This is a genomic window from Paenibacillus sp. USDA918EY (assembly GCF_009870825.1).
Taxonomy (GTDB): Bacteria; Bacillota; Bacilli; order Paenibacillales; family Paenibacillaceae; genus Paenibacillus_AQ; species Paenibacillus_AQ albilobatus.
The window spans coordinates 115343-171602 of the sequence record NZ_WTWY01000006.1 but is presented as its reverse complement, the minus strand read 5'-3'; the positions used below and the strand labels follow the sequence as shown (position 1 = coordinate 171602).

General features: G+C 49.8%; 68 protein-coding genes and 2 pseudogenes (1 of these 70 only partly in view). 60 read left to right on the top strand and 10 right to left on the bottom strand.

The genetic code is table 11. From position 1 onward, the window contains the following. From GQY55_RS14690 to GQY55_RS14675, 4 genes are all read left to right on the top strand, one after another. Positions 1-25 carry the 3' portion of a GNAT family N-acetyltransferase gene (locus GQY55_RS14690; protein WP_160042621.1) on the top strand. It extends 440 nt beyond the left edge of the window, so 25 of the gene's 465 nt are visible here — the last part of the coding sequence; its start codon lies beyond the left edge, outside the window; its stop codon occupies positions 23-25. 2 nt (positions 26-27) lie between these two features. Further along, on the top strand, positions 28-633 hold the full coding sequence (locus GQY55_RS14685) for a histidine phosphatase family protein (protein ID WP_236575619.1): 606 nt from the start codon (positions 28-30) through the stop codon (positions 631-633). Between the two features lie 109 nt (positions 634-742). Then, on the top strand, positions 743-1306 hold the full coding sequence (locus GQY55_RS14680) for a YdcF family protein (RefSeq protein ID WP_160042619.1): 564 nt from the start codon (positions 743-745) through the stop codon (positions 1304-1306). 96 nt (positions 1307-1402) lie between these two features. Further along, complete coding sequence (locus tag GQY55_RS14675) at positions 1403-1648, top strand: hypothetical protein (RefSeq protein ID WP_160042618.1); 246 nt, start codon at positions 1403-1405, stop codon at positions 1646-1648. A 159-nt stretch (positions 1649-1807) separates the two neighbouring features. Here GQY55_RS14675 and GQY55_RS14670 read toward each other — a convergent pair whose 3' ends face one another. Further along, on the bottom strand, positions 1808-2653 hold the full coding sequence (locus GQY55_RS14670; RefSeq protein ID WP_160042617.1) for an SDR family NAD(P)-dependent oxidoreductase: 846 nt from the start codon (positions 2651-2653) through the stop codon (positions 1808-1810). Positions 2654-2846: 193 nt separating this feature from the next. Here GQY55_RS14670 and GQY55_RS14665 point away from each other — a divergent pair, with 193 nt between their 5' ends. From GQY55_RS14665 to GQY55_RS14605, 13 genes are all read left to right on the top strand, one after another. Further along, a complete protein-coding gene (locus GQY55_RS14665) occupies positions 2847-3758 on the top strand; it encodes an AraC family transcriptional regulator (RefSeq protein ID WP_236575618.1) in 912 nt (303 codons plus the stop codon). Between the two features lie 230 nt (positions 3759-3988). Beyond that, positions 3989-4843: a CPBP family intramembrane glutamic endopeptidase gene (locus tag GQY55_RS14660; protein ID WP_201452164.1), complete on the top strand. Its 855-nt coding sequence runs from the start codon at positions 3989-3991 to the stop codon at positions 4841-4843. A 10-nt stretch (positions 4844-4853) separates the two neighbouring features. Continuing rightward, the gene (locus tag GQY55_RS14655) at positions 4854-5093 is read left to right on the top strand and encodes a DUF3977 family protein (RefSeq protein WP_160042615.1); all 240 of its coding nucleotides are present in this window, start codon (positions 4854-4856) and stop codon (positions 5091-5093) included. 45 nt (positions 5094-5138) lie between these two features. Further along, positions 5139-5861, top strand: coding sequence for an FAD-dependent thymidylate synthase (gene thyX, locus GQY55_RS14650; protein ID WP_160042813.1), 723 nt, complete (start codon positions 5139-5141; stop codon positions 5859-5861). Between the two features lie 31 nt (positions 5862-5892). After that, positions 5893-6303: a GNAT family N-acetyltransferase gene (locus GQY55_RS14645; RefSeq protein ID WP_160042614.1), complete on the top strand. Its 411-nt coding sequence runs from the start codon at positions 5893-5895 to the stop codon at positions 6301-6303. A 31-nt stretch (positions 6304-6334) separates the two neighbouring features. Continuing rightward, the gene (locus GQY55_RS14640; protein WP_160042613.1) at positions 6335-6904 is read left to right on the top strand and encodes a GrpB family protein; all 570 of its coding nucleotides are present in this window, start codon (positions 6335-6337) and stop codon (positions 6902-6904) included. Beyond that, on the top strand, positions 6838-7011 hold the full coding sequence (locus GQY55_RS31950; RefSeq protein ID WP_328803739.1) for an aminoglycoside 6-adenylyltransferase: 174 nt from the start codon (positions 6838-6840) through the stop codon (positions 7009-7011). Before GQY55_RS14640 ends, GQY55_RS31950 begins: the two co-directional genes overlap by 67 nt. A gap of 20 nt (positions 7012-7031) precedes the next feature. Further along, positions 7032-7679: a hypothetical protein gene (locus GQY55_RS14630; RefSeq protein ID WP_160042611.1), complete on the top strand. Its 648-nt coding sequence runs from the start codon at positions 7032-7034 to the stop codon at positions 7677-7679. Further along, on the top strand, positions 7679-8185 hold the full coding sequence (locus tag GQY55_RS14625; protein ID WP_236575617.1) for a GNAT family N-acetyltransferase: 507 nt from the start codon (positions 7679-7681) through the stop codon (positions 8183-8185). The genes GQY55_RS14630 and GQY55_RS14625 overlap by 1 nt, the downstream gene beginning before the upstream one ends. A 239-nt stretch (positions 8186-8424) precedes the next feature. Further along, entirely contained in the window at positions 8425-8601 is a 177-nt protein-coding gene (locus GQY55_RS14620; protein ID WP_160042609.1) for a hypothetical protein, read from the top strand. A gap of 407 nt (positions 8602-9008) precedes the next feature. Then, complete coding sequence (locus GQY55_RS14615) at positions 9009-9941, top strand: ABC transporter permease (RefSeq protein WP_236575642.1); 933 nt, start codon at positions 9009-9011, stop codon at positions 9939-9941. A gap of 16 nt (positions 9942-9957) precedes the next feature. After that, the gene (locus GQY55_RS14610) at positions 9958-10866 is read left to right on the top strand and encodes a carbohydrate ABC transporter permease (RefSeq protein WP_036714159.1); all 909 of its coding nucleotides are present in this window, start codon (positions 9958-9960) and stop codon (positions 10864-10866) included. A gap of 57 nt (positions 10867-10923) precedes the next feature. Continuing rightward, a complete protein-coding gene (locus GQY55_RS14605; protein WP_160042607.1) occupies positions 10924-12534 on the top strand; it encodes an ABC transporter substrate-binding protein in 1611 nt (536 codons plus the stop codon). A gap of 66 nt (positions 12535-12600) precedes the next feature. On the opposite strand, the gene GQY55_RS14600 is transcribed toward GQY55_RS14605, so the two are convergent. Beyond that, the gene (locus GQY55_RS14600) at positions 12601-14892 is read right to left on the bottom strand and encodes a helix-turn-helix domain-containing protein (RefSeq protein WP_160042606.1); all 2292 of its coding nucleotides are present in this window, start codon (positions 14890-14892) and stop codon (positions 12601-12603) included. A 282-nt stretch (positions 14893-15174) separates the two neighbouring features. On the opposite strand from GQY55_RS14600, the gene GQY55_RS14595 reads away from it, so the two are divergent. The 13 genes from GQY55_RS14595 to GQY55_RS14535 all read left to right on the top strand — a co-directional run bounded on the left by GQY55_RS14595 (position 15175) and on the right by GQY55_RS14535 (position 32046). After that, on the top strand, positions 15175-16563 hold the full coding sequence (locus tag GQY55_RS14595) for an alpha-L-fucosidase (RefSeq protein WP_160042605.1): 1389 nt from the start codon (positions 15175-15177) through the stop codon (positions 16561-16563). A gap of 95 nt (positions 16564-16658) precedes the next feature. After that, complete coding sequence (locus tag GQY55_RS14590; protein ID WP_160042604.1) at positions 16659-17945, top strand: alpha-L-fucosidase; 1287 nt, start codon at positions 16659-16661, stop codon at positions 17943-17945. 94 nt (positions 17946-18039) lie between these two features. After that, positions 18040-19359 (top strand): glycoside hydrolase family 125 protein, encoded by a 1320-nt coding sequence (locus GQY55_RS14585; protein WP_160042603.1) that lies wholly within the window; start codon positions 18040-18042, stop codon positions 19357-19359. Beyond that, positions 19356-22487, top strand: a complete 3132-nt coding sequence (locus GQY55_RS14580) for a beta-galactosidase (protein WP_160042602.1) — start codon at positions 19356-19358, stop codon at positions 22485-22487. The genes GQY55_RS14585 and GQY55_RS14580 overlap by 4 nt, the downstream gene beginning before the upstream one ends. Before the next feature lie 20 nt (positions 22488-22507). Continuing rightward, positions 22508-23539 carry a carbohydrate-binding family 9-like protein gene (locus GQY55_RS14575; protein ID WP_160042601.1) on the top strand — a complete coding sequence of 344 codons (1032 nt, stop codon included), beginning with the start codon at positions 22508-22510 and terminating at the stop codon, positions 23537-23539. Next, positions 23536-26151: a transglutaminase-like domain-containing protein gene (locus tag GQY55_RS14570; protein ID WP_160042600.1), complete on the top strand. Its 2616-nt coding sequence runs from the start codon at positions 23536-23538 to the stop codon at positions 26149-26151. The genes GQY55_RS14575 and GQY55_RS14570 overlap by 4 nt, the downstream gene beginning before the upstream one ends. A 23-nt stretch (positions 26152-26174) precedes the next feature. Further along, entirely contained in the window at positions 26175-27209 is a 1035-nt protein-coding gene (locus tag GQY55_RS14565) for a glycoside hydrolase family 18 protein (RefSeq protein ID WP_160042599.1), read from the top strand. A 250-nt stretch (positions 27210-27459) separates the two neighbouring features. Further along, positions 27460-27618 carry a hypothetical protein gene (locus GQY55_RS14560; RefSeq protein WP_160042597.1) on the top strand — a complete coding sequence of 53 codons (159 nt, stop codon included), beginning with the start codon at positions 27460-27462 and terminating at the stop codon, positions 27616-27618. 48 nt (positions 27619-27666) lie between these two features. After that, a complete protein-coding gene (locus tag GQY55_RS14555) occupies positions 27667-28182 on the top strand; it encodes a GNAT family N-acetyltransferase (RefSeq protein WP_160042595.1) in 516 nt (171 codons plus the stop codon). Positions 28183-28205: 23 nt separating this feature from the next. Next, the gene (locus GQY55_RS31400; protein ID WP_236575616.1) at positions 28206-29594 is read left to right on the top strand and encodes a GNAT family N-acetyltransferase; all 1389 of its coding nucleotides are present in this window, start codon (positions 28206-28208) and stop codon (positions 29592-29594) included. Beyond that, positions 29581-29925, top strand: a complete 345-nt coding sequence (locus GQY55_RS14545; protein ID WP_160042593.1) for a cupin domain-containing protein — start codon at positions 29581-29583, stop codon at positions 29923-29925. Before GQY55_RS31400 ends, GQY55_RS14545 begins: the two co-directional genes overlap by 14 nt. 63 nt (positions 29926-29988) lie before the next feature. Beyond that, complete coding sequence (locus tag GQY55_RS14540) at positions 29989-30585, top strand: AAA family ATPase (protein ID WP_160042591.1); 597 nt, start codon at positions 29989-29991, stop codon at positions 30583-30585. 558 nt (positions 30586-31143) lie between these two features. Next, the gene (locus GQY55_RS14535; protein ID WP_160042589.1) at positions 31144-32046 is read left to right on the top strand and encodes a S1 family peptidase; all 903 of its coding nucleotides are present in this window, start codon (positions 31144-31146) and stop codon (positions 32044-32046) included. Between the two features lie 14 nt (positions 32047-32060). Here GQY55_RS14535 and GQY55_RS14530 read toward each other — a convergent pair whose 3' ends face one another. Then, positions 32061-32519: a hypothetical protein gene (locus tag GQY55_RS14530; RefSeq protein ID WP_160042587.1), complete on the bottom strand. Its 459-nt coding sequence runs from the start codon at positions 32517-32519 to the stop codon at positions 32061-32063. A gap of 236 nt (positions 32520-32755) precedes the next feature. Here GQY55_RS14530 and GQY55_RS14525 point away from each other — a divergent pair, with 236 nt between their 5' ends. Beyond that, positions 32756-33367, top strand: coding sequence for a M23 family metallopeptidase (locus GQY55_RS14525; protein WP_160042585.1), 612 nt, complete (start codon positions 32756-32758; stop codon positions 33365-33367). A gap of 61 nt (positions 33368-33428) precedes the next feature. Here the strand turns inward: GQY55_RS14525 and GQY55_RS14520 are convergent, their stop codons facing one another. Continuing rightward, the gene (locus tag GQY55_RS14520; RefSeq protein WP_160042583.1) at positions 33429-33863 is read right to left on the bottom strand and encodes a hypothetical protein; all 435 of its coding nucleotides are present in this window, start codon (positions 33861-33863) and stop codon (positions 33429-33431) included. On the opposite strand from GQY55_RS14520, the gene GQY55_RS14515 reads away from it, so the two are divergent. The 3 genes from GQY55_RS14515 (at position 33862) to GQY55_RS14505 (ending at position 36168) form a co-directional block, all read left to right on the top strand. Beyond that, positions 33862-34395: a hypothetical protein gene (locus tag GQY55_RS14515; RefSeq protein WP_160042581.1), complete on the top strand. Its 534-nt coding sequence runs from the start codon at positions 33862-33864 to the stop codon at positions 34393-34395. The two genes, GQY55_RS14520 and GQY55_RS14515, sit on opposite strands and share 2 nt — an antisense overlap. 763 nt (positions 34396-35158) lie before the next feature. Further along, positions 35159-35563 (top strand): hypothetical protein, encoded by a 405-nt coding sequence (locus GQY55_RS14510; protein WP_160042579.1) that lies wholly within the window; start codon positions 35159-35161, stop codon positions 35561-35563. A 110-nt stretch (positions 35564-35673) separates the two neighbouring features. After that, complete coding sequence (locus GQY55_RS14505; RefSeq protein WP_160042577.1) at positions 35674-36168, top strand: hypothetical protein; 495 nt, start codon at positions 35674-35676, stop codon at positions 36166-36168. Positions 36169-36273: 105 nt separating this feature from the next. On the opposite strand, the gene GQY55_RS14500 is transcribed toward GQY55_RS14505, so the two are convergent. The 4 genes from GQY55_RS14500 to GQY55_RS14485 form a co-directional block, all read right to left on the bottom strand. Further along, a complete protein-coding gene (locus GQY55_RS14500) occupies positions 36274-36891 on the bottom strand; it encodes a hypothetical protein (RefSeq protein WP_160042575.1) in 618 nt (205 codons plus the stop codon). Positions 36892-36905: 14 nt separating this feature from the next. After that, on the bottom strand, positions 36906-37715 hold the full coding sequence (locus GQY55_RS14495; protein ID WP_160042573.1) for a hypothetical protein: 810 nt from the start codon (positions 37713-37715) through the stop codon (positions 36906-36908). A 267-nt stretch (positions 37716-37982) separates the two neighbouring features. Next, complete coding sequence (locus GQY55_RS14490) at positions 37983-38759, bottom strand: DUF4367 domain-containing protein (RefSeq protein WP_160042571.1); 777 nt, start codon at positions 38757-38759, stop codon at positions 37983-37985. Continuing rightward, on the bottom strand, positions 38746-39312 hold the full coding sequence (locus GQY55_RS14485) for an RNA polymerase sigma factor (RefSeq protein ID WP_160042569.1): 567 nt from the start codon (positions 39310-39312) through the stop codon (positions 38746-38748). The genes GQY55_RS14490 and GQY55_RS14485 overlap by 14 nt, the downstream gene beginning before the upstream one ends. 573 nt (positions 39313-39885) lie before the next feature. Between GQY55_RS14485 and GQY55_RS14480 the strand changes: the two genes are divergently transcribed. After that, the gene (locus tag GQY55_RS14480) at positions 39886-40239 is read left to right on the top strand and encodes a hypothetical protein (protein WP_160042567.1); all 354 of its coding nucleotides are present in this window, start codon (positions 39886-39888) and stop codon (positions 40237-40239) included. A 192-nt stretch (positions 40240-40431) separates the two neighbouring features. Next, complete coding sequence (locus GQY55_RS14475; RefSeq protein WP_160042565.1) at positions 40432-41148, top strand: SurA N-terminal domain-containing protein; 717 nt, start codon at positions 40432-40434, stop codon at positions 41146-41148. Positions 41149-41201: 53 nt separating this feature from the next. Here GQY55_RS14475 and GQY55_RS14470 read toward each other — a convergent pair whose 3' ends face one another. Further along, positions 41202-41426 carry a hypothetical protein gene (locus GQY55_RS14470; RefSeq protein WP_160042563.1) on the bottom strand — a complete coding sequence of 75 codons (225 nt, stop codon included), beginning with the start codon at positions 41424-41426 and terminating at the stop codon, positions 41202-41204. 638 nt (positions 41427-42064) lie between these two features. On the opposite strand from GQY55_RS14470, the pseudogene GQY55_RS14465 reads away from it, so the two are divergent. The 7 genes and pseudogenes from GQY55_RS14465 to GQY55_RS14435 all read left to right on the top strand — a co-directional run bounded on the left by GQY55_RS14465 (position 42065) and on the right by GQY55_RS14435 (position 46366). Beyond that, a pseudogene (locus tag GQY55_RS14465) lies at positions 42065-42521 on the top strand (aminopeptidase). A 133-nt stretch (positions 42522-42654) separates the two neighbouring features. Next, positions 42655-43401, top strand: coding sequence for a GNAT family N-acetyltransferase (locus tag GQY55_RS14460; protein ID WP_160042559.1), 747 nt, complete (start codon positions 42655-42657; stop codon positions 43399-43401). Between the two features lie 158 nt (positions 43402-43559). After that, positions 43560-44120: an AAA family ATPase gene (locus GQY55_RS14455; RefSeq protein WP_160042557.1), complete on the top strand. Its 561-nt coding sequence runs from the start codon at positions 43560-43562 to the stop codon at positions 44118-44120. Positions 44121-44145: 25 nt separating this feature from the next. Beyond that, positions 44146-44763: a cyclase family protein gene (locus GQY55_RS14450; protein WP_160042555.1), complete on the top strand. Its 618-nt coding sequence runs from the start codon at positions 44146-44148 to the stop codon at positions 44761-44763. Positions 44764-44788: 25 nt separating this feature from the next. Next, positions 44789-44971, top strand: a complete 183-nt coding sequence (locus GQY55_RS14445) for a hypothetical protein (protein WP_160042553.1) — start codon at positions 44789-44791, stop codon at positions 44969-44971. A 14-nt stretch (positions 44972-44985) separates the two neighbouring features. Further along, the gene (locus GQY55_RS14440; RefSeq protein ID WP_160042551.1) at positions 44986-45798 is read left to right on the top strand and encodes a class I SAM-dependent methyltransferase; all 813 of its coding nucleotides are present in this window, start codon (positions 44986-44988) and stop codon (positions 45796-45798) included. Positions 45799-45847: 49 nt separating this feature from the next. Continuing rightward, entirely contained in the window at positions 45848-46366 is a 519-nt protein-coding gene (locus GQY55_RS14435; RefSeq protein ID WP_160042549.1) for an HXXEE domain-containing protein, read from the top strand. 138 nt (positions 46367-46504) lie between these two features. Here GQY55_RS14435 and GQY55_RS14430 read toward each other — a convergent pair whose 3' ends face one another. Then, positions 46505-46807 carry a putative quinol monooxygenase gene (locus tag GQY55_RS14430; RefSeq protein WP_236575614.1) on the bottom strand — a complete coding sequence of 101 codons (303 nt, stop codon included), beginning with the start codon at positions 46805-46807 and terminating at the stop codon, positions 46505-46507. Between the two features lie 275 nt (positions 46808-47082). Here GQY55_RS14430 and GQY55_RS14425 point away from each other — a divergent pair, with 275 nt between their 5' ends. The 17 genes and pseudogenes from GQY55_RS14425 to GQY55_RS14350 all read left to right on the top strand — a co-directional run bounded on the left by GQY55_RS14425 (position 47083) and on the right by GQY55_RS14350 (position 56254). Continuing rightward, positions 47083-47355, top strand: coding sequence for a hypothetical protein (locus tag GQY55_RS14425; RefSeq protein WP_236575613.1), 273 nt, complete (start codon positions 47083-47085; stop codon positions 47353-47355). Next, the gene (locus GQY55_RS14420) at positions 47342-47860 is read left to right on the top strand and encodes a hypothetical protein (protein WP_236575612.1); all 519 of its coding nucleotides are present in this window, start codon (positions 47342-47344) and stop codon (positions 47858-47860) included. The genes GQY55_RS14425 and GQY55_RS14420 overlap by 14 nt, the downstream gene beginning before the upstream one ends. A 202-nt stretch (positions 47861-48062) precedes the next feature. Continuing rightward, positions 48063-48785: an SDR family NAD(P)-dependent oxidoreductase gene (locus GQY55_RS14415; RefSeq protein WP_160042543.1), complete on the top strand. Its 723-nt coding sequence runs from the start codon at positions 48063-48065 to the stop codon at positions 48783-48785. Positions 48786-48862: 77 nt separating this feature from the next. Next, a pseudogene (locus GQY55_RS31395) lies at positions 48863-49309 on the top strand (GNAT family N-acetyltransferase); the annotation flags it as partial. 15 nt (positions 49310-49324) lie between these two features. Further along, complete coding sequence (locus tag GQY55_RS14410) at positions 49325-49663, top strand: HIT family protein (protein WP_268895020.1); 339 nt, start codon at positions 49325-49327, stop codon at positions 49661-49663. A 21-nt stretch (positions 49664-49684) separates the two neighbouring features. Beyond that, positions 49685-50158 (top strand): NUDIX hydrolase, encoded by a 474-nt coding sequence (locus GQY55_RS14405; RefSeq protein WP_160042541.1) that lies wholly within the window; start codon positions 49685-49687, stop codon positions 50156-50158. A 38-nt stretch (positions 50159-50196) separates the two neighbouring features. Further along, positions 50197-50616 carry a GNAT family N-acetyltransferase gene (locus tag GQY55_RS14400; protein WP_201452163.1) on the top strand — a complete coding sequence of 140 codons (420 nt, stop codon included), beginning with the start codon at positions 50197-50199 and terminating at the stop codon, positions 50614-50616. A 70-nt stretch (positions 50617-50686) separates the two neighbouring features. Beyond that, positions 50687-51352 (top strand): HD domain-containing protein, encoded by a 666-nt coding sequence (locus GQY55_RS14395; RefSeq protein ID WP_160042539.1) that lies wholly within the window; start codon positions 50687-50689, stop codon positions 51350-51352. Positions 51353-51368: 16 nt separating this feature from the next. Further along, positions 51369-51956, top strand: a complete 588-nt coding sequence (gene pgsA, locus GQY55_RS14390) for a CDP-diacylglycerol--glycerol-3-phosphate 3-phosphatidyltransferase (RefSeq protein ID WP_160042537.1) — start codon at positions 51369-51371, stop codon at positions 51954-51956. A gap of 47 nt (positions 51957-52003) precedes the next feature. Continuing rightward, positions 52004-52438: a VOC family protein gene (locus GQY55_RS14385; protein WP_160042535.1), complete on the top strand. Its 435-nt coding sequence runs from the start codon at positions 52004-52006 to the stop codon at positions 52436-52438. Between the two features lie 113 nt (positions 52439-52551). Further along, on the top strand, positions 52552-52992 hold the full coding sequence (locus GQY55_RS31030) for a hypothetical protein (protein ID WP_201452162.1): 441 nt from the start codon (positions 52552-52554) through the stop codon (positions 52990-52992). Positions 52993-53012: 20 nt separating this feature from the next. Then, positions 53013-53900 carry a TIGR01777 family oxidoreductase gene (locus GQY55_RS14375; RefSeq protein ID WP_160042533.1) on the top strand — a complete coding sequence of 296 codons (888 nt, stop codon included), beginning with the start codon at positions 53013-53015 and terminating at the stop codon, positions 53898-53900. A gap of 99 nt (positions 53901-53999) precedes the next feature. Continuing rightward, positions 54000-54752, top strand: coding sequence for an enhanced serine sensitivity protein SseB C-terminal domain-containing protein (locus GQY55_RS14370; RefSeq protein ID WP_160042531.1), 753 nt, complete (start codon positions 54000-54002; stop codon positions 54750-54752). 242 nt (positions 54753-54994) lie between these two features. Continuing rightward, positions 54995-55531, top strand: coding sequence for a hypothetical protein (locus tag GQY55_RS14365; protein WP_160042529.1), 537 nt, complete (start codon positions 54995-54997; stop codon positions 55529-55531). Between the two features lie 22 nt (positions 55532-55553). Further along, positions 55554-55754, top strand: coding sequence for a hypothetical protein (locus tag GQY55_RS14360; protein WP_236575611.1), 201 nt, complete (start codon positions 55554-55556; stop codon positions 55752-55754). 113 nt (positions 55755-55867) lie between these two features. Continuing rightward, positions 55868-56056, top strand: coding sequence for a hypothetical protein (locus tag GQY55_RS14355; RefSeq protein ID WP_160042525.1), 189 nt, complete (start codon positions 55868-55870; stop codon positions 56054-56056). A 3-nt stretch (positions 56057-56059) separates the two neighbouring features. After that, a complete protein-coding gene (locus tag GQY55_RS14350) occupies positions 56060-56254 on the top strand; it encodes a DUF4177 domain-containing protein (protein WP_160042523.1) in 195 nt (64 codons plus the stop codon). The last annotated feature ends 6 nt before the right edge of the window (positions 56255-56260 follow it).

Here is a 56260-nt window from a genome sequence, read left to right as displayed (position 1 = left end):
ATTCAGCGCAAAAAAGAAAACTTGAACATGGATGAAACTTTTAAGCAGAGAGGTGATTACATGGAGATTGTTTTTATCCGCCATGGCCACGGGGAGCATCTTATCGATTATCCCCACCAGTTAAACAAGCTGCATCCGGGATTAACGAGTCGCGGAATTTCACAAATACAGACCCTGCGGCAGGAGTTACCTATATATGATGAAGACCTCGTTTTGGTCAGTCCAACCAAGCGCACGATCGAAACGGCCCGAATTTTATGCCCAGCCAAAAAGATTTATGTGACTCCGCTCGTTGGTCCCCGCATGTTTCCGCAAAATCCTGATTATCCGGCACTTGTCTGTGATGAGATTTACACCAAGGAAGAGGTCCGGGTGTTTGATCCTGAATGCGAGGTATTGGATTTGGGGTTGGATTGTTGGACGGAAGGGATTAATCGAATGGATCAAAACGTTTTTGAAATATACGCCGGGAAACTATTGGATTGGTGCCTTGGCCGCGCCAAGCGGGTGATCATCATTTCTCACGACGGAACGATCACGAACTACCGGTTATTGTTAGGGGAAAAAGATTTAACACGCGATGATTTTCTTGGAGAGGCGGGAGTATTTGAAACGAAAATTTTTTCACATTAGGTTTTAATAATAGATTCCTGTATCGACACTCCGGCTTCGGATGTCATATGTTATATTGGAAGTTAACACTAGATTGCTAGAGCGTCCGAGCGAACAGGAGGTGTTGGACATGAAATATCCTTTTGATTGTCTTACGGATCTTGTTTTTGTCGAAGAAGAGCCCATTCTTCCGGCCGATATCATCCTGGTGCCGGGGGGAAGTCACACGGATCCGATGAGCATGGCATCTGAACTATACCTTGCCGGTATGGCGCCATATATTTTGCCGTCGGGTGGATACAATATGAAGCTTGGGATGACCGAATGGGAATTTTTTCGGGATATCGGCGTCTCGATGGGCGTCCCTGAGCACGCCATTCTTAAGGAAGACCAAGCCAAAAATACGTTTGATAACGCCAGAAACTCTTGGAAGGTTATACAAGACAACCATATCGAAGTGAAGCGGGCCATTATGGTATGCAAATCTTATTTTTCCAGAAGGGCGCTGATGACATATCAAACGGTATTTCCGCCAAGCGTAACCATTCAAGTCATGCTGGACGATCTGCGGATCAATCGGGATAATTGGTTTCAAGACGAAGAAGGCATCCGATTGGTGCTGACGGAGGCGAAGAAAATATCGACTTATTTTGCCTACCATATCCCCAATTGGGTAAAACAAAACGGAAGTTGATGCTAAAAAGCTGAGCGGACCGGGGCGAATTCTTTGCGGCTATGACATTGGATTCGCCCGCTTGTTTCGACCCCATATTTTGAAAAGGAGAACGCGATGATCGAAATTTTAGAGGAGCCGGTGGGCGAAACTTATCGTTCAATGGTCTCGTTGGCGTTTGACGTTTGCGTTGAATTCATTTTAGTCAAAAGGGATCAAATTTCATTGAATCCGAATGCGGAAGCGTTACTCAATCAGCTCAAGCCTTATGTGAAAAAAAAGAAGCGGCAAGATCATTGGCCGGGAACAAATTTATTCGGGCATTATGCCGACGTATATTATTTGGCTGCGCCGAAGAATTAAAGGAGCTGCTCTTACATATTTCAGACCGATTATATCAATGGATGCAACCGGAATGGGAACTAGCACGCAAAGACCCGAAGAAGAGAAAAGGGGAGGTCAAATAATGACCAAAAAAGACGCCCATTAAATGAGCGTCAACCAATCAACGACTACAAGCGATCATTGATAGTTACTATCAGTCCTTTCACTTATTTTCTTATTTACCTGTATATCTTCAAGCAGTCCGGTTAATTTTTCGGTTGCCCGCTGGTATGCATCGGATCCTAAAAATAAGCAGGTCGGTGGGTTGTCGGATTCTACCAACTCGATGAAGACTTCGGCAGCTTTTTCCGGATCACCAAGTTGCTTGCCATGATTCGATACAAATTGTCTAATGCCCTCATGGAGAGGAAGATAATCCGCGATTTTATAATCCGCCACAACAAGAGATTCGGCTGTATTAAACTCAGTTCTAAATCCCCCCGGCGCAACAACCGTTACATGAATGCCCATAGATTTAACATCCTGAGCTAACACATCAGACATCCCCATAATGGCCGATTTAGTAGCAGCATAAATACTCCATCCCGTGTGCGGAGCAAGTCCAGCGATGGATGAAATATTAATGATGTGGCCATAGCGTTTCGCCCTCATGTAGGGCAAAACACTTTGGATAACATAAATACTGCCAAACACATTAACTTCAAAGCTTGACATGATCTCCTGTTTGGAAAGTTCCTCGATAGCTCCACCAATTCCGTATCCCGCGTTGTTTACCGCTACATCTATTTGTCCGAAAAATTCGTATGCCAATTTCATGGATTGATCAATAGACTCAGAACTTTTCAAATCCACTTGGAGTGGCAAAAAACGATCTTCTGGGACCTGACCAACCGCTCGTTTTAGATCCTCTAAGTTTCTTGATGTAGCGGCGACCCGGTAATTGTTTTCTAGCAACTTTTTTACAAGAGCAAGTCCAAGACCTTTCGAAGCCCCTGTAACATACCATACCTTTTGTTCCGGCAATGATATCTCATCCTTTCATTTTATCTGTTTTTGTTTTGTATCAGCACCTGCTTTATTATGGATCAAAACTTGCTCTGACCTGTATAAGAAAACTTTCAACTTTATGCCTATTCTTGTCATACTCTTAACAAACTCAATGCTTTACTTTATATTTAAAAGCATGAGAGACATCATATGAACAGAGGTGTTCCGTGTGACCGAAATCACTTTGCAACAGCAAGAGTTAGCGGGACTCATCAGAAAGTTTACCGGAAAAGATGGGGATCATAAGACATTAATTCCTTCACTCCATCTCATCCAAGACTCCAATGCCATGGTCCCAATATGCAGAATTCAAAGGCCATCCTTATGCATCGTTGCTCAAGGAGAAAAAGTTATCATTCTGGGCAATGAAAGTTACAAATACGGCGTTTGCGACTATTTGGCTGTATCTTTAGATGTGCCAATATCCGGACAGGTGATCAAGCCTTCGCCAGAAGCTCCCTTTTTGTCAATCCGACTTGATCTTGATCCAGGAGAGATCTTTGAAATCATGAAGGAGACTCATCTTTATCCCGAAAGCATAGATCATTATCCAAAAAGCTTATTTGTTGGGAAGATGAACACTAGCCTTCTTGATGCGGTGATTCGGCTGGTAAGACTATTGGAAACTCCAAAAGATATATCAGCATTAGCACCATTAATAATAAAAGAAATCATTTATAGGCTACTTAATGAAAAAGAAGGGGATGTTTTCAAGCAAATTGCCACATCCGGTAGTCATTTTGCAACGATTGCAGAGGTAGTAGAACTGATTAAAACAAACTTTGACAAACCTTTACGCATTAATGAATTAGCGCAGATCGCCAATATGAGTTCTTCATCACTGTATCGACATTTCAAGCAAGTCACTGCGATGACCCCCGTTCAATATCAGAAACAGCTGCGATTACAAGAAGGGCGGCGACTTTTAATGACTGAAAAATACAACGTTGCAGATGTTGCATATCATGTCGGCTATGAAAGTCCTTCTCAATTCAGTCGCGAATATGCCCGATTATTTGGGTGTCCTCCGACTACCGATATTTTGCGAATGCAATCCACAACAAATTTGTCTACTAGTTAACATCTTTTAGTTGATTAAACTTTGTAAGGATGGTGAATTACCCCATGTTTACCATTCGCTGCGACTGCAGCTATTCTTTTTATTCAGAATATTGCTCAGGCTGGTCAGTTTAATGATGGCTCTATCACCGTTCACCCGCTCCAATAGATTCGTCTCGCCTTTGAATGGAGTTCATCAAACAATTCTTTATCAATATCGGCGTAAGAAATCAATCATTTTTGGAGGGACTTATGTATAACCGAACGGTATGGAACATGGTTATTTTTGTATTGGTCGCTCTCCTTAGCGGCTGGATCGGCGTTATGGTCGATTCCGTGATGGCGGACCAGCCGGAAGGGGGCTCGCTTGGGATGGGCGTTTGGCTGGTGCTGCCGATGCTGACGGTTATATTGTCCCTTTGTTTTACGAAATCAGGCTTCAGGGAGATCGGTTTTCGGCCGAATATCCAAGGAAACGTCAAGTGGTACGTGGCTTCGCTGCTCATTTTTCCCGTTGTTACGGGGATTGTGCTGCTTATCGGGGCCGGAACCGGTTGGATCGATTTTTCGGGATTAGACTTTTCAACATTTTTTGGTGTGTTTGCCGGCATGCTGGCTGTCCATTTTATCAAAAATATTTTTGAGGAAACGATTTGGCGCGGGTTTCTGACCTCACAGCTTGTGAAGCTTCATCTTAGCGACTGGAAGGTGTATCTTATTGTCGGCTGCGTGTGGGGTGCGTGGCATATTCCGTATTACCTGGTGTTTTTGCCCGAAGCGGACATGGAGCCTGTCCTACCGGTTGGCCGGATGATGTTTGCGGTCGTCGCGTTTTTGACGATGATTTGCTGGGCCGTTATGTTTATCGAGCTTTATCGGGTTACGAAATCGATTTGGCCTTGCATCATTTTACATATGGTAGAAGATTCGCTTGTGAATCCGTTGGTCATTTCGGGATATATCCATATTGTTCCTAGTAAGGAAATCGTACTTTCTCCAATCAACGGGATTGTCACGACATTGCTGTATTTGGCGGTGGGATTCGGAATCCGGGCCTATCGGAAATCCAGAGAGACGATTCTACATCGGCCCACATTCAAATACTGAGGTGAACGGCTTGAAAAAATATACGGAAATCGGATTCGGCAATACATGGTTTATACGAACGGAATTCGAGGATTCGGATGGCACGGAGAGGGAAGTTCGGGGGTTTACGGCACCGTTTAAGCTGCAATCGGTCTATTTCAGGTTATGGATCGGAAAAAAGGTCATCATATTTGATTCGAAGGAAGGTTTAAAGCTATCATCCAAGAATAGGAAAAGCTTTAAACTCGTTATCGGGTTTATGGGAATTTAACGGTACCATCACGTCGAGCAGAAAACAAACTAGGGGGAATGGATGATGTCGATGATCGAGGTTTTGGATAAAGGGTATGTACGGCTGGTCAACCATATGGGATCCGATTTGACGGTCGTGAATGCGGCACGGGTGTCTTATGCCAAAGAGTCGAAGGAGTTGAATGACAAAGATATCCGGTTGATCAAATTTTTGGCCCGAGAGGGGCATACTTCACCATTTCGTCACGTGATCATGCAATTTGAAATTTACGCGCCGCTGATGGTGGCAAGGCAATGGTGGAAATACGTTATAGGCTCCGCGCATGCCGAAGGAACGGGCGACAGCTTGGAGGCGTGGAACGAGTCGAGCCGTCGATATATTACGGAAGAACCGACATTTTACATACCGGGAGAACAACAATGGCGGAGCAAGCCGGAAAATTCCAAACAGGGCAGCGGGGCTGCGCTCGGGAATGAAGCGGGGCAAAAATTAACGAAGGAATTGATCGATTATATCGAGCTGGGCGTTCAAAAATATGAAGCCGCCCTGCAGGACGGCGTTTGCGCGGAGCAGGCGCGATTATTTTTGCCTTCCTACGGCATGTACGTGAGATGGTATTGGACGGCGTCGCTGCAGGCGGTTTGCCATTTTTTGAACCAAAGATTGGAGCATGACGCCCAAAAAGAAATACAAGACTACGCTAAAGCGATTTTGGAGCTCAGCAAGCCGCTTTATCCCGTATCCGTCGAGGAATTGATGGTTCGATCAGAAACATTGGAGGTTTAAGGTCATATAGAAGAGGAGAAATGAGCCGAATATGATATCTAGAAGTTCGAATGAAGAAAGCAGCTACGTTAGAAACAAACTGATCGAATTTAACGCCGGCCAGCTGCCGGATGATCTAAAGAATCGTTATGAGGAAATCAATTTGCATGTAAGGGATGGCGAAGGGAACATTATTGCCGGTCTGCTTAGCGTCATGTGTTGGAACTGGCTGGAGGTCGACATTTTATGGGTGGATCCCCGTTATCGAAAGCAAGGACAAGGCTCCAAGCTGCTGATGGAGGCGGAAAAGATTGCGCGGGAAAAGGGATGCACCTTCATTAAGCTGAATACGTTCAGCTTCCAGGCACCGGAGTTTTACAAAAAGCACGGTTACCGCGAAATCGCCGTCATCGACGACGCGCCGCGGGGATTCAAGCATTATTATTTTAAGAAGGATTTGTAGGGAAATCACAAGGATAACCAAGGAGAACCTTATGCCGGACAACACATATTATCTCGCCCCGTACGACCCGGACTGGAAAAGAGAGTTCGCGGAGCTCGGAGCACGCATCAAACATGCGCTGGGAGACGTTGCCCTTCGGGTTGATCATATCGGTTCGACCTCGGTGGAGGGGCTGGCGGCCAAACCCATCATCGACATTCAGGTTTCGGTGGCTTCTTTAGAGCCGATTGAGCTGTACAAACCGCAAATGGAGGCGATCGGTTTCATCCACCAGGCGGACAACGAGGAGCGGACCAAGCGGTATTTTAGGGAGTCGCCGGGCCAAAAAAGGGTGCACATCCATGTCCGGGAGCAGGGAAGCTTCGGCGAGCAGTTTGCGCTGTTGTTCCGGGATTATTTGCGGGAGCATCCGTCGGAAGGGCAATTATACGTTGCGGAAAAGCGGAGGCTTATGCGTGAGTATCCGGATGAGCGGCAGAAGTATGTCGAAGAAAAAGAACCGATGATTTGGGAGATTATGCGGAGAGCAAGCCGGTGGAGCCAGCGGGTCGGGTGGAAACCGGGGCCTGCGGTCTTTTCCGAAAACTGGCCTGCGAGGTAGCGGAAGAACTATCTTACGATTATCCGTTCCAGGACGACGCCAACATGACTCGATATCTTCAGCATGTGAGAACGCTGCCTGCGGATGCGAAAGAGATTTTAGCGTAAAACACGAGGAGGTATATGCCATGCCATGGCCCATGGTCCATTTTGCAGTCGCCCAAAGATTATTCGAGCCCGGTCCTTCGCCCGCTTTTTTGTTAGGCAGCATTTCGCCCGACGCGATTCATGCCCGGGAGCATGTCACCCGGAAGGAAAAGGGCGTTACCCACCTGGTACACGAAGGACGGTTTCCAAGCATTCAAACGCTTCAGCATGCCTGCGTTTCCTATTTGGACCAACACCGGGACCCGGATTGGAAGGCATTCGTTTGGGGGTATTTTGCGCACATTTATACGGATATCCGGTGGACCGAAACGCTTTACGCTGATTTTGAGCGGGAGTATGCCGGCGATTCCGACAAGATCAGGGATACGTATAACCGTGAGGTCAGCCAGCTGGAGTTCGATTTGCTGAAACGGGAGCCGTGGGCGCAGGATGCACTCATCCAATTGCGGCAGGCGCGCGCTTTTGCGGTTGAACCGCTCCTTACGCCAGACGAAGTCAACCGGTACCGGGACATGAAACTCGCATGGCTGGAAGAGGAGCGTCATGAGCCGAAGATCGAAACCATGTATTTTCAAGAGACCAAAGCGAGGCGTTTTATCGAAAAAACAGCGGAGGAAATAACGGAATGGGTTGCTTGGGGATTCCCAAGGGAGAGGAGCGTCACCTAATGTACATTCAAAACATACAACGAGAGCAGGCGGCCGAGTTCTGGAAGCTGCGGCTTGAAGCGTTGAAAACGCATCCCGAAGCCTTTGGCTCCTCCTATGAGGATCAAGTGCATACGCCGATGAATGAGGTCGAACTGAGAATCAACAATGAACCGGATAATTATATCCTTGGCGCGTTTACGGAAGAGGGCGAACTTGTCGGGATGGCCGGATTCCGCCGGGAACCGGGCAGGAAGGTCCGGCATAAAGGCATGGTGTGGGGAGTGTACGTCGTTTCCGCTCATCGCGGCAAAGGCATCGCCAAACAGCTCATGGCGGAAATTTTGCGCCGGGGTCAAGAAATCGAAGGCTTGCGGCAGATCCAGCTGTCGGTGGTGACGGCCAACACGGCTGCGGCGGCGCTATATAAGGGATTGGGTTTTGTCGGTTACGGCCTGGAAAAAGAAGCATTGATCGTGGACGGACGGATGTACGACGAAGAGTTTATGGCGTATTTTTTAGGATAAACCATGGCGGTTGCGAACGTTCATCCATTGTAGGGTTGCTTCAGGCGAGGATATAGTTAATGTTATTACCATAGATCTTGATGATATGGGGTGATTCCTTGAGGCTAACCCTTCGTTTTATTCTGAGTTGTATTTTCGCCGTTTGCTTCTCCTCATGCAATGATCAGGTTTCGTCCACCGCTTCTTATATCCAGGTCATCGGTAAAGAAACCGGGGAAAGAGGGAGCAGCACCATCACCGTGAAAAATCCATACGATAAAAACGCAAAGCCATTCGAAATAACCATTGCGGATGAGATGCTCTGGAATTTGATCGAAGTCGACCGCATTTATTTTTCTTCTTATGAAACGTATGGCAATGGAGATGTAAAGCTCGAAATGATTAAATATCCGGATGATGCATCACCCAAAAAGTAGACTCAAGGGAGAGATTCCCTTGGGTCTTTTTACATGTGTCCTTTTGATTCGAAAACGTTATCATGGGGGCTGCAAGCTTTGCGGAAAAACCGACCGGGGATTATGAAAAGGCTGTCATAAGGTGTCGATTGGTCATATTTGATGTCGTTCTGAAAGCCTTTTCCCGCAAGCAAAAACGACATATTGTCTGCCTGTCACCCCCGATTGTCACACGGCCAAAACCCTGATGTGGCGCGGGTTTGCGCCGCTTCTAAAATGACATATTTACGATGCTTGGACATTTGTCTATCGTTAAGCATGTAAGCGCTAGCAACCCTGCATAACTTCTAGAGAAAACAAACAGAAAGAAATCATATGAAAGGGGTGATCCTATGCAGGATACAAAAGCTGCTGTTCCGGGCAATGCAATGTTGAAACCGGGAAAGGTCGGTACCGGCAAGGGCGTCTGGAAGAGAATCATAACCAACTGGGAATTGTACATCTTTATTGCGCCAGCGTTTCTGTACTTTCTCATTTTCTCTTACGGGCCGATGTACGGCATTCAGATCGCGTTCAAAAACTTCATTCCGACAAAAGGGATTTCGGGAAGCCCGTGGGTCGGCTTCGACCATTTCGAGCGCTTCTTCCATTCCTATTATTTTTGGGATTTGTTATGGAACACACTGAGCATCAGCCTGTACGAACTCGCCATCGGATTTCCGATTCCGATTATTTTGGCGCTCGCTTTCAATGAAGTGAGAAACGGTTTCTTCAAGAAACTGGCTCAAACGGTAACGTATGCGCCGCATTTTATTTCCGTCGTGGTCATGGCCGGGATGATTATTTCCTTCTTGTCTCCATCGACAGGGATCGTGACGCACATCATTGAAGGTCTTGGCTTTAAATCACCGGACTTCTTGACGGATCCGAGATGGTTTAAAACGATGTATGTATTGTCCGGCGTGTGGCAGAGCGCGGGCTGGGGAACGATCATTTACCTCGCGGCGCTTTCCGGGGTGGATCCGGGACTTCACGAAGCGGCGATCATCGACGGGGCCTCGCGGTTCCAGCGCATTCGCCACATTAACATCCCGACGCTGGTCCCTACGATGACAATCCTGCTCATTTTGAACATGGGTAGCTTGCTGGGAGTAGGCTTCGAAAAGATTCTCCTGCTGCAAAACCCGCTGAACATGGAATCTTCGGACGTCATTTCCACGTTCGTGTACCGCTCCGGGCTCGTGGATGCCCAGTACAGTTTCTCGACAGCGATCGGCTTGTTTAACTCCGTGATCAACTGCGTGATGCTGATCGTCGTGAACCAGATTGTGCGCCGGACGAGCGAGAATAGTTTGTGGTAGAAAAGGAGGGGCACGGATGTTAACAGGCGTAAAAGAAACCAAACGCGACAAGATCTTTGTAATTTGCAACTACATTTACGTGCTTCTGGCTTTCCTGATCGTATTTTATCCGCTCATCTACATGATCAGCGCATCGATCAGCAATCCGAAGTTCGTAGGCTCCGGGGAAATGTGGCTGTGGCCGAAAGGCATCACCTTTGACGGCTATAAGCGCGTGTTCGAAAATTCAAGCATTTGGATCGGCTACGGCAATACGATTTTGTACACGGTCGTGGGTACCGCGATCAACCTGATCGTAACGCTGCCTGCAGCGTATGCGCTGAGCCGCAAGGACTTCGTCGGACGCAACTTCTTTATGGGCATGTTTATGGTGACCATGTTCTTTGGCGGCGGTCTGGTGCCGACCTACCTGCTCGTCAAGCAGCTCGGCATGATCAACTCCATGTGGGCGATCGTGATTCCGTCTGCCGCATCGATTTGGAACATCATCGTTTCCCGCACGTTTTTCCAAAGCTCGATTCCGAAGGAGCTGCAGGAAGCGGCCCAAATCGACGGTTGTACCAACATGCGGCTGTTCGTCAAAATCATTCTGCCGCTGTCGATGCCGATTATCGCGGTTATGGCGTTGTTTTACGGCGTCGGCAACTGGAACAGCTACTTCTCGGCGCTCATTTATTTGAATGATTCCGCCAAATATCCGCTGCAGCTCGTCTTGCGCCAAATTCTCGTTTTGCAGGAGATGGCGGCCCAGGGCGGAGGGGCGATCGACGCTTCGACAGCCGCTGCGATGAACAGCAAAGCCGAAATCGCGGCGCTGGTCAAATACGCGGTCATCATCGTCGCAACGCTTCCAGTCATTGTAATTTACCCGTTCTTGCAGCGTTATTTCGTTCAAGGTGTTATGATTGGTTCCGTAAAGGGCTGATCTTGCTAAATGGGGATTTTGCAAAATCCCGATCTACTAAAAAGGGGAGTTATACAGATGAAAAACATTCGCAAGGCTTCATCCATTTTACTTTGCCTTACCCTTTCCGCTTCCTTGCTTGCAGCATGCGGATCGTCCAAAGGCAGCGAAGGCGCATCCTCTTCGGCGCAGACACAGGCTGAAGGCGTGAAAAAAGACGGTTTTCCGATCGTGGACAAGCAGCTTACGCTGACCATGATGTCGCAGGACGCCGGCGTGGCGGACTGGAACCAAATGCCAGTGCTTAAAGAGATGGAAAAACTGACGAACATCAAATTCAATTATCAGCTTTCGCCGATCGACAGCTTTGCGACGAAGAAAAACCTGGTGTTCGCGAGCGGCGACTTGCCGGACGTATTTTACGGGGCGGATCTGAAGCCTGCTGAACAGGTGACCTACGGAACGCAGGGCGTCCTGATTCCTTTGGAAAAATACATCGACGGAGGTTACGCGCCAAACATCAAAAAAATCTTCGACGAGCATCCGGACATCCGCAAATCGTTTACGACGCCGGACGGTCATATCTATGCGCTTCCGAACGTCGACCTTTCCGCCGTCTGGTACCGCAGCCCGATGTGGTATAACGGCAAGTTCTTGAAAGCGCTAAACGTTACCGAGCTGCCAAAAACGACGGAAGAGCTGTACACGTACCTCAAACGCGTGAAAAACGAAGACCCGAACGGCAACGGCAAAAAGGACGAAATTCCGCTGACTTCCGTGAAGCTGGATGATCTGCGCATGTATTTCCTCGGCTTCTGGGGCATCTATGACGAAGTGATTTATGCGGATAAAGACGGCAAAGTGCATTACACGCCGCAAGAGGAAGGCTACAAAGGTTACCTGACGTTCATGAACCGCTTGTGGAAGGAAGATCTTCTGGACCACGAGACGTTCTCGCAAACGCCTGAACAGAAAAAAGCGAAGGGCCAAAACAACCAGATCGGCGTATTTAACGACTATTATCCATACTTTACGCTCGGCGGCGAACCAAGCGGCGATAACCCGCTCATGACGCCGGTGAAGAGCGAAATTCCAGGTTCTCCGGTATACGGCAAGCATCCGGGCATTTCGGCCAACGGCACGTTTGCGATTACGAGCAAAAACCCTGCTCCGGAAGCGACCATGCGCTGGATCGACTACCAATACGGATATGACGGCGCGACGCTGTTTGCCCAAGGTCCAGAAAACCTGCTGTGGAAATACAAAAACAAAGAAACGCATGAAAAAGAATGGCTTCCGGTTCCGGGAGGAAAAGACCGCGAGGAATACCGCGGCACAATGACGCCGAACTACGGCATTCTGACGCCGGGCATGAACTCCGCCGAGCTGACCAACGGTCTGAAGAGCGATTTCGACAAGTGGATCGACAAGGAAAATGCAGAGAAGCTTGTACCGATCGGCAAAACGCCGTTCCCTAACGTGTACTTGACGAATGAAGAGCAAAGCGAAGCAACGGCGCTGCTGTCCGATCTCAATACGTACGTTCAGCAGATGGAAGCGAAGTTCGTTACCGGACAAGAGCCGCTTTCCAATTGGGACAAATACGTCGCTCAGCTGAAAAAGATGGGCGCAGACCGTATCGTAGAGCTTTACCAAGGGGCATACGACCGCTGGAACTCCAAGAAGTAATTTATTAGCAGAACAAAATGAAGCCAACATGTCCCGGTCGTAAAGACCGGATGTTGGCTTTCATCATTATTCGCCGTCCAAATCGGATCCGGCTTGGCCGTCCGGCGAAAACAATTTGCGGTATTGGCCCGGCGTATAACCGGTTTCCTTCTTGAATTTCCGGATAAAGTTGGGCGTGTCCAGGTAACCGACCCGAAGGATGATGTCCTTTAACGGATCGTCCGTCGTCTTGAGCTGGTGCATCACTTCTTCCATCCTTTTTTGCCAGATGTACTGGATGAAGTTCAGTCCCATTTTATCCTTAAAGGAGCGGCTGACATGGGACGGGGAGATGCTGAACTCGAAAGCGACGGTTTCCAGGCTGAGCGTATTATCCGCGTAATGCTCGTCGATATAAGCGACGATCTGATCGATGATCGATTGCTCTTCCTTGCGCGTATCCTGCTCGACTTGCGCACAGATCTGCGAACACAGCTTCAAAAGGCTGCGTTCCAGTTCGTCCAAGGAATTGCCGTAGACCATATTCGGGGCGATTTCCTGCAGCATGCCGTTGTTGCCGAGCTCGGAAGCGGTTTTCAAAATGCTGTTCAGCAGATCGAAGCAAACGCAGCGGATCAGCAGCGCGGAATGCTCGGACGTATGCAGGCTTTGCATCGCCGAATGGACGATTTGGGCCGCGACGTCGTAACTTCCCTGCTTCAAGCTTTGCGAAAGCTTGAGCAGCGTGTTGTTCGGGATCCAGAATTCCTGGTCCTGCGTTTTGGACAGCTTTTCGAAATAAGTGACGGAGCCGTAATCGTTGGAAACGCGAAGCTCAAACGCCGAGCATGCCTCAATAAACGATTGGTTCAACTGATCCGGGCTCGAATAACAGGTGCCGACGCCGATCATCGGAATCGCTTCGAACGATTCGAGGATGTTGAAGCGCACCGCTTCAACGATCTGCCGGAGACGGGAGAATTCGTCCTTGCCGTCAAGGTTGAAGCTGATGATCAGGCCCAGCTGGTTCAGTTGGGACAGCTCGACGCCGTATCCATGGGCGCTCAGCTCCGGAATTTCAATTTGGGAAAGCAGTTCGATCATATCCTGGCGTTCTTGTTTTTCGTTTTCCGTCATCTGGTCTTTGTCCCAGCCGATCACCATCACGAAATGATGGGACTTGTCGAACCGGAGATCAAACGCCTCCTGCAGCTCGGGCGTCAAACTTTGGGCGCTGCCGTACTTCAGCAGCATGGACAGAAAATGGTTCCGGGCAAAAGGCTCCTGCAGGTCGACGCGCGAGCTGTATTCCTGCAAGGCCGTCCGGATCCGGTCCAGCTCGTTGCCCGAGGCGGGAGATCCTTCGGGGCGTTTGCCCCCCGATTTGGAGGCCGCAAACTCGACGAGCATCGAAATCGGTTGGTACTGCATGCGGGCCAGCACGACGGCAATGGCGGCCCCGACCAGCACGACGATGATAAACAGCATGATGATAAAGCTTCGCACATGCAGCACGCTGCTGAAAAACTGGGCGCTAGGCATGATCGTCACGTAACTCCAGCCGTTGTTTTCCGATTTGACGGAAACGATCGAATGCGCCTGTCCGTTGATGTTCCGGTCCTGGATGCCGGGCGACAAATTTTCGAACAGCGTCTTTGCGTCTTTTTCGTTCAAGGATTCCCCTTGACGGTTGTCGACCATGATATGTCCTTCGTTATCGAGGATATACGTTTGGCCTTGGTAGCTTCCGAGAATCGAATCGATCAGGCTGCTGAGCGCGGACTCCTTGATCAAATACATGACCGTTCCGTGAGGGGTGGAGCTTCCGGGCGTAATCGGAATCAGGTAAGCGAGCATCGTTTCCTGAATTCCGGAAGAGCTCGTTACGATGTCGGCCGGGCGCATGATCGGGTACGTCGCCTCGTTCAAATCCCGGTAAAGCGTGTCTTTGCTCCAGTTTTTAAAGCTGATGTTTTTTGCGAACACGTCGAAATTGTTCAAGCCTTTGCTGGAGTAGATTTTATCGTCCCGATGAAAATACAGGTACATTTCACCGATGATCGAGCTGGTGGCCTTGTATTGGTCCAGCGCCTGAATCGACTCCCAACTGGAGACCGGGTCATGAACCTGGTAACTCGCCAGACGTTTGTCGTAGGAGATACGGGTTGCGATTTCGCTGAGCTCCTTCATCCGTCCGTCGATGATGACTTTCGCCTGCGTCAATTGGGCAAGACGGGATTGCTCGATTTCGGAACGAAGATTCGTGACTGCGTTTTCATAAATGAAAATGGTCATGCAAATCAGAGGAATCAGCAGGATGAACAAATAGGACCAGATATATTTCAAAAACAGCTTGGATTTAAAGTAGTTTCGTTTCAACAATTCTGCCTCCCGTGCGAGCTGATGATCTTTAGGTACCTCATAATGATACCAACAAATCGGCGGTTTGGACATAGAAGGGCGGAAAGTTTCGAAATCGGCCATTTGGAAAAAGCGGGGCAACAAAGAGATTTACCTTCGTTTGAATAGAGGATTCGGCATCCTTTCGAAGAAGTATCTCTCAAAGACAGCGTTTTCATAATTCTGGTGAAAGGCTGGAAACCGCGTTTAAATCCGTTTTTGCAACGAAATCAAACCACAATCGTGACATGGAGGGTTAGCATGAGTGAAAAGGAACGTCTGATCGAAGAGGAAGAATCCGTTGTCGTGCAAGGGGTCCACAATTACAGCAGCGAGGAGAACTGGGTCAAACCCGAGGATCCGCTGCTTCTGGAGAGGCTCGAATGGTTCAAGGACCAAAAGCTCGGGCTGATGATGCACTGGGGGCCGTATTCCCAGCTGGGCCTGGTCGAATCCTGGGCGCTCAGCGACGTGGACGAGGAATGGTCCCGGAACGAAATCGACTGGGATATCGATGCCGAAGAACTGAAGCGGCAATATGTCGATCTCAACAAAACCTTTAACCCGCTGCGTTTCCAGCCGGATCTCTGGGCGGACCTTGCGGCGGACAACGGCTTCAAATATTTGAACTTTACGACCAAGCACCATGACGGATTTTGCATGTGGGATACCCATACCACCGATTATCGTATTACGGGGCCGGATTGTCCCTTCCATACGCATAAATACGCCGATATTACGAAGCAGCTGTTTAACGCGTTCCGGGCGAGAGGCCTCGGCATTTCCGCCTATTTCTCCAAAGCCGATTGGCATTCGCCGTATTATTGGGCGCCGGGCATGCGGCCGGGAACGACGACGTCCCGCGGACCGACCTATGATCCGAAGGAATACCCTTGGCTGTGGGAGCAATTCGTTCAGTTCACCCATGAACAGATTATGGAGCTGATGACGAACTACGGCCGGATCGACGTGTTGTGGCTGGACGCCGGCTGGGTTAACGACTACCGCGATCAGAACATCCGCCTCGGCGAAGTGGTGGAGAAAGCGCGCAAAATTCAGCCATGGCTTCTGTCGGCGGACCGCACGGTCGGCGGACCTTACGAAAACCTGATTACGCCGGAGCAAACGCTGCCTGAGCGCGCGCTTCACGTGCCGTGGGAAAGCTGCATCACGATGGGATCGGCGTTCTCGTTCCGATACGAGGATAATTACAAATCGGTTCGCCAGCTGATCCATCTTCTCGTCGAAATCGTGGCCAAAGGCGGCAACCTGGCGCTCAACGTCGGACCGCAGCCGGACGGAAGAATCTCCAGAACGGCGATTTCCCGGATTCAGGGCATGGGAGCCTGGCTGAAGGTTCATGGCGAAGGCATCTACGGAACGAGAGTTTGCGAGCCGTATTCGGTGGGCAACGTGCAGTTTACGCAAAAAGACGGCAAAATCTATGCCTTCTACCTGTACAAGGATGAGAACGAAACCGTTCCGGAAGAAATCCATCTGCCGCTGCAGAAGGAGTTCGGCCGGATCGACCTGATCGGCGGGCCGGAAGGGCTCGAGTACCGCAAGACGGAAAACGGCATCGCCGTGCGTCTCCCGGAGAAAGAGCGCGAGGCCAAAGCGCCGATCGCGCATGCGTTCCGGATTCAATAACGCAATCCTATCGCAAGGCTGACATATTCGCATGATGTATCGGACTCAACATGAATTGAGCCGACCATTTTTGATCCGAAAGGTGCTGAACATATATGCAACAATGGTTTGAAGACGCGAAGCTGGGCATTTTTATTCATTACGGGATTTATGCGGTGGACGGCGTGGCCGAATCCTGGTCCTTTTATAACGGCAGAATGTCTTACGAGCAATACATGAAGCAGCTGGACGGCTTCACCGCTTCGAAATTCGACGCGGACAAATGGGCCGACCTGATCGAAAAATCCGGCGCCAAATACGCGGTGCTGACGACGAAACACCATGACGGCGTAGCGTTGTTCGACACGCAATACAGCGATCTGAGCGTCATGAAAAAAACTCCCGCAAAGCGTGACATCATCAAGGAATACGCCGAAGCGATCACGAAGCGGGGGATTCGCCTGGGCATGTATTACTCGCTCATCGACTGGTCGCATCCGGATTATCCAAGCGTGTACGAAGGCGGCAAAGTGCCGGAGGATTTGAGCACGGTCAACCGGTTTTCGAGCCCGCTGAACGGCGTGCAGGACGAGGAAAAATGGCAGAAGTTTTTGCAATTCAACAACGACCAGCTGAAAGAAGTCTTGACGAATTACGGCAAAGTCGACCTGCTGTGGTTCGACGGTGACTGGGAACGGAGCGCCGAGCAGTGGAATTTGCCGGAGTTCAAGCATTACCTGAAGTCCTTCAACCCGGATCTGATCATCAACTCGAGGCTTCAAGGACATGGAGATTATAAAACGCCGGAGCAAGGCTTGCCGATCACGAGACCGGAAGGACCGTGGGAGTTCTGTACGACGATCAACTCCTCGTGGGGGTACGTGCCGACGGACAACCATTATAAGTCGCTGAATCAGATCATCCGCATGTTCTGCGACTGCATCTCGATGGGCGGCAACATGTTGCTGGACATCGGACCGCGCGAGGACGGAACGATCGACGAACGCCAGGAAGAGATCCTGCTTGGCCTGGGCGACTGGATCCATACGCATGCCGAGGCGGTATACGGAACGCAGGAAGGCATCATGACGCGTTATTACCTTGGAGGCAGCACGTTGTCCAAAGACAAAAAGACGCTGTACCTGTTCGTTTATGACGATCCGAAGGAAAACATCTGCCTGAAGGGATTGTGCAACCCGATCAAGAAGATCACCGTGCTGCACTCGGGGAAAGAGCTTACCCACGAAATTCACGGGGGCGTTCCTTGGTTCAACATTCCGGGCACGACCTGGATTCCTTTGACGGCGGAAGATACGCATGAGCACGTGACCGTGCTGAAACTGGAATTCGACGAAGAAGTGGAGATGTACGGCGGCTCCGGAGCGGTCGTAACGCATAACTAAGGATGAGGAGGCGGCAATCGGAAAGGGGATGTTGCACACCGGGAGCCGCCCCCATCTTTATCAGGCAAAATCATACGTTGCAAAGGAGATTCCGATGGAGCAATTCAGATTACCGAAAATCCAAATGACCAGCTTTGAGCTTCCCAAGGCCGTACAAGACGTACTGAAGGAAGCGGAGGAGAAGCTGGCGCACCGTCCGAAGCTGCTGAAACTATTCAAAAACTGCTTCCCGAACACGCTGGAGACGACGACCAAGCTGATGGACGACGGCACGACCTTCGTCATTACCGGCGACATTCCCGCGATGTGGCTGCGCGACTCGGTCGAACAGGTCATGCATTACGTGCCGTTGGCGAAAGACGACGAGGATCTGCAGCGCATCCTGTCCGGCTTGATCAAGCGCCACATCCGGTACATCCAGATCGATCCTTATGCGAACGCGTTTAATGAGTCGGCCAATGATTGGCATTGGAATAAAGCGGATCAGACCGACATGTCCGCTTGGGTGTGGGAGCGCAAGTTCGAGATCGATTCGCTATGCTTCTCGATGCGCCTTGCCTATGCCTATTGGAAAGAAACCGGCCTTACCGATATTTTCGATGCCGGCTTCAAATCGGCGATGCGCCTCATCTATGACTTGTTCAAGACCGAGCAGCGGCATTTCGAGCTTTCCCCGTACCGCTTCATGAGAGACAACGGCATTCGCCAGGATACGCTTGCCAATGACGGTTTGGGCATGCCGGTCAACTATACGGGGATGGTTTGGTCCGGCTTTCGTTCCAGCGATGACGCCTGCGATTTCCATTACAACATTCCGGGCAACATGTTTGCCGTCGTCGCCCTGCGCCAGATGCAGGAATTTGCGGAGTGGGTGTTCCGCGATACCGATTTCCTGAAGGAGCTGAAGAAGCTCGAACAGGACATCGATCACGGCATTCAATTGTACGGCATTTACCGCCATCCGGAATTCGGGCCGATTTATGCGTACGAAACGGACGGATACGGCAACTACTGCCTGATGGACGACGCGGGCACGCCGGGACTCCTTTCCATTCCGTATCTCGGGTATGTGCCCGCCGATGATCCGGTGTACCAAAACACGAGACGTTTTGCGCTGTCGAAGGCCAACCCGTTCTATTTTGAAGGCAAAGCGGCTAAGGGTATCGGCAGCCCGCACACGCCGGACGGATTCGTATGGCATATGGCCCTTTCGATGCAGGGCATGACGGCCACGACAAAAGAAGAAAAGCTGGCGATGATCGATATGCTGGAGGCGACCGATGCGGATACGGGCTTTATGCATGAGGGCTTCCATGCGGACGATCCGGCCAACTTCACGAGAAAGTGGTTCGCATGGTCGAACAGCCTGTTCTCCAAACTCGTGTATCAAGCAATGAAAGAAGGGATTCTATGAGCCGGAACGTCATCATCTTTTACGATGCGGCATTTCCGGGAAGTCCCGGGCTTGACGATTCGGCCGTCGAAGCATTGCGGCAGCTCGGTACGGTCGTCGCCGCGGCTGACCTGGCTTTCGCTCTTGGCTCCATCCGGGGCGGCTGCTTCGTTAATTTGCATGCGCCTTATTTTCCGAAAACGGCATGGCCGGAAATTCACGCCTTTCTGCGGCGCGGCGGAGGGCTTATTAGCATCGGCGGCGCGCCGTTCAAAATCCCGGTTCGCCCCGAGGAGGGCGGCTGGACGCCCGAAGCGGAGCAAACCGCTTACCACCGCGAGCTGTTCATTCACGAGACGCTGCGCGTAAACGCCGGTCCCGTCAAGTCTCTCGCCGCTTCGGATCGGATTCCCCTCCTGGCTGGCCGCGAGGCGCTTTTTGAGATCCGGGATACGTGGAATCTGGTGCCGCATACGACCCGCAACTGCGATTTTCCGCATGAAATGGGCTCGGCAGGGACGATGAACACGCAGGTATACCCGCTTCTGAAAGGCATCAGCAATGAAGGGCGGGAGGTTGCCGCCCCTGTCGTGTTGTGGGAGAATTCGCGCGGCGACTTTGAGGGTTCCAGATGGCTGTTCGTCAATCTGCCGTTATCGAAGGCGTTCTGGGAACAAGGCGGCGTCGATGCGTTAGCGGAATGGAGCAACTTCTGCGCGGATCCGGTAACGGAGCTTTCCATCACAACCAACTATGCGTCCTACGAGCCGGGAGAGCATGCCGTGCTGATGCTGCAGATGCAGCGGATCGCGAAGCGGGACGATGCGGAGGCTTCAAACAAACGCTGGACGTTTGAGATCACCGTGGAGCAGGACGAAGGCGACCAGTATTGGGCGCAGCGGTTTGCCGCCGAGGTGACGAAATCGCTTGATTTCGTCCGCATTCCCGTGCCGCTGGACATCCAAAGCGGGCTTTACCGCGTCGTATGCCGGGCGTCCTCCGAAGACGGGGAGACACGCGTGCTCCGTCACGGCTTCTGGGGGAACGATGCGGAGCTGCTTGCAAAAGGAAGCCCGGTAACCTGCGGCAGGGACTATTTCGTGAAGGACGGCCGTCCGCTGCCGATCGTCGGCATGACGTATATGGCGTCCGACGTGGCCCGCAAGTTTCTGTTTCTGCCGAACCCGGACGTCTGGGACCGCGATATGTCGCAGATGGCGAAGGCGGGGATCAACTGGATCCGGACGGGGCTTTGGACCGCCTACCGCAATGTGATGCAGGTGGACGGGCATGCGTCCGAAGAGGTGCTTCGCGCGATCGACGCCTTTATCCTTACCGCCAAAAAACATGATTTGCAGGTGACGTTCACCTTCTTCTCCTTTACGCCGGAAACATGGGAGGGCGTCAATCCTTATCTCGACCCGCAAAGCGTGGAGGCGCAGAAGCGGTTCATCCGTTCCATCGTGCACCGTCACCGGGCAACGAGCAACGTCGATTGGGATTTGATCAACGAACCTTCGATGTTTGATCCGAAACGGATTTTCGCGTCGGGACCGAGATCCTGCGGCGACCGGTTCGAGCGGGAGGCCTTCTCGGCCTGGCTGAAGGAACGCCACGGACGGATCGAGCTTCTGCAGGAGCGCTGGAACATGACGCCGGAGCAGCTGCCGAGCTTTGCGGCGGCGGCGATTCCGGGGCCGCAGGAAATCAACTTCGACGTGCAGGACATGATCCTGGAGAAAAAAGGCACGCGTTGGCTCGATTACTGCCTGTTCTCCATGGACATGCACAATCGCTGGGCCAAACAGCTTTATGCCGAGATCAAGGAACTGAACCCGAATCAGCTTGTAACGGTCGGACAGGATGAAGCGTTAGGCGCGCAGCGTCCTTCGCCGTTTTTCTACCAAGAGGCGGTAGACTATACGACGGTCCATTCGTGGTGGCTCAACGACGACTTGGTCTGGGACGGCGTTTTCGCGAAAACGGCGGACAAGCCGAACGTCATTCAGGAAACGGGCATCATGTACGTCGAAACGCCGGAGGGACGAGCCAAACGAAGCGAGGAAGAGCTGCGCAGCATCCTTGAGCGTAAATACGCCTACGCCTTCGCGACCGGAGGAGCCGGCGCGATCCACTGGATTTGGAACACGAACTTTTACATGGATAATGCGAACGAATCGCATATCGGCGCGCTCCGGGCGGACGGCACCGAAAAACCCGAAACGGATGTTTCGTACGCGTTCGGCAAGTTTATGGGCGAAATCCGCGATCTGTTCGAGGGACGCGAGCTTGAGGAAGTCGCCGTCATTTTCCCGTACTCGAACGATTTTTCCAACCGGAAGCTGGCGTACGAAGCAACGACGCGCCTGACGCGCGTGTTGTCCTATCAGCTGAACATCCCTTTCCGCGGCGTATCGGAATATGATTTGCGGCCGCTGGAAAACGACCCGGCGAAGCTGATCCTGCTGCCGAGCGCCCATAATATCGACGGTTCGGCTTGGGAGCGGCTGCTCGGCATCGTGAAGCGGACGGGAGCAACCCTATTGGTAACGGGACCGATCAGCATCGATGCTTACTGGCGGAAAACGGATCGGCTGGCCGACCTGCTCGGGGAAGCGCAGCTTCGCAACGTTCGCCGCGAAGAGATGCTCTGTGTTGACGGAAAAGAGATTCCGGTCTCTTACGGCAAACGCCGGATCGCCGAGGTGAGCAAGGAAACCCGGAGCGGAGGTCCCCTTGAAGCCGCCCCCGGAAGCACGGGAGGCGATGCGGTACGGAATATCCCGCTAGGAAACGGACGCCTGATCTGGTGCCCGCTGCCGATCGAATTGAACGACAGAACGGATTCGATGGCGGAGCTGTACCGGTACGCCATTGCCGAAGCGGGCTGCGGCAGCGGATTCGAATGGACGCGGGGCGACGTACCCGGCATCTACGGCCGCAAGCTGACATTCAAAGACGGAAGTTTGTACGTCTTCGTGTCGGAGTACGCCTTGGACACGAGCGTGGAAGTGGCAGACAAAGACACCGGCGCGACTTACGCATTTGAGCTGGAGCAGGAAAGATCGGTCCTGTTCGCGGCGGACGCCGAAGGACGGATCATTTCCGTCTATCGGCCGCATGAGGTTAAGATCAACACCAAACCATAACTGTCCGGAGGTATAGCGACATGAATTTAAGCGGAGTGCCTGAACCAAAGATCGAATATGCTCCGAAGCATTACATTTGCCGGCGGGCGGCGGGGCCGCTCGAGCTGGACGGGAAACTGGACAAGCCGTTTTGGGGGAACGCGGCCTGGACGGAAGACTTCGTCGATATCGAAGGCGACCTGCGTCCGAAGCCGGCGAAGCAGACCCGGGTCAAAATGCTCTGGGACGACGAATATATGTATTTCGGGGCGGAGCTGATCGAAAATCAGATTTGGGCGACGCTCACGGAACGGGAGTCGGTCATCTTTTATGACAACGACTTTGAAATTTTCATCGATCCGGACGGGGATACGCATCAGTATTACGAGTTCGAGATCAACGCACTCAACACGGTGTGGGACCTGATGCTCGTGCAGCCTTACCGCGACGGCGGACCTCCGGTGAACGGCTGGGACATCCGCGGGTTGAAAACGGCCGTGCATATCGACGGGGAACTGAACAATCCCGAAGCGGACAACCGGAAATGGAGCGTCGAGGTGGCGATCCCGTGGAACATCCTGAAAGAATGCGCGCCCGCAGGCCGTGCGCCGATCAAAGGCGAATTTTGGCGCGTCAATTTCTCCCGCGTCGAGTGGCAGGCCGAGGTTCGGGACGGAAAATATGAAAAAGTGATCAACCCCGAGACCGGCAAGCCTTATCCGGAAGACAACTGGGTATGGTCGCCGATGGGCATCATCAACATGCATTATCCGGAGTTGTGGGGTTATGTCGTGTTTGGGGACGCAGACAGCCCGGATGCATTCGAGCTGCCGCAGGACGAACGCATCAAGTGGGAGCTGCGCAAGCTGTATTATCGCCAGCGCAATTATTTCGAAGCTCACGGGGAATTCGCCAAGGATATCGGGCCGCTGAAAGGCAGCGATGCTTGGAGCATCGAGCCGGCCGTCGAAACGACGCGGAGCCTGTTCCAGATGTCGGCCCCTTCGGCGGACGGAACCGCATTGCTTTGCATTCGCCAGGACGGAAAGCTGTGGAAGGAGGAACGGAAATGACGATGCAGACCGCTGCTTTTTCATTGAATCAAACGGCGATAGATCTGATTGAGCGCAAGTTTCGCGAGAAACGCCGGATGGCGCAGGCAAGGGAACAAGAGCTGTTCGGCATTTTTCAGGAACAACTGACGGAAGAGGAGACTTGGGCGCTGAAATATTTGTACGCTTATATGCCGGTGAACGACATGGCCGATTACGACGGGGCGTTGTTTTTGAGCCATGTCCGCCGGACGCTCGAGATCCGAAAGGCCATGCCTTGGGGCGAACGCGTGCCGGATCACCTGTTTCTGCATTTCGTGCTTCCATACCGGGTCAATACCGAAAACATAGAGGATTCCCGCGGCATCCTGCACGAAGCTTTGGCGGAACGCACGAAATCCTTGTCGATGGCGGACGCCATCCTGGAAACGAACTACTGGTGCCATGAAAAAGCCACCTACATCGGCAGCGACCTGCGAACGATTTCGCCGCTGACGATGATCCGCAATGCCCGCGGCCGCTGCGGCGAGGAGTCGACGCTGGCCGTCGCCGCGCTGCGCAGCATCGGCATTCCGGCCCGGCAGGTATACACGCCCCGCTGGGCGCATTGCGACGACAACCATGCCTGGGTCGAAGCGTGGGCCGACGGAAAATGGTATTACTTCGGCGCTTGCGAGCCGGAAGCCCGGCTCAATCAGGGTTGGTTCAGTCCTCCTGCCCGTCGCGCGATGCTGATCAACACGCGGATCTATGCGGATTATCCGGGGCCTGAAGACATTACGCTCGCCGACGAATGGTTTACGGAAATCAACCTGCTGGAAAACTATGCGCCGACGCGGACGATGACGGTTGCCGTCAAGGATCGGCAAGGAAGTCCGGTGAGCGGGGCGCAGGTACATTTCGAGCTGTACAATATGGCCGAGTTTTATCCGATCGCTACGATTCCTGCGAATGAACTTGGAGAAGCCTCGTTCAAGACCGGCTACGGCGACTTGTTGATCCGTGCGGTACATGACGGCGTTTGGGGCGAGCAAAAAATCACGGTGGCCGAAAGCGACCGGATTGAACTTGTTTTGGATCAGACAGAGCAGCCTTCCGGAACGCAAGATCTGGACATGGTTCCGCCGCCTGAGCGGGAAGGGGACGAAGCGGAAGCTTTGTCCGAAGAAAAAAACCAAAGGCACAACCGCCGACTGGAAGAAGGAACGAAAATCCGGACCGGTTACGAAGCGACCTTCCTGACCGAAGCGGATGCGGCGGCGTTGGCCGGGGAATTCGGACTTCCGGCGGAGCGGGTATGGGACGTGCTGCGCAAGGCGCGCGGGAACGACCGCGAAATCGCAGCTTTCCTCCGCGAGCGCTCGGGCGAATACGGCGAGTGGCCGCTGCGCCTGCTGGAAAGCCTGAACGAAAAGGATCTGGTGGATACGTTCCGTCCGGCGCTCGATGATCATCTCATCGGCGCATTGGGGCGGCGCGGGGAGCTTGACGAAGAGACATTCGTTTCGCATGTGCTTTGTCCGCGCGTGCTGCAAGAAATGATCGTGCCGTACAAGCGCTTTTTCCAAGAAGCGTTTGCCGCGGATGAAGCCGCGATCAAAGCCGATCCTTCCGTGCTGGTTCGCAAGCTGGAGAACGGTTACGGATTATGGGAGGACCTTCAAAATCTGAAGGGCAAAGGCAACCCGGTAGGTACTTACAAACTCATGCACGGGGACGAAATATCGCTGGGCATTCTGTTTGTCGCCGTTTGCCGCAGCCTCGGCATTCCGGCCCGATTGCATCCGAGCGAGCAAAAGCCGCAGTATATGGGGGACGGAGGCTGGAAAGACGCGCCGTTTGCCTCGCGTACTTCCCAAGAAAAAGCGGAGGCGAAGGCGTGGGGCTCGCTGCGACTGCTGCGTGATCCGGAGGCAGCGCCGGAAACGGCGGAAGCCTCGTATTACGAGAACTTCACGTTCGCCCGCCTGGAGAACGGCGTTTATAAGACGCTTGTTTACCCTTACGGCAAAAAAGACGTGTACGGCGAGCCGTTTGAAGTAGAGCCGGGCTCTTACCGTTTGACGTCGGGCGTGCGTTTGAAGGATGGAACGGTTCAGGCGCGCTTCACCTATTTCAAGGTCGAAGCCGGCGAACAAACGGACGTCGTCCTGACGTACCGCCAAGCGAAGCATGACATCCCGGTGCTCGGGAAGATCGACCGCACCAGCGCGTTCGCGAAGCTGGACGGAACCCGCGCAACGTTTGGCGAGCTGATCGGCGCATCCGGCGCCATCGTCGCCTGGATCGAGCCGGAGCGGGAGCCGACGAAGCATTTGTTCCGCGAAATCGGCGAATTGGCCGAAGCGTATGCGAAGCTCGTCGCACCGATCGTGCTCATCATCGGCGACGCCGAGTGGACCGCTTCCTTTGATCCGTCCGCTTATCCGAATCTGCCGTCCGGCACCGTATTCGTGCGGGATTCTTCCTATGCGGCGCTGCCGGATTTCATCGCCCAGTCCCCGGCTAGGGATGCAGGCTACCCGCATCTGTTCGTGCTGGACGCCCAGGATCAAATTCGCTATACGGCTTCAGGTTATAAAATCGGCACCGGCAAGGAAGCGCTGCAGGTGTTGACCGGCGTATGGCAGTAAACTACGAATCGGAGTGAAATCAAATGACCGAAAAAAAATATATCGTCGCGGGTTATGCCGTCGACGCCAAGCTTCCTGACATGACGCGGGAAGACCTCATGAAATTGACCCACCTCAACGTGGCTTTCGGCCATGTCGTAAACGACCGGATTTCGACGGCTCATCTGAAAAATACGGCCGTCCTGCGGAAAATGAAAGACGAGCATCCGCATTTGAACATCGTGTTGTCCGTCGGCGGCTGGAGCGCCGGAGGATTCTCCGAAGCGGCTTCGACCGAAGCCGGCAGGCAAAGCATGGCCGAATCCGCGGTGCAGGCCGTTACGGAATATCCGTTTGACGGGATCGACCTGGATTGGGAATATCCTTGCTACGGCGAAGCCGAAATCGCGTCCAGCCCGGACGACAAAACGAATTTCACGCTGCTGCTCAAAACGATCCGCGAGGCGTTGGACCGCAAGGGCGCGGAAGACGGACGCCATTACCTGCTGACCATCGCGGCGGGCGCGGACCAATATTACGTGGACGGCACCGAGATGGACGAAGTGCAGAAATATCTCGATTTCGTCCAGCTGATGACCTATGACATGCGCGGCGGATTCCAGGTGCTGACCGGTCACCACACGAACCTGTACACGCCGACGGGCGACTTGTTCCGGATCAGCACGGACGCCTCCGTCAAGCTGTTTATGCGCGCGGGCGTGCCGAAGGAGAAAATCGTCATCGGGGCGGCATTTTATTCCCGCGTCTGGCACCAAGTGCCGGACCGCAACAACGGGCTGCATCAAATGGCCGGGACGACCGGCGGGTACGGGCCGGATTTCGCAACGCTTTCCAGGGAGTATATCAACAAAAACGGCTACACCCGCCATTGGGACGAGGAAGCGTGCGCGCCGTACCTGTTCAACGGTTCCAGCCTCATTTCCTACGACGACGAGGAATCGATCGGGCATAAATGCGGTTACGTCAAAGACAACGGCCTTGCAGGCATCATGTTCTGGGAATACAGCTGCGACGACACGCACCAATTGCTTGACGCGATGTTTCGCGGACTGAAGTAATTCATGTTTTGAGACCCGCTGTCATTTTATCCATATCATCATGTTAAAAAGGCTGAAGGCTTGCGGCATCGTTTGGTGCGCGGCCTTCGGCCTTTTTAGCATGGCGGGCGCTCGAAAGAGATTGACCGATCCCCGATTCCTTCGGACGATATCTTTCATGATGCAATTTTAAAGGGATTTTTGTCGGCATATGGAAGTGATTAAGGCGGTGGCTTACAGCATATAAATGATGGCGAAGGAGTGAAGCGGCATGCAAAAAGCATTTATTGTCTACTTTTGGACGGAAAAACGGAATAACCTTGACGAGCTGAACCAGCTGCTGTCCGAAGGCTGGAAGGTGCATAGCCAAAAACCGATGGGCACGGGCGAGTCAGCCGGAGCGTATTCGCTCGTTATTTTAGAAAAATAAGAAGCTGCAGGAATCGTCATGCTTAAGGCCAATATGAGGTGATCGAAAATGACTGACATCATTACATTAAAAAGATTGTCCGAGCCGGCGGAGGCCGGGATGCTGGACGAGGCGTTTTCCCGTCATTTTGGGTGGTATAAGCCGGGGGACTATTATGACAGGTGCTTGCGGGAAAACCGGGAAGGAACGCGAATGACCCTGATGGCTTTTTGCGGGGAGGAGCTCGCAGGCTGCTGCCATCTGCTCCGCCAATCGAAGTATCCGTATTTTCAAGAACGCGGCATTCCCGAAATCAACGACCTGAACGTATTTCCGGAATTCCGTCGCAAGGGCATCGCCAGCCGAATGTTTGACGAGTTCGAGCGCATCGCCGCAGAGCAATATTCCCATATCGGCCTTGGCGTCGGCATGTACGAGGACTATGGAAACGCCCAAAGAATGTATACGACACGCGGATACGTGCTGAACGGGCAGGGCCTGACCTATCGAAACGAAAAAGTGAAGCCGGGCGAAAGCGTCATGGTCGATGACGATCTGATTTTATATTTGATCAAAAAGCTTTAAAGCGAAAAGAGGACGGTGCCCGCATGATTCAATATTCGAACGGCAGGATCACGATATTTCAAAGCGCGTTGTTCCAGACGACATCCACCGTCGTTCATCTGGACGATTTCGTTCTCGTGGTGGACCCGAACTGGCTTCCCGGCGAGATTCGGGAGATCAAGGAGCATGTGGCCGCGGTTCAAGGAGACAAGCCCTGTTATTTGTTGTTCACCCATGGGGACTACGACCATATTATCGGATACAAGGCTTTCCCGGGGGCAAAAACCATCGGGAGCGCCGGGCTTGCGCATCACCCGGACAAAGAGCGGAAGCTGGAGCTGATCCGGGATTTTGATGCCACGTATTACGTGACCCGCGATGATCCGGTCGCTTTTCCGGAACTCGACATCGTCATCGGCGAAGACGGTCAGCAGGTGACGATCGGTTCGACGGCGCTGACCTTTTACCTGGCTCCGGGCCATACGGAAGACGGCTTGTTCGCCGTGATCGACGCGGAGGGGGTCATGATCGCCGGCGATTATTTGTCCGATTTCGAGCTTCCTTTCATTTATCACAGCGCGAAGGCGTACGAGGAGACGATCAATAAAGCCAAGCGAATTTTGCGGGATCATCCGGTTCGCCTGCTCATTCCCGGCCATGGCCGTTATGCCGATGATCGCGCCGAGATGGACCGGCGGGTCCACGTCGCGCTGGATCATTTGATGCGGCTGAAGGAGGCGGTTTTTGACGGCGACGAGGAAGCGCTGGGACAGCTTAAGCTTGAGCATGGATTTTTATCCGAAACGACGATGGAGTGCCATAAGGAAAACGTGAGGATCATGCGGAAGGAGCTGCTGGGAGGAGCCGTCCGGCAAGAAGGACAAACGCTGAATTATGCCATCAGGCCGATTTCGGATCAGGACATCCCGTTTCTGTGGGACATGCTGTATGAATCGCTGTATGTGCCGGAAGGCGGAAAACCTTTTGGCAGGGAGATTCTGCAGGACCCGGCGATCGCCAAATACGCGGAGCATTGGGGTCGTCCGGGCGACATCGGATGGATTGCCGTCACGGATGACGGACAGCCGATCGGTACGATCACCGCGCGTTTATTTGACGAAAGCAACCGGGGATATGGTTACATCGGTCCGGACGTGCCGGAGCTCGGCATGGCGATTTCGCAATCTTATCGGGGGAAGGGCATCGGGACGGCGCTCATGAAGGCCTTATTCGATGAACTCCGGAAGCAAGGGATTTCCCGGGTATCGCTCAGCGTTGATCCCAACAACGAGGCGGCGGTCAAGCTTTATCGGCGTTTCGGTTTTACAGACGTTGACGCCGTGGATACGTCGATCACCATGGTGGCGGACGTGGAGCGTACAGCATATTCATTTGGCGGAGCAAAGGGAGAGGAAGACATTGAAAATCGTTGACTTCGGCAGCGAAAAGGGTAGAATCATTGAAGCCTTTGGCAGCCAGAATCTCGCCATGACCCGCATTTTAAGCAGTTCGGGCGAATTGCAGACGGGATGCATGCATCTTGGACCCAACGGCGTTGTGGGTTACCACCAGGCGACGGTGCCGCAGCTATTTTTGGTTGTGGGGGGAGAAGGTTTCGTCAAGGGAAAAGAAAACGAGGAACTGCCCATTCAAGCCGGCAGCGCCGCTTTTTGGGAAGCGGGAGAATGGCATGAAACGAGAACGGAGCAGGGGCTGACCGCCATCGTGATCGAAGGGGAATCGTTGAAGTTATATTTAGAATAAAGCCGGGAAATCAGGGTTTTTAAAATCTTGATGGCAGCCCGGTTTTTAGTGAGGTGAACAAGTTTGATCATTTGGGTAAACGGCGCATTCGGCGCGGGGAAAACACAAACGTCGCATGAGCTGCACCGGAGGATTCCGAATTCATACATTTATGATCCGGAGAACGCGGGTTATTTTATACGCAAAAACGTTCCAGTATCCATGGCCAAAAGCGACTTTCAGGATCACAAGGCATGGCGCGAAACGAATTACAGCGTGATTAAGTACATTTACGAAGAATATGACGGAACGCTGATCATTCCGATGACGATCGTCAACCCGGCGTATTTCGACGACATTGTCGGCAGATTGAGGCGGGATGGGGTCGTCGTTCATCATTTTGCGCTTTGCGCCGCCAAGGAGACGCTGCTGAAGAGATTGCGAAGCCGGGGCGAAAATGAACGATCTTGGGCTGCGCAGCAAATTGACCGTTGTATCGCAGGGCTGTCTCTTCCCGCATTCGAACGGCAGCTGCATACGGACGACATGACGATATCCGAAGTGGCGGAAACCATTGCCAAGGCTGTCAACATTCAGTTGGTGCCTGATCAGCGCGGAAGCCTGCGAAAGAAATACGACAGGATCATGACACAAATCAAGCATATCCGTTTTTTTCAATAACATGATCATTATGAAAGAGGGATGAATCTGAAAACATCCGAACAAAAACTGGAAGATTACGCTAAACTGCTCGTGCGAAAGCTATGGTTTATCCTGGGGAAGATGAAGGGACGCGGGTAAGTTCGCCAGCCCCCGCCCCTATTGCTTTAGGAAACGATGCAAATGCAGAGACCCAGGCGGTAGCACTTGCATCCACGGACAGCGGCCCTGATTGAGCAAATTCAGCCGCGGCGAAGGAATAACTTCCGATCAATAACGAGGAACATAACAGTATAAGTCCTAGTGTCGATCGCTTTCTTTTTACAAAGGAAAACATCCATAACACCTCCGAGATTGACATTATTGCAGAGAATTTAGATATGACCCCTTCTGTACCTCCCTTCTCTTTATTTTCACTCCCTTTCTAGCTTCTCATCATTTTCCGTTCTTGGTGTATACTTATATAACGTTTGCAACCTACACTATCTGACGAATAGCTCCAAAAAATAGATAACAGCATTTTTATATAGAAGCGATTTAAGACGACGTACGCTCACCTGTCGCAGACGACGGTTCAAAGTGAAGCATTCAAAGAAGGAGCTTATCAATATCCAGGAAGATATACTTCAAAAGTTGAGAAGGGGTTCCCCAAGCCTTTCCAGAGACAATGTGGTAATCAGTTCTAGTGTTAAGGATCAAAAGGTTATCCTTTCGACGGAGCAAGCCGGAGCAAAGGTTTCTGACTTTTCTTCATTATTCCCGGAATATAATGGGTTGATAGAAATTCAAGCAGGGGGCATTAATGAACCTGCAAAAGCAAGAACTGATGCTTTCACAGAAATGGGGGGAGGAATACAAATATCCACCGGCGGAACGTGCAGTTCAAACTCCACCGCTACGAAAGACACAAGGGAATTTCTTATAACAGCAGGACATTGTATTACAAGTACGGGGAGCACAGTAAGTCAAGGCGGGACAAATATCGGGACTCAGCATTTCTCGGCATATGCAGATGGCGGAACCGATGTTGGTTTGGTTTTATTAACCAACACTAATAAAAAAATTGGCAATAAATATTATTATAATAATGTTTCCAACGCAGAATATGATAAAAAATATACTACCACCTCTACTGCACTAACAGGCGAGTTGATTTGTAAATCTGGCGTTACATCAAACGTGACTTGCGGAACTGTAAATGATACAAATGCCTCTGTATCGTATGGATCTATCACACTGTCCAATATGATTAGAGTATACAAAGACGGCGGCGGATTCATTTTGGGAGGAGATAGTGGGGGGACTGTCTTTAACGCTTATACAACGACCCAATTAGTTGGAATCGTCTCTGGCAGGAATACCTCGGGATCACCAGAGGGAACATGGGGATACGTTACCAAAATAAGCCCGGCATTAACGGCCGCTGGCGCTGTTTCCCTTTATACCAGCGATACGACGAAGGTAGTCGATCCAAACAACTAAAGCTTTAAGAAATTCTATTTCGTATATTCTTTCTCTACCCGATCTATAAGTTTATTTAACTCTCTATATTTATCTTCCGGGTCAAGTTTAAAAAAGATACCGGAGTCAAGCTGTTTGAAAAATTTACCTCCCCCACCGAATTCAAGGGAAATCACTGATTCGTCCTTCTTGTTGATCTTTACCATGCGGTAGAAATCAGCTGTTGCATCCCCAATGGGGGAGGTTGCACTGTTCAAAATATCAGTCAATAATTTTATATCTGCAGCTGTCTTTATTACTCCAGAAACCTTATGTTTTACTGGACCCGTGTAAATGGTCACGCTTGAAATATCTTCGCTATTAATTTGAAAATGCTCAATTTTTGAATGATTTGGAGTCTTTGATGTATTTGTTGATAATTTCCCACAGGATATTAGCATAATAGAAAGCATTAATATGATTCCAATACCAAACAAAGACTGAAAATGTTTCATATCCACCATCTCCTACAAATAAGATTATCTATATAAACGGAAATATTTATTGAAAAGTTGCCACAAGGTGCGGATTTATGTTGACGCGGGGCTTGCGAAGCCCTGATGCGGCGCTGGACAAGCCGTGTCCGGAATGATTTGGTATTATCGTTGGTGCACTGTTTATCGAATCGTTATTTTTCGGAAACCGCGACGCACCATACGACCACTGCTTTTAGCCGTTATTTGTTACTGGAATGGGGACGCTCGCAAATCTGGATACTCGCTCCTTAGGCGGACCCTTTTTCCTGTTGGCCAAAAACGGCGCGACGACCGGCAACCTGGAACGTGCGATTTTTGCATACAACCACGATCAAAACTATGTCGCAGAAGTGATGATGTATGCGAGACTTTATGTCACGGAAGGGTTTATTCCGATTGAAGTCATTGAACCGTCCGAAAGCGGCTTTGCGCGGCCTGTTCCGGGCGTCGTTACCTCTCCTTTCGGCATCCGGATCGATCCGGTTACCGGCAAGCCCGGCGCATCTCACGAAGGCATCGATTTTGCTTGCCAGGCGGGACAGCGCATTCCAGCCTCCAAAGCCGGTAAGGTTGTGTATGCCGGATGGCAGGACGAACGAAACCCGAAAAGCGGGTATGGGATATTCGTTTGGATCGATCATGGCGGCGGATTTAAGACGACGTACGCTCACTTGTCGCAAACAACGGTTCAAGTCGGGGACGTCGTGCAGGCCGGGGATGTTGTCGGCGTATGCGGCTCTACAGGCAAAAGTACAGGCTTGCATTTGCACTTTGAAATTTTCGTAAATGGGCGGCGTGTCGATCCGGCTCCGTATATTGGGCTGTAGGGACGCTTTTTAAAAGTAAAACGAGGGTGCCGTTTAGCACCTCGGTTGCCAGCTAATGCTGCTATTCCTTTTTCTTATCTTTAAGAAATTGTGCCATACCGTTTGGCTCTTCTGAAGTTACGCCCATTTCGGGCATTTCTCCAGTTTCACCGTCGTATAAAGAAGTAACGATAGCTTTTTCAACTGGCGACCCATCTACATAATGTGTTTTATCAAATTTGGATATTAGAACCCATACCATGCGATTGGGATCGATTGTATGATTGTATCCGCCATCTTCATATTTATCAAAGTAATCTTTATAAGTCATTAGCTCTTTTACAATATATTTTCCTCCTTTTTTGGAGAGATCAGCGTCGGAAACATATCCATCTATGCTTTCAACTTTTTTAACATTTAACATCTTTCCTTTATTGTCCTTATATTTTGTATCGATTACTGTTACTTGTTTCCCGTCAGGATCGGGTGCTAAATCATGGCTTTTGAAGGCGGACATGTGTAGCTCACAAAATAAAGCAAATACTAAGGAAATAAACGAGTTAAAAGATAACATTGGGCAGACAAAGGACGTCGTATTTAAGAACTTAAAGCTTGAGGAAGGAAAGGATATCGAACAGTTCAATGGAAAGGCTGGAATATATGCTTTCAAAAAGCAGTATAGTCTATATGGTGAACCACTTACCCTTACACTTATGTTTGATTTAAATAATGACAAATTGTATGGTTTTATGTATGTAAAGGGATTTAAGAATCAGAATAAAGACGCATATGATCTTACTAAAAAGTTGTATACTAATTTGAAAAAGGCTTTTGGTGAACCAACGACTTATCCCGGATTGTGGAACAGTATTTCAAAAATTCCAAGTTACGAAGATTTACCGAAGAAATCTTCAGATGAGTACTTTGACTCGTGGAAAGTAGATGATGGATTAGATGTTGAGTTGCGTTTGAATATATCAGGAGATCAAGATAGCAATATCTCCGTCATATACAAAGTAAACACCTCTTCTGAAGACTGGAACAAATAGCCTGAAGGGGGTTGTAGTCCGATTCCATTAAAAGATAAGGTGACAATGTAAAAAATGTAAAAATAACGCCGAAAAAAATGGGCCTCTTCGCATGATTCCGAAGAGGCCATGTTTTTTTACTTTTGGGATACGGAGCCTTTGCTCCTTATTGGAGTATTTAAAGGGGGAGGAAATTGAGACAAAGGGTAGGCTATTGCTTTGGATTGCTGCTCGCAGCCATTATCCATTTGATATTATACGCGTCCTTGTTGTTTAAATCGGTTGAGCTAAATGATCAGGATGGAAACGCCGTCGGGTTTGTTCTATTTTTGATGATCGTTCCAGTATTGCTTGCTATTGTTGGAGCTCTTCGGGGCCGAGCGCTTTGGTATACTGCTTTTATATGCTCTCTTCCGGGCTTGTACGTCTTTTTTGCAGGAAACGGGTATGCGAAATGGTTTATCGTTTCACCGGCTCTCTTTTTATTGACCGCGATTATTCTGCAAGTGCGGCAAAGAAGCTGCTCCACATAGGAACAGCTTTACATATTGCAACTGGAGTCGGGGCTTCCCGTTTTTTTGTATTTGGAAAATTCACTTTTAAAGCGTTAGGGAATGGGAGTTACATTGGTTATATAAATTGAACCCAAAATAGTTAAGGAGGGCTATCTAGTGAAGACGTTCCGCATCCCTTTCCATAGAGAAAAACGAAACGACGAGGAAAAAGGACTTTTAGGGATATAATTCAAAATATAGTACAATGGACGAAACACAGGAGTATGGCGGTGAATGTTATGAGAAAGTCTTGGAAAATTACAATTCCCATTATCTTAGTGCTTATTATTTTAGGCGTCTTGTATATCAATAACATCGGATATGGCAATTTAAAGTATATGTATAGGCTGCATACAACGAATCAGAGCGTAATATTTGCTCAAAATGATGAGAATGGAAATGGACAATACCTTACACGAGTCAACGATCCTGTTAAGCTTTTGCAAGAGCGGCTAGAAAATAGAGGTTGGAAATTCTCTAAACAGGATGGTGCAGGATACTTTTTTGAAAGAGACAATCAGGAAATCATAATTACGATAAAGAAATGGAATCATAGCTATTACATCTATAAAGTTCCCAATAATTCTATAGATATAGAAGGATACCCCGCCCAAAAGGGCGGGGCTTTTGTTTGAAAATTTAATTTTTATTTCATAATTAAAATCTTTTTTGAGAGAAATCGTTAGGGAATGCGAGTTACATTCGTTATATAAATTGAACCCAAAATAGTTAAGGAGGCTGCACTTTGATCGTAGAGAAAAATTTAATTCGGCGTATCACTGTATTATTGGGGCTGGCCGTAATGCTCTTGCTGCCTGTTCAGGCATTCGCTCAAGACACCGGCGCGGCCGCTCATGCGAAAACACCACCTCCGCCGTCGTTCGTTTCCCCGTTTACCGTATTCGACCCCAATTTCGATTACTTGGAAAAGGGGCAAGGATACCTAACCGATCAAGGGAAACAAAAAGTCAACATATGGGGCGAGAGTTATGGAACTGTCCGTGTGGATAAAATCGGCGTTCAGCTCACCTTGCAGCGTTGGACAGGCTCGGAATGGATCGATGTCTATTTTGGAGCGAGCGTCGAAGATAGCAATACGGCCTATGCGTATTCTTCTATTCGAGATATTTCGGTTTTGTCCGGTTACTACTATCGGACAAAATCTTATCATTGGGCAAAAAAGGGCACGACTGTAGAATCCGGATACCGTTACTCATCCTCGTACTTGATACCTGAATAAATACATAATTCCCTTGAGGACGAGCGTGGAAGTGCGCCGCGGATGTTGAAGAGGAGGGATTAAAAGAATGGAGTCGTGCGATTGCACGGCTCCATTCTTTATCAATCACGGCTTTAATCCTTGTCGCTCGGGAAGGGGAGAAGAGCTTTTTATTTGTAACAGATATTCCGTATCCTTCCCCTGTTCGGCGGTTAATAAATTGACCGTTAGTGTACTATGGTCTTTTCCTTCCCATGAAACGTTTTTCCCCTGTGCAGAAGCATCGCCTGCACCATCTAAAATGTTTAGATCATTCGCGTTCGGTTTGGGAAGTGTCTTTGACAAATTTGTTTTAAGCTCCTCGCAGAATTGGGCAAAAAGTTTGTTGTCCGTCGTAGAAAATAAATATTCGCCGGATACAAATTTGTCATCTGAAAACCGATAAATTACTATCTTTTTTAGTGAGGAATTGTTGAATGAGAATGATTCTTCCGCTTTCAAAACATCTCCCTTTTCCGAGTTACTGTCATCCAGTTGCTTTTGTTTCATCACTTCCTGCTTGGTGGTCAGCCAAGGAAGATCCCCGAAAACAAAAACGCCATCGTTATAAACATTTTTCAGGAGTTGGCTAGAGTCCCCTCCCCCTGTAGATGGATTTGCTTTGGAAGAACAGCCACTACCAATGAGAACGATACACAAGATGGAAAAAATAATAATTCCGAAAATTCGTCTAGTTTCGCGCATGCAGTTCAGTCCTTTTATTTGGAGTATACATAGTAGCTTCTGTCATCCGAACGGCTTTTGCCATTTACAGTGTAATCAAGCTTTAAATAAATGAGTCCGCCATGATTAAAATAATCGGTAAGCAAAACAACTCTGTCTAATGGCATGGTATGGTTACCATCAATATATACGGAACCTTTCGTTGGGTTACTCTTTTCAATGCTGCTTCTGATGAAATAATCATCTTGAACTTTCGTTTCGCTAAGTGGCTTATCGATGCAATCCGGATACTTATAAAGTTCTCCTCTGGTATCATACCAAACTCTCATATTTGATACGCTCACCGTAGAATTGTTTGAGGACCACCAAGCTTCTATTCCTGCATGACGATAGAAGTTGGCAACATTTTTTAATGAAAAATAATGTGCATAGGATGTTCGAACAGTTAGCGTAACATCAACAAAAGTTGTAGGAACTTCCGAAGTATCCATAGGCTTAATCACATTTTGATTCTGTGCATTGATTTTGGACAAGAAATCGAAGCTATTTACCAAGTTTTCATTTTCATCTACTTTATAAGGAACGATGGTCGTCACAACTGTTTCGTCGTTTGCGGTCAGACTTTCCAGTTGGACCGCGTAGCCTTGGTCCATCTCAACGATTTTAGGATCGCTGGCGCTTGAAAGGGAGTATTGCCCAGCATGTGCGGATATAATTTCATTCACGATGATGTCTGCATTCGACGGGAGTTCTTGTTTATTTTTTTCAGATGCAAAGGCCGGAAAGGAAAAACAAAAAACTAAAGCGAACGAGACAATGGAAACGATGAAATTTTTCATTTTCATATGAATCGCTAACTCCCTTCTATTTTAGATGATTCTCTAATATAAACAAACCGGCCCTCCTTTCAATGGTATTGAAATTCAGCCTTCACATATATAACGAAAATGAATCAACCATTCTAACGTCTAACGGATATTTTTTTATTTTATTTGTACCGATTGGGGAAGGAAAAGGGTTTCCGCATGCATGCCAGGAGAGGATGAGGAGCAAGAAGACTTTCCATTTTATAAGGACTGGCAAAAAAGCGAACAGGTTTCCCCGTTCGCTTCTTATTGTAAAGATTCTGCCAGCTTTAAGATTTCGGATTCCGTCAGTTTTCCGGATACGGATACCTTAATCCGATCGGTTGTGAGCCATTCCAAAGTAACGAAGCCTTCCGGCAAAATAACGAGCACGCCTTGGTTGCTTTTTATCATGATTTCTTTTATCGTTCCTGCGTCCGCAGAAATGTCACTCTTTACACTGGTCGATCCTGGTTCAAGTACACGCTCGCTGATTTTAAAAATATCCTGGGCGTCATTCACATATTCCAAAGACACATTATGATACAAGCCGTTGGCTTCTCCAAAAATGCGAACCGCATCAAGCGAATAATGCTCCGGTACAAAACTAGGCAACAGCAGCGGAAAGGATAGTTTGGTTTTAGCAACCTCAAGTGTAGTTTCTTCCGGAACGGATGCCGGTTCATCGGTAATCCTTGTTTCGGGCGGGGGACTCGTTTTCGCCTTAGATGTATCTTGATCTTCCATTGTAAAGAAAAACTCCACTATGCGGTCCTTGACCTCCCGAAACAGCGTAGACATACTGGCATACGTTTTAGAGATATTGCCTGCAGCGGCGACATCAATAACAAGCGCAGCTACGATCACAGCGGCTACGATTTTCAAGCGGTAAAAGTTTTTCTTTTTTCGGCGGTTCTTCTGCAATCGAACATGAACCTTTTGCCAGGATGGCGTGGGGTCGGGAATCTCGATGCGATCATAGTAGTCCTTTACCGCCTTTTGAATGATCCGATCCTGTTCATGGTTATGTTCATTCATTGTCATCAGTCCATTTTCTTAAAAAGTGTTGAAGCAATTTTTTTCGCGCCCTCGCCAAACGCTGGGTAAGAACGGATTCAGTCATGTTCAGTTCCCGGCAAATTTCCCGGTACGATTTCCCCTCCATGTAAAATAGAAGCAAAATCGTGCGATACTCCGATTTTAATTCATCAATTGCCTGATGAAGCATCTCGTCTCTTTCTTTGGATTCAACCATGCTAGCCACACTAACTTCATCGAGAGCCATGTCACTTATATTAACGAAAGGTTCTGCGAATATCTGACGGTCCCGTTTTAATTTTCTTAAATAATCCAAGGCAGTATTGCGTGTAATTAGCTTGATCCAGGCAGGAATGTTCGTGTCGGTTTGCATCTTAGGTCCTTTGGTAATGGCCTTCATAAAGGCATCTTGAATAATATCTTCCGTAAGCGCATGGTCACGAACCATGAAATTTATATCCCGGTAGACGAATTGGTAAAAAGAACGATAAACCAGCTCTTGAATCGTTTCATCCAGGTCGTCCAGTGGGCTTCTTATGAAATAGAACCATTGTTCCATAAGACTCCCCCGATGATTGTTATATGTGAAACAGAACTTTTGCGGCGTTTTGTTTATTATTAGTATACCGCATAACTAGAAATGGGAGGAATCGTATGGGCTGCGAAAAGTTTTTGTGTTTGTCGTTAGATTGTGGAGGTTGAGATCGTTATATAGACATACATCCAAGAAGGACGGTGATTTCAATTTTTTCAAGCGGATTAGTGTTATTAGGTAGCGGCTTGTTTTTTTAGTCATTAGTGGGTTTGAAAAAATACTCCTATACAATGCTGTGCAAGAAAGAGCCGAGGCCAGAAGTCTGGATTTTGTACTAACCTATATTCCGTCTTATTTTTGGCGGATTACAACGATCACTTTATGGTCAGGAGTTGCTTTAGTCGTTATTGGTCTAGGTTTCATTATTTTTTCGATGAATAGAAAAAAAATTTCAAGAGATCGGTGAACATAACGCCGGTTTCTTTTTTAAATAAATTTTGAAATATTTCGTTAGATTATGCCAGATTTCAGCGTTATATATAATGAACAGCGAGATTCACACAGGCGGTAAAATTACTTAATTGGAGGATATGTACCATGAAAAAGGCAAAGTCCCTAGTAATGCTTTCCTGTTTGTCTCTGGCGCTTGCGTTGCCAAGCGCTGCATTTGCCGCTGTTGACACTCACGATAACACTGGATTTATTTTCCAGTATGGTCCCGATGGCGGCGTGACGTTTAGTGTCTCAGCGAAAACAGCTTCGATCTTGGATTATTCCAGCACGTATATTGGGGGAAACAAATATCTGAACACCTATACCAAGTCGGATGCGAGCATTCAGTCGGACAGCTCCTACGGTCTTAGTAGCTGCAACAGCAGTATGAATGTTCGTAATACGACTAATTTCAACGGTTCTTCGGTCAGCTTAACTCAAAACTCCTCCTACGGGTGAATCCTGGAACGACCATCGTTGGGAAGAACAGCGGAAGCGGCTGGAGCACATCACTGACTACAAGTTATAGCGTCAGTGTTGACAATGAAGGATATGTATATCCTGCCCCGAATGCATGCTTTGGGGGCGGAGCTGTGAAAGATTCATTCACGATCTCGCATTAAAAAAATAAAAGAAAGTGGGTAAATCACGATGAAATTATCCAAGTTAACCGTAGTTATTGGCGGCGCTTGCTTGTCTTTGTTGCTGGTTGGCTCGGCGTTCGCGGCTAATGCTTTTACTCCGTCGGCGGATAAAACCCAAATTATCAGTTCGACCTTTGATGAACTCAAAGGAAAACTTGAACAATACAAAGACAAGCGAAGCTTGGCGGCTGATGTTCCATTGGTTCAGGGGGACGACTTCCAAATCTCCAAACAGGATTTTATTTTTTATAAGAGCAACATGGAGATGATTAACAAGCTCCAGAATAACGGTTCCAAGTCCCTTAATTCTGCATCGTTTTCCGACGATACGCTGATTGGTGAAATGGTGAAGAAAGAGCTGACCGTCAGCTACGCGAAAAAGTTAGGTCTGGAAGTCACACCTCAAGAAGTGGATGCTGTGATCCAGCAGGAGCGGTCTTACCTAAACGATTTCTCCATTACTGGGGAAAACAATGAACTTGTTCGCGAAATTATGAAATATCGCATCGGAATGACCGGCTTATCCGATGATGAGTTCTGGAATAGTGAATCGACGAGGGAACAATACGAAAAAGCCCTGCTGATGGGCAAGTTGTATGATAAGCTAGTAGCGGAAGGGAAATTCGAAAAAGGGGATGGGGCAGCGTTTGGAAACTTCCAAAAGACTCTCCTTGAGGAAGCAAAAGGCTCTGTCATTGTAAATAAAGAGGTGTTGGATAAATAAACGGGTTCCTTGCCCTTACAGTTGAAAGCAAGACTGTAAGGGTTTTTCTTTCCTTATCGGAAAAACTGTACAATATACAGTATGATAAAAAGAAGAGTGCATACTGCAAAGATTGAAAATACAAAATACCCAAAATAGCGAAGGATACGAGGCATTTTTTTCATATCGATCTTATTGGTCGGCACACCCATAATGTTTCTATAGTGATCGGTTACGGAGTTAAAAGAAGGTATTTCTTCTTGGGTTTCACTTTTTTCTTCATCATTCGGTTGTTTCATAAGAAACACACTCCTCTTTTTGCGTTTATATAAATAAAGTATTTTTCTTAGAGATTAATTGAAAATTATGAAACCTACAAGAGACACGATGATACGGTGATGCCTTGGCCCTCAAAGATGAACGAACAGCAACTTATTTCATTTTTTTCTGGTGTTTCTTTCATTAATACCCCCAATTCGCTTGTGCTGTACTTAAAAAAATGATTGATATTATTGGTTGCTTCTTAATATGTGAAAGTAAAAATAAATTTATGAAAGGATGATTATGATGTGGTTTCTCCCTATGGCATCCGGAGTTCTTATCTTGTTGTCCATCTTTATTTCTATCCCAAACAAAAAGAGGAGAGAAGGTCGTACCCCGCAGCTATTTCTTGCGCTTAATGGGATTTTCCTTCTCTCCCTCCTCGTGTTCCTTATTTACTTTCTGCAAGACGAAAGAACGATTACGGCAATCCCTGCCCTCGTATATTGGGTTCTGATCGCTCTTAGTGTAATAATCGGGATTTTTTCAGTGCGTATTCGCTATGTTCCAGGTCACCTTACGTCTGCCGCTGGATCTTATTTTGTGGATTCGTTGCCATGTTCTCGATTGGGATCGTTTTGATTGTACTTAGGCTTACCAGGCAGGGGCTAAATACGTGCAAGTGGTATGGCAGGACGAAGTCACGGCACGGCTCCGCTTTGATGAAGCGGAGGAGGCTTCCTTTGATTATTATCCAAAGTGGATTGCGTCCTCCATGGAGCAGCTTGCCGAGTCGGACGGCGCCGTCCTCTTATTGGATGGAGAAAATCCGAATTTGTACGACAGCGTGGATCCGGCCAAGCTTGCCGCTTCCCGCAGAGCCGCGGCAGCCGCCCGGCAAACCTATCTTGGGTATGTGCGGAGCAACAAACTGGTGCATCGTCAATGTGCCAACCCGGGCCTGGGCGGATGCGGTGTATCCCGAATTGGCGGGCGAAAGCCGGGTACCGGCCTTGTGGGAAGCGATATTTTCGATGAGCCGAATTGACGCAGCGGACCCGGTTGAAGTTTGGCAGGAGCATATCCAGGGATTAAAAAGGAAGACGGATCACCTGAACGCCAACCGAGCTTGAAGACGGGAGTCTGGAACCATTGTTCCGAAACGGGAACTGGGCGGCGGACTTTGAGCAAAAATAATGCTTGAGCAGGCCCGCAAACCTGTTGTATGATGCTACCAATCTACATTTGGAAGGGGCTGGTCGCATCTTGCATCTAAGCATCGAAGAATATTCCTTGAATGCCTGGCCCGCGCTGCAAACGCTGGTCTATGACGGATGGCTGCTCCGTTTTGCCGACGGGTATACCAAACGTTCCAATTCCGTTAACGCGATCTACAGCCGTGATGAAGACCATCTGGAACGGAAAATCGCCAAATGCGAGGATCTGTACGCCAAGCCGGGGCTGCCTACCGTGTTTAAGATCACGCCATTTGGTCCTCCTTCATTGGATCAGGCGCTCGAAGCCAGAGGGTATACGCTGGTCGACCCTTCCTGCAACATGCTTTTGGAGGATCTGGACGCATCGGCCAAACCGCTTCTCACGGACGTTGAAGTGTTCGCATCGCCGACTCCCGCATGGCTGGAGACCTTAGCGAAACTGAATCCCAAGTTGTCGGAGCATCAACTGAACGTAACTTCAAAAATGTTTTCCGGCTCCTTGCTGCAAACCGGATGTTTTACGCTGTACGAGGGGGCCTTTCCCGTTGCCTGCGGCATTGGCGTCATCGAGGACCGGATGGTCGGTTTGTTTGACATTGTCACTTCCGAGCAGCACCGGAACCGGGGATACGGCGAGCAGCTGATCCGGAACATTTTGAAATGGGCAAAAGATAACGGCGCGACGCAAAGCTACCTTCAGGTTCTTCAGCATCATCCGCCCGCCCACAGGTTGTACGAAAAGCTGGGCTACCGCCAAATCTATTCCTATTGGTACCGCACCAAAAGTTTGTTGTAATACATATTTTTTAGACGCTAAAAAAGAGGACGCATGGCATCAAAGCGATCAGAAAGACTAAATGACCGATGGTTCCGCAGGCTGGCGCTGTGGATCATCTAGTTATCAGGCATTTGGACGGTTATCGGCACGTTATAAAAGAAAAGAGGTGCGCGCGCATGAAGCTGGTCATTATATTCGGGCCGCAGGCCGTCGGGAAAATGACGGTTGGGCAGGAGCTCGTCAAAATGACGGATTTAAAGCTGTTTCATAACCATATGACGATCGACCTCGTCTCCAACTTTTTCAGCTACGGGTCGGCTCCCGGGAAACGTCTGGTCCGCCTGTTCCGGCAGGAAATTTTTGAGGAAGTGGCCAAAAGCGATTTGGCCGGGCTGATTTTTACGTTTGTATGGGCGTTTGATCTGCAAAGCGATTGGGACTACATCAAGCATATCAGCGGTATTTTCGAAGAGCGGGGCGGTACGGTCTATTATGTCGAACTGGAAGCGGATGTAAACGAGCGGCTTGCCCGCAACAAAAGCCCTCACCGACTGGCCCACAAACCGACCAAACGCGATCCGGAATTCTCCGAGCGGGACCTGCTGGAAACGATGGAGAATTACCGATTGAACTCTTTGGAAGGCGAAATCACGCACCCCCATTATTTGCGGATCAACAATGCCAAACTCGACCCGGAAACCGTCGCTCGGAAGATCAAGGAAAAATTCGAATTGTAACGGCACTTGAAGGAGAACAACCTCAATGAAATATATCGAGCTTTCCCGTCTGATCCAGGACGGGCTGCCCGCATACCCCGGAGACACGGCAACCGAGCTAAAGCGGCACAAAACGCTGCAGCGGGATCATTACAACAACCATCGGCTGAACATCAACATGCACGCGGGAACCCATATCGACGGCCCGATGCATTTAACCGACAGGCCGATCTATCTTTGCGAATATGATCCCGACAAATTCATCGGTGAGGGCTGCTTGCTGGACGTTCGCGGCGAGCGGGAAATCGGATACCAAGCGGCATATGAAGAGCAAATTCGGGATAACCACATCGTGCTGCTCCATACGGGTTATGGGGAACGATACGGGCAAAGCGATTATTTTTCCGGTTATCCGGTGCTGACCCTGGAGCTGGCCGAGTTGTTCGTGCGTAAAAAAGTGAAGCTGGTCGGGATGGATACCCCGTCGCCGGACAAATTTCCGTTTGAAGTACATAAGTATTTGTTTGAGCATGACATTTTGCTGATCGAAAATGTGGCGAATTTGGATGCGCTGAGAGGAATCGAGTCGTTTGAAATTATCGCAATGCCGCTGTATATCCGGGCCGACTCTTCCATTGCAAGGGTTGTGGCGCGGGTAAAATAACTTTTTTCCAGGGGAGTGGCTTGGGATGAAAAAAGGATTTTTCCACGATGACCGGAAGGCTGAAACGCATGTGTGGATATATTTGAAATTATTTGCGTTCCGGCTGTTCGTGATGATCAAACCGGATCGGCCGCAATACCGGCGCAAGCTGGAGGACATCCGGAAGAAGATTGAAGAATCGAGGCATCTGCGGGTGAACGTGCTATAACGGGAGGTAGCCGTATGGATAAAGTGATAGACTATTATAACCGTTTCGACGAGTGGGGCCGGCTGGACCGCGAGCCGATCGAATTTATCATCCATTTGCACCACATCAAGAGCATGCTGCCGCAGCAGGGGTGTATTCTGGACAATGGGGCCGGGCCGGGAAAATATGCGATCGAGCTGGCGAAACTCGGGTACCGGATGACGCTGACGGATTTGACGCCAAGTTCGGTGGACATCGCGAAAAAGAAAGCCGCAGAATATCGGATCGAGGATCGATTCGACGGATTTTATGCGGCTGACGCCCGGGACTTGGGCATGCTGCCGGATGAGCATTTTGATGCCGCGCTGATGCTGGGGCCGCTGTATCATCTGCAAGCGGAAGAGGGAAGGATCAAGGCGGTACGGGAGCTGCACCGGGTCGCGAAGCCGGGCGGGCTTGTATTTGTGGCCTTCATGACCCAAACGAGATTTTTAATGAACTCGGTGATGCACCCCGAACATTGGAAGCCCAACCATACGGTCGAGGGCATCCGCCAATTTTTGCGGACCAGCACGTTTGACCATGCGGACGAGGGACGTTTTACCGGAGCCTATTATTTTGACATCGCCGAAATTAACCCTTTTATGGAGTCTCAAGGCTTTGAAACCATGAAGCTGATCGGTTCGAGCAGCATTGCAGGCGCCATGACGCCCGAGCAGTGGGATTATTGGCGCAGGCAGGGGGATGAGGCGTATCGTCAAATCATGGACATCGTCATCAAGGAATCCGAAAATCCGTATCTGCTTGGCTCCGCTTCGCATCTGCTTTATATCGGCAGGAAGAATTAAGCTGGCTTTTTTTTCATAGATTTACGCAAGTGAGGGAGGGATCATAACAATGCATGATGTAACACTACAAACGCTGGTCTGGTTATTTATCGTTGTTTTTCTTCTCCACGACTTGGAAGAAATTATATGGGTCGAGGCATGGATCAAGAAAAATAGAAATCGGGTCTATACGAAGGTACCAACAAGAATAAGGAATCAGTTGGACAAAATGTTTAATATCACCAGCGGACAATTTGCTTTTGCTGTTTTGCTTGAATTTGTTGTTTTTATTCCATTTACTTTTATGGCAGCAGAGCACGAAAAGTTTTTTATATTCTTATCTTTTAATACGCTGTTTCTGCTGCATGTATTCACCCATTTAGGGCAAACATTGTATTTAAGAATGTACACGCCGGGAGTCGTAAGCGCTGTGATTCTTGTTCTTCCTTATACCGTATACTTGGGTTATAGAATGATTCATGAGGAATTGGTAACGTGGGGAGAGATTTTACTCAGTATTCCCGTTGGGTTGCTGCTGGTACCTATCGTGCTACTTGGTCATGAACTTGGAAGGAAATTTGTTAAATGAAAACTGCATTTAAAGCAGTCAGCCATATAAGTCAAGTCGAGAAATAGACCGTTACCTCAACAAGGTCGGTCTATTTCTTTTTCATGTAGATCGGCAACACCAAAATGAACAGGAGGCAGTTGTCCCCCTACCGTTCATCTATAACCCTTTTCCGCCGACAGGCACCACCGGGATCGATTCGACGCCGGCAATGAGCGGCATGGCACGGGCGATGGACGCTTTCGTTTCGGGATCATTGAGCGAAGCTTTATGGGCTTCGGCGCTGCTCCACACTTCGGTGACCCAGACGGCATCGGGTTCGGCATCCGACAGGTTGATGATATACACCTCGCATTCCTTCACGGTACGAGCCGCGGCGGCCGCCTCCAGCAAAATGTCGGACAGCGTGTCCCGCTGCCCTGGTTTGGCCGTAAACTTCACATATGCTCCGTATTTGCTCAATTTGATCTCTCCTTTTTCAGCTGCTGCTAGTTTATCTCTATTTTCCCTGAAATCGTATACAATAACAACCAACATCGATTAAAATTGGAATTAAATATGCTTTCAAAAGTGATCCGCCGGGGAGGGCGCGTTTCATGCCATGGTTATCGAAGGCGTTATGCAGATTTGGCTGTGCGTCTATGGCCTGCGTCTTGTGTTTGGCCCCATGCCTTGTATATCTTCTTTTGCGGATGGATGTCGTTAGTGCCGTTCTTTTTTTCGTTTTCGGACTGTACATGGCTTTTAAAGTGATGATCTCATTAACGGCGGTATCTTTCATTCTGGATGAGTGGCTATTAAACACGTTACTAGAACGGATGGCATATAAGGTTAGGTTTTGGTTAAGGGTGCTGATCTATCTCGTTATGGGCGCGGTACTCGCCATCGTGCTTTACGGCAGAAATTCGTTTTTTATCGGATCGGGACTCATGGTCTCATTGATTTACATTTTGATGCTTCAAAGATGTTATCCGGCGGCTTATTCGCCTGGAGGGGGTGGCACCGATTAAAATCCGGATCATCGGTTCATGCGGCAGCGGCAAGTCTTATATCGCGCGCGAATGTTCGCGAATGTTTGGTATTCCCCATTATGAAACGGACAATTTCGTGTGGGAGCGCGGCGAAGTTCAGCGCAGATTTCCGGCGGAGACCCGGGATGCGCTTTTAAGAAAAGCGGTCAGCGGTGAAACGTGGATTATTGAAGGTGTACATCACAAATGGGGAAAAGAGAGCTTTGAACATGCCGATTTGATTTTTATAATTATGCCCAATCGCTGGGTGCGTGATTTCAGGATCATCCGCCGTTTTCTGCGCACCAGGCTTGGACTTGAGCGGGCCAACTACAAGCAATCTTTTAACAATTTGATCGAGATGGCTTTTGTATGGAACAGAAAATTTGACGAAGTGAACATGAAGGAGATTATGGAGATCACCGAGCCTTATAGGGCAAAAAGAATTGTCGTGCGGAAGAATAAAGAGATTTTAAAATACATACAGGCGCGTGAAAGCCGATGAAAAAAAGCGCGTAACCATATTAACCATCACCGGAGATCGCGTCGAAACTTTCGAGGCTTCGGGTGACGGGGAATATGAATATAGCTGGAGTTCGAAAGAAAACCTGAAGACGCTCCGGATCAAATATTGGTTGAATGGACGGCAGGTACGGAAAAGTACGCCAAGAGATTAGAATAATATGCATTTTGCCGGGAGGAAGCACATGCCGAAGCGCTGTTTTATCATCACGGGGACATCCAAAGGAATCGGGGAATCTCTTGCAAGAACTTTGCTGGCACGAGGGGATAGGGTTGTAGGCATTTCAAGAAGAGAAGCGGGATCGTTGGATCAATGTCCAGGTTATACGCATGTCGCCTTTGATCTGATGCAGACCGCCGGGCTTGAGCCTATGCTGCAATCCATATTGGGTCGGATCAATCCGGAAGATTTGGACATGATCGGTCTGGTGAATAATGCCGCGATGCTGGAGCCGTTACGGCGGATCGAGGCGATTCGGCCGGAGGAGATGGAAGCCAATCTTCGTGTCACCTTGATGGCGCCTATGATTTTGACCGCGGTATTTACCCGCGAGACCAAAGCATGGGATCTGCGGAAAAAGGCCATTCAAGTGAGCTCGGGCTCAGGCTCCTACGCCAATCCGGGAATGAGCGTTTATTCTGCCGCAAAAGCGGGGTTGAACATGTTTACGATGTGTGCGGGAACCGAACTTGCGGACAGCGTTGAAGTGATTGCCATAGATCCCGGCATGGTGGATACATCGCTGCAGGCATCCGCCAGAAACAAAAGCGGCAAGGAATTTGAGCTGGCTCCGTATTTCGAGCAGGCTTACCGGGAAGGACAGCTGACGTCGCCGGATGACATCGCGAAGCGAATCGCGGAGATCATCGACGCCCCTATGAAATCCGGGAGCATTGCCCATTGTTAAGGATCGCTAAAGGACAGGGGATCGAACAAGGGCAATCAAGATCAGCGGATTCAAAAGTAAAAAAGGAGAGAACCGCCATGAAATTGGTAACATCCACGCCTGAGCTTTTGGATAAAGAAGTGATCATTTTGAATTCGGATCCATTTTTTAATCGGATCTCGAAGGATAAGGACGTGTTCACGGAAGAAGAGATTCGGAAAGAGATTCAATCAGGCCAAAACATTGGCGCGGAACGGTTTCTCCTTCAAGACGGGGATCAATACGTAGGCGTGCTGGAGTTTTTGATGAACAATCCAAACGACGGTTATCCGTGGCTCGGACTGCTGCAAATCCGAAAGGACGCGCAAGGACAGGGGTTTGGCCGAAGCGCAATGGAGTTATTTTACGGCATGATGAAGGAGAGAGGCGTGAAGACGTTTCGTTTAGGGGTGATCGCGGAAAATGATCCGGGACACCGTTTTTGGAAAGGGCAAGGGATGGTTCCGGTCAAATCCGTGATCAACCAGGATGGAAAAGAGATAGTCGTCTATGAAAAAGATGTGAGCCAAGATTTTTATTGCGACGAGGTTTTAAACGGGAAAACGCCTGTCCGCAAAGTGATGGAGACCGAGCGGGTTTTGGCGTACCACCACACAAGACCGTCCTACGAACATCATATCGTCGTCATACCGAAAATTCACGTCGGCTCGCTGATTTCCGAGGAAGAATCCAATGATGACGGGCTTTTGCTGGAGCTGATGGCGGTCGTCAAAAAGGTCGCTGCGGACATGACTTTAAGCACGGGCGCCGCCAAAGTGATCACCAACCTCGGGGCATACCAAGACTCCAAGCATTTTCACTGGCATGTGGTGAGCGGCCAAAGAACCGGTTCAAAATAACGCGAAGAGAGGACGATCGACATGGAGCATGATCCGCCCAAGCACACGGTTTCGGTTTCCGCCTTGCTGATGAACGAACAAAACGAGGTGCTGCTCGTGAGAACGCACTGGCGGGGCGACACATGGGAGATGCCTGGAGGAAACGTGGATGAAGGGGAGCCTTTGGACCAGGCCGTATGCAGGGAATTTCTGGAGGAGACGGGAATCGTGATTCGTCCGGTCGGAATTACGGGCGTTTACTTCAATGCGACGAAGCGCGTTCTTTCGGTTGTGTTTAAAGCCGAATACGTGAGCGGAGAGATCCGCATCCAACCGGAAGAAATTCAGGAAGCCAAATACGTTCGAATCACCGAATCCAGCATCGATCAATATATTACCCGCCCACAGCAAAAATCCCGCACGCTTGACGCGATGAAGGCCAAAGCCATGATCCCGTATGAGACATGGGAGGTCGCCCCGTCATACCGATTGGTTTCAAGGATTGAAAATGGATAATAAAATAAAAGCGATATTGTAATCAAGGAGGGATCGTTGTGCAGCCTGCCATACGTTTCGGGGAACCCGAGGATTTTCCAAAGGCACGGGAAGTGGATCCGCATTTTGATCCGGAATTTCTGCGGTGGAAGCTGAGCCGCCAAGAAGTGATTTTGGCCGAAAGCGAAGGGGTATTGATTGGTTATTTGCGCCTGGAATACATATGGTCCACGGTTCCGTATATCGGCCTCATCATCGTAAAAGAAAGCAGCCGCGCGCAGGGAATCGGGAAGAAGCTGCTGGCTTTTGCGTCAAAACATCTAAAAGAACGCGGTCACCGCTACCTGTACAGCTCGTCGCAGGTCAATGAAGCGGAACCGCAAAGCTGGCACAGGCATGTCGGCTTCGAGGAAACCGGGATCGTCTCGGGCATCAACGAGGGCGGGATCGGCGAGGTCTTTTTCAGAAAAACGCTGTAAAACATCATAAGTAGCGGATAGGCTCTCAACAAGCTAATAATCCGCCATCGCAAAGGGAGCAGAGACAAACATGAAGATAGCAGATCATGCCGAACTTATAAAAGAAGCCGAACGATTCGTAAAACAGGTGCTTTCGGGAGAGGCAAGCGGCCATGACTGGTGGCATATCGAACGGGTGCGGAATACGGCGCTCGACATCGCCGCAAAGGAAAACGCCGACCGGACCGTGTGCGAGCTGGCGGCGCTTCTGCATGACGTGGCCGACGAGAAGCTGAACGCGAGCAAGGAAGCGGGATTGCAAAAAGTGAGAACATGGCTGGAAGGGCATACCGCAGACGGAGATTTGACCGACAAGGTGATGGACATCATTGCGAACATGTCCTTTAACGGCGGGAAAAACCCGCCGATGGCCACGCTGGAAGGGCAGGTCGTACAGGATGCGGACCGTCTGGATGCGATCGGGGCGATCGGCATCGCCCGAACGTTTGCCTATTCGGGGGCCAAAGGCCGCATCATCCATGATCCGGAGTTAAGCCCGGATGCGCTGGCGCAGGAGGATTACCGGTCAGCCGGCAAAACGGCCATCTACCATTTTTACGAAAAGCTGCTGAAGCTTAAAGATTTGATGAATACGCCGTACGCCAAGGAACTGGCCGAGCAAAGGCATGCGTTCATGGAGCTGTATTTGCAGCAATTTTACAGCGAGTGGGGCAGCCGCAATCCGCAGGAAAAATGAAAGGAGGAACACAGTTTTGAATACGGCTAACCGGATCACATTGGCGCGGATCGCGCTCATCCCGCTGTTTATGTTCTTTTTCGCCGAGTGGCCTGCCAAGCTGGCGGATGCCGCGGTCTTCCGGTTTTTGAATGAATACGGATCCTACATGGCGGTTGCCATATTTGTGCTGGCTTCCGGGACGGACAAACTGGACGGTTATATCGCCAGAAAATACAACCAGATCACCAACTTGGGAAAACTGCTCGATCCTCTGGCCGACAAACTGCTTATTTCCGTCGCGCTGATCATGATGGTGCAGGCCGACATGATCGCTTCTTGGGTCGCGGTGATCATGATCGGGAGAGAGTTTGTCATCACCGGCCTGCGGATGATCGCTTCGGCGCAGGGAATTGCTTTGGCCGCCGACCGGTTCGGCAAATGGAAAATGGTCGCCCAGGTCGTCGCCATCGTCGCCGTCATGCTCGAAAATGTTCCGTTCCAATGGTTTACCTATATACGGGTGGATCAACTGCTGATGCTGCTTGCCTTGCTGATGACGCTGGCCTCCGGGGTGCATTATCTGGTCAACAACTTTAAGGCGTTGAAACTGAACGAAATGTAATGGGGACTTGTCCAAGCAACGAAATGACTTTTTTGGGAGGGGTTATAATGACGTTTTCTTTCCTGCGGATCGGTTACGTGTACGTGCCGACGACCCGCATCGACGAATCGATTGCCTGGTATACGCAGCATCTCGACTTCAAGCTGATGGAGAAATTCGAAGACCGCGGTTCCTTTTTGGCGGTCCTGCATCATCCGCACGTAAACTCCATTGCCTTGCTGCTGATCGAAACCCGCGACAAGGAGCCGCTGGAAATCCGAAGAAACGGCCAACCTTTTCCGATCATGGCGCTGAACTGCGAGGACATCGAGCATACATATGACAAGCTGAAAAACGCTGGCGTTCAGGTGGACGAACTGCGTACGCTTGGCCAGGGTGAAGCCAAATACTTTTATTTCCGGGATCCCGAAGGCAATCTGCTGGAAGCGGCCTGGTCCAAATGGGACCCGCAGGATGAAATCAAGGAACATTTTAAGGCGTGACGGGGTGGGCCGATAAATCGCGGATTCATGTTTTAACGCTCAAGGGAAACGTTCGCTAAGACGCCGTTAGTTCACGGCAGAAGTACGTTAATCGACGTTGATCGGAGGACGGCATGAAAAAGCTAACCTTGCTGGTATGCATCTTTTTCCTGTGCATATCCGCGGAAGCTTCAGCCAGCTGGGCGTACCGTTTTGTCGTGTACAATCACGGTACTTATGAAGTGACCGCGGAGCAGGTAGATTCGGATCGGATCGGGAAAAAACTTGGAAAAGTGACCCGTTATACTGACCGCGAAGGCACATACGGCGGCAACTTCTCGAATGTTTATCCGAAGGGGACGACGTACCATGAAATCAAAGGGATCAGCCCGAAGGAGCAAATTGCCGTAAAAACGGGCATTGGCGCTTACATCAAGGCCGAATACAGAGGGGCGTATGCCGGACCGGCAGGCGGGCCAAGCGAGGTCTGGTTAAGCATTCCAATCATTGTGCTGCTTGCCGCAGCCGCCATGTTTTTCTACTATCGCCGCAGAACGCGCAAACGGCCCACATGACGGAAAAGGAGAGGGAAACGGTGAGACAAAAAATCGTGATCGCGGGCGGGACCGGTTTTATCGGAACATATCTCGAACAGGAATTCAAACAGCGCGGCTGGGAGGCGCGGATCATCTCCAGGCGGCCCGGCCATATTTCGTGGGAGGATCGGGAAGGCATCCGCGAGGCTCTTGAGCATGCGGATCTGCTCGTCAATTTGGCAGGCAAATCGGTTAACTGCAGGTACGATGAAAAAAACAAAGCCGAAATTTTGCATTCCCGGACCGAAACGACGGAAATTCTCGGAAAAGCCGTGCTTGCCTGCGAGCATCCGCCTGAGCTTTGGATCAATTCGAGCACGGCAACCATTTACCGCCATGCCGAAGACCGTCCGATGACCGAGGAAGCCGGGGAGATCGGCTCCGGATTTTCGGTGGATGTCGCCAAGGCTTGGGAGCAGTCGTTTTTCTCTTTTCAGCTTCCGCATACCCGTCAAGCCGCTTTGCGAATTGCGATCGTGCTAGGGCGGGGCGGCGGGGTCATGACTCCATACCGCAATCTCGTCCGTTTTGGCCTAGGCGGCATTCAGGGGCCCGGCAGGCAGCGGTTCAGCTGGATCCATCTCCACGATATTTTGGGCATCATCTTATTCTTGAAGGAGCATCCGGAGCTTAGCGGCGTCTTTAACGTTTCCGCCCCGAATCCGGTCACGAACAAAGAGCTGATGCAGGAGCTCCGCCGGGCGATGCACATGCCTTTCGGGCTGCCGGCCTCCAAGTGGATGCTTGAAACCGGGGCAAGAATCATTCGGACGGAAACCGAATTGATTTTAAAAAGCCGCTGGGTCATTCCGGAACGATTGATGCGGGCGGGGTACGACTTCAAATATAAAACGCTGGAAGAAGCTCTCCAAGAGATCATTCCCTGAAACAGATTCAAAGGAATTAGGGCTTTAGTTCACAGCCAAAGAAAGGTACACTACTTATATTGGTCCTTATCCGATACTTTCCTGAAGGGAGCATCAACCATGTCTTTTGAGGCAACGAACACGCTGGAAGAAAAGTTGATCAAAGCCGTCAACGAGCCTTCCGCCAGACCCGATTTTTATTACGAACTCCGAAATTCCGAAATTTACGCGATTCAAGGCGGGACAAACCCCGTTCAGGAAAAAACCGAACTGTCCGCAGGGCAGTCTATCCAGCTGTTGAGCGTTGAAATGAACGGGAAACGGTACATCCCGATATTTTCTTCTTTGACCCGCATGCAGGCCTTTATTCAAGAGCCTGTTCAATATTTGGCGATCAATGCGGTGCATTTTTTTAATTTAACGAAGGGTGCGGACTTGCTGCTCAACCCGGGCTCCGCTTTCGGCAAAGAGTTTACCGCGCAGGAAATCGAAGCGATCCTGAACGGCTCCGTCTTTAACGCCCAAGAAGCCTATGTGGTGGAAAAAAACACGCAAACGATGATCGGTCCACCTGCGGAGCCGCCGACGGAGCTGCTGGACGAGCTCAGCAAAGTGTTTGAGCGTTTGAAAAACGTCATCTGCGCCTACAACGCCCAGGTGTTTAACCCCCGCACGGATCAAGCGCCGCGCACGATGATTGCGATCAGTTACATCGGTAAAGGCGATCAAATCCTTGCCGAAGCGGGGAAGGTCGCTGAATCGGTACAGGTGCAATTTCCACCAGTGCAGTTTGTCGAGCTGAACGGCAGCTCGGGGCTGGAAAGTTATTTTGAAAGCAAATGCAAGCCGTTTTATTTGAAGGAAACGTTCTAAGCCGTCAATGCATTGTATGCCCCTGTTTCGGTTGTTCCGGAATGGGGGCATTTTATTTTTCCCAGGAAAACGAGGCAAGCGAATTCTGCCGGATTTGTTTCGTTTTTTAGTTCACCTGATATAGGTTTTCATGTAAAATAGTGGGTAATTGTTGCAAAGAAAAGTTCTAATCGTTTTTTTAATGACATCCGGCCGGGGAACTTTTGTTTTTTCTTTATAATGCGGGGAAGGAGGAGGGAGAGATGGGGAAAAGGTGGTATATCGTTGTTATTGTGCTCCTGCTGGCCTCCAACGGGGTGACGCTTGGTTTGCTGATCCCGCGGTTAAGCGGACCCGCCAAACTCCCGGATAGCGGAAAAGAATGGGAAGCCTTTACGTTAAATGGTCAAAGTAAGTATTGGCAGGTAGAAGATTTTAAAATCATACGGACGGCCTCCGGCATTTTTAGGGGAAACGGAAGTCTGAGATACATAGGAGATCCGGATCATTTCAAACCGTACGATTATTTCGGCTACGCATTTTTTGAACGGCCGGGTGAAGGAAGTCCGAAACCCGTCCTGAGCTATGCCGAAACCAGCAAAGGTAGATCGATCGACATTCCCAGTGCAGCCTGGCATATCAGCTCCATTAAAGGCACCGTTTCGGATTGGGAGCTCGCGGAATCGCAAGCGGACCTAAGCCGGTCGCACATGGAGGTGAGCTGGAAAGATAACGGGGGAATGCTCCACCAAGAGCTCATTCCGATGTCCGTAACGGAGGCATATTCCAGTATGGAATAATTCGGGAAAAGCCTCCGAAGGCATGAAATCACAGGCGAGAGGAAGGATAGCTATGGATACTACTACGGTAACAGGCAGCGGTATTTTTGCAATTATTCCATTCTTGATCATGTTGGCTTTTGCCGCGCTTGGCATAACGTGCATGATTTTGTTCATCCGCGTTGCCGTCCGGGCGCTTAAGGCGCTGGATATTTATTTGGCAGAAAAATCTCGGAGGATGTAGCAGATTGAAAAAAACAACAATAATGAATGAAGAGACTGTATTGACCGGATTTCAACGGCTTTTTCGGATATACATCTGGATTTCGTGATAAAAGTGATGAGGGGGATTTGACCATGAATAACGGGACAGGCGGTTATGTCGTCGGCTGGGGGACATTGGCGCTGATCAACGCCGGTTTGGCGCAGGGAAAAAACCGAAGCGGCCTGAACTGGTTTTTGATTTCGCTGCTGATCGGTCCCTTGGCGACGCTGCTCATCGTGGTGCTGGACAAATTGGAACCACCTAACGGAAGGATGCGTTAAATAATGGAGAATTGGGAATACAAAACGGTCAAATATCAAACGGGCGGTTTTTTGGGAGGAAAGGTCGACGAAGAGGAGTTCGAAAATTTGCTGAACGAATACGGCATGAAAGGCTGGGAATTGGTCTCCTGCTTTGACACGAACGCCGGCCAAGGGCACTCGAGGGATGTCATTGCGGTTTTCAAGCGAAAATCGTAATGATGA

Coding starts and splice junctions, on each gene's coding strand:
- GQY55_RS14680 (WP_160042619.1), top strand. CDS start 743: ATGAAATATCCTTTTGATTGTCTTACGGATCTTGTTTTTGTCGAAGAA.
- GQY55_RS14450 (WP_160042555.1), top strand. CDS start 44,146: ATGAAATATATCGAGCTTTCCCGTCTGATCCAGGACGGGCTGCCCGCA.
- GQY55_RS14370 (WP_160042531.1), top strand. CDS start 54,000: ATGTCTTTTGAGGCAACGAACACGCTGGAAGAAAAGTTGATCAAAGCC.
- GQY55_RS14590 (WP_160042604.1), top strand. CDS start 16,659: ATGCAACAATGGTTTGAAGACGCGAAGCTGGGCATTTTTATTCATTAC.
- GQY55_RS14485 (WP_160042569.1), bottom strand. CDS start 39,312: ATGGAACAATGGTTCTATTTCATAAGAAGCCCACTGGACGACCTGGAT.
- GQY55_RS14425 (WP_236575613.1), top strand. CDS start 47,083: ATGGCTTTTAAAGTGATGATCTCATTAACGGCGGTATCTTTCATTCTG.
- GQY55_RS14445 (WP_160042553.1), top strand. CDS start 44,789: ATGAAAAAAGGATTTTTCCACGATGACCGGAAGGCTGAAACGCATGTG.
- GQY55_RS14565 (WP_160042599.1), top strand. CDS start 26,175: ATGACCGAAAAAAAATATATCGTCGCGGGTTATGCCGTCGACGCCAAG.
- GQY55_RS14570 (WP_160042600.1), top strand. CDS start 23,536: ATGACGATGCAGACCGCTGCTTTTTCATTGAATCAAACGGCGATAGAT.
- GQY55_RS14415 (WP_160042543.1), top strand. CDS start 48,063: ATGCCGAAGCGCTGTTTTATCATCACGGGGACATCCAAAGGAATCGGG.
- GQY55_RS14440 (WP_160042551.1), top strand. CDS start 44,986: ATGGATAAAGTGATAGACTATTATAACCGTTTCGACGAGTGGGGCCGG.
- GQY55_RS14560 (WP_160042597.1), top strand. CDS start 27,460: ATGCAAAAAGCATTTATTGTCTACTTTTGGACGGAAAAACGGAATAAC.
- GQY55_RS14595 (WP_160042605.1), top strand. CDS start 15,175: ATGAGTGAAAAGGAACGTCTGATCGAAGAGGAAGAATCCGTTGTCGTG.
- GQY55_RS14645 (WP_160042614.1), top strand. CDS start 5,893: ATGATATCTAGAAGTTCGAATGAAGAAAGCAGCTACGTTAGAAACAAA.
- thyX (WP_160042813.1), top strand. CDS start 5,139: ATGTCGATGATCGAGGTTTTGGATAAAGGGTATGTACGGCTGGTCAAC.
- GQY55_RS14660 (WP_201452164.1), top strand. CDS start 3,989: ATGTATAACCGAACGGTATGGAACATGGTTATTTTTGTATTGGTCGCT.
- GQY55_RS14520 (WP_160042583.1), bottom strand. CDS start 33,863: ATGTCCGCCTTCAAAAGCCATGATTTAGCACCCGATCCTGACGGGAAA.
- GQY55_RS14575 (WP_160042601.1), top strand. CDS start 22,508: ATGAATTTAAGCGGAGTGCCTGAACCAAAGATCGAATATGCTCCGAAG.
- GQY55_RS14495 (WP_160042573.1), bottom strand. CDS start 37,715: ATGAAAATGAAAAATTTCATCGTTTCCATTGTCTCGTTCGCTTTAGTT.
- GQY55_RS14355 (WP_160042525.1), top strand. CDS start 55,868: ATGAATAACGGGACAGGCGGTTATGTCGTCGGCTGGGGGACATTGGCG.
- GQY55_RS14405 (WP_160042541.1), top strand. CDS start 49,685: ATGGAGCATGATCCGCCCAAGCACACGGTTTCGGTTTCCGCCTTGCTG.
- GQY55_RS14605 (WP_160042607.1), top strand. CDS start 10,924: ATGAAAAACATTCGCAAGGCTTCATCCATTTTACTTTGCCTTACCCTT.
- GQY55_RS14395 (WP_160042539.1), top strand. CDS start 50,687: ATGAAGATAGCAGATCATGCCGAACTTATAAAAGAAGCCGAACGATTC.
- GQY55_RS14685 (WP_236575619.1), top strand. CDS start 28: ATGGATGAAACTTTTAAGCAGAGAGGTGATTACATGGAGATTGTTTTT.
- GQY55_RS14470 (WP_160042563.1), bottom strand. CDS start 41,426: ATGAAACAACCGAATGATGAAGAAAAAAGTGAAACCCAAGAAGAAATA.
- GQY55_RS14625 (WP_236575617.1), top strand. CDS start 7,679: ATGTACATTCAAAACATACAACGAGAGCAGGCGGCCGAGTTCTGGAAG.
- GQY55_RS14610 (WP_036714159.1), top strand. CDS start 9,958: ATGTTAACAGGCGTAAAAGAAACCAAACGCGACAAGATCTTTGTAATT.
- GQY55_RS14435 (WP_160042549.1), top strand. CDS start 45,848: ATGCATGATGTAACACTACAAACGCTGGTCTGGTTATTTATCGTTGTT.
- GQY55_RS14675 (WP_160042618.1), top strand. CDS start 1,403: ATGATCGAAATTTTAGAGGAGCCGGTGGGCGAAACTTATCGTTCAATG.
- GQY55_RS31030 (WP_201452162.1), top strand. CDS start 52,552: ATGAAAAAGCTAACCTTGCTGGTATGCATCTTTTTCCTGTGCATATCC.
- GQY55_RS14515 (WP_160042581.1), top strand. CDS start 33,862: ATGTGTAGCTCACAAAATAAAGCAAATACTAAGGAAATAAACGAGTTA.
- GQY55_RS31400 (WP_236575616.1), top strand. CDS start 28,206: ATGATTCAATATTCGAACGGCAGGATCACGATATTTCAAAGCGCGTTG.
- GQY55_RS14385 (WP_160042535.1), top strand. CDS start 52,004: ATGACGTTTTCTTTCCTGCGGATCGGTTACGTGTACGTGCCGACGACC.
- GQY55_RS14580 (WP_160042602.1), top strand. CDS start 19,356: ATGAGCCGGAACGTCATCATCTTTTACGATGCGGCATTTCCGGGAAGT.
- GQY55_RS14455 (WP_160042557.1), top strand. CDS start 43,560: ATGAAGCTGGTCATTATATTCGGGCCGCAGGCCGTCGGGAAAATGACG.
- GQY55_RS14490 (WP_160042571.1), bottom strand. CDS start 38,759: ATGACAATGAATGAACATAACCATGAACAGGATCGGATCATTCAAAAG.
- GQY55_RS14480 (WP_160042567.1), top strand. CDS start 39,886: ATGAAAAAGGCAAAGTCCCTAGTAATGCTTTCCTGTTTGTCTCTGGCG.
- GQY55_RS14365 (WP_160042529.1), top strand. CDS start 54,995: ATGGGGAAAAGGTGGTATATCGTTGTTATTGTGCTCCTGCTGGCCTCC.
- GQY55_RS14615 (WP_236575642.1), top strand. CDS start 9,009: ATGTTGAAACCGGGAAAGGTCGGTACCGGCAAGGGCGTCTGGAAGAGA.
- GQY55_RS14530 (WP_160042587.1), bottom strand. CDS start 32,519: ATGAAACATTTTCAGTCTTTGTTTGGTATTGGAATCATATTAATGCTT.
- GQY55_RS14350 (WP_160042523.1), top strand. CDS start 56,060: ATGGAGAATTGGGAATACAAAACGGTCAAATATCAAACGGGCGGTTTT.
- GQY55_RS14500 (WP_160042575.1), bottom strand. CDS start 36,891: ATGCGCGAAACTAGACGAATTTTCGGAATTATTATTTTTTCCATCTTG.
- GQY55_RS14475 (WP_160042565.1), top strand. CDS start 40,432: ATGAAATTATCCAAGTTAACCGTAGTTATTGGCGGCGCTTGCTTGTCT.
- GQY55_RS14555 (WP_160042595.1), top strand. CDS start 27,667: ATGACTGACATCATTACATTAAAAAGATTGTCCGAGCCGGCGGAGGCC.
- GQY55_RS14525 (WP_160042585.1), top strand. CDS start 32,756: ATGGGGACGCTCGCAAATCTGGATACTCGCTCCTTAGGCGGACCCTTT.
- GQY55_RS14640 (WP_160042613.1), top strand. CDS start 6,335: ATGCCGGACAACACATATTATCTCGCCCCGTACGACCCGGACTGGAAA.
- GQY55_RS14585 (WP_160042603.1), top strand. CDS start 18,040: ATGGAGCAATTCAGATTACCGAAAATCCAAATGACCAGCTTTGAGCTT.
- GQY55_RS14360 (WP_236575611.1), top strand. CDS start 55,554: ATGAAATCACAGGCGAGAGGAAGGATAGCTATGGATACTACTACGGTA.
- GQY55_RS14630 (WP_160042611.1), top strand. CDS start 7,032: ATGCCATGGCCCATGGTCCATTTTGCAGTCGCCCAAAGATTATTCGAG.